The 57,671-nt window shown below is 36.1% G+C and carries 39 protein-coding genes, 1 tRNA gene and 4 pseudogenes (1 of these 44 running past the window's edge); 15 read left to right on the plus strand and 29 right to left on the minus strand.

All coding sequences use genetic code 11. From position 1 onward, the window contains the following. Positions 1-124: 124 nt before the first annotated feature. A pseudogene (locus tag FTU70_RS00005) lies at positions 125-250 on the plus strand (transposase domain-containing protein); the annotation flags it as partial. Positions 251-373: 123 nt separating this feature from the next. Here the strand turns inward: FTU70_RS00005 and FTU70_RS00010 are convergent. Then, complete coding sequence (locus FTU70_RS00010; RefSeq protein ID WP_131261649.1) at positions 374-1,819, minus strand: hypothetical protein; 1,446 nt, start codon at positions 1,817-1,819, stop codon at positions 374-376. A gap of 309 nt (positions 1,820-2,128) precedes the next feature. After that, a pseudogene (locus FTU70_RS00015) lies at positions 2,129-2,266 on the minus strand (IS1595 family transposase); the annotation flags it as partial. Between the two features lie 738 nt (positions 2,267-3,004). Between FTU70_RS00015 and FTU70_RS00020 the strand changes: the two are divergent. The 6 genes from FTU70_RS00020 to FTU70_RS00045 all read left to right on the plus strand — a co-directional run bounded on the left by FTU70_RS00020 (position 3,005) and on the right by FTU70_RS00045 (position 7,657). Then, complete coding sequence (locus tag FTU70_RS00020) at positions 3,005-3,211, plus strand: helix-turn-helix domain-containing protein (protein ID WP_179991537.1); 207 nt, start codon at positions 3,005-3,007, stop codon at positions 3,209-3,211. 92 nt (positions 3,212-3,303) lie between these two features. Continuing rightward, the gene (locus tag FTU70_RS00025; protein WP_179991538.1) at positions 3,304-3,804 is read left to right on the plus strand and encodes a toll/interleukin-1 receptor domain-containing protein; all 501 of its coding nucleotides are present in this window, start codon (positions 3,304-3,306) and stop codon (positions 3,802-3,804) included. A gap of 92 nt (positions 3,805-3,896) precedes the next feature. After that, a complete protein-coding gene (locus FTU70_RS00030; protein ID WP_179991539.1) occupies positions 3,897-5,075 on the plus strand; it encodes a toll/interleukin-1 receptor domain-containing protein in 1,179 nt (392 codons plus the stop codon). 5 nt (positions 5,076-5,080) lie between these two features. Next, the gene (locus FTU70_RS00035) at positions 5,081-5,680 is read left to right on the plus strand and encodes a hypothetical protein (protein WP_179991540.1); all 600 of its coding nucleotides are present in this window, start codon (positions 5,081-5,083) and stop codon (positions 5,678-5,680) included. Between the two features lie 19 nt (positions 5,681-5,699). Beyond that, positions 5,700-6,482 carry a hypothetical protein gene (locus FTU70_RS00040; protein ID WP_180059784.1) on the plus strand — a complete coding sequence of 261 codons (783 nt, stop codon included), beginning with the start codon at positions 5,700-5,702 and terminating at the stop codon, positions 6,480-6,482. A 17-nt stretch (positions 6,483-6,499) separates the two neighbouring features. Further along, on the plus strand, positions 6,500-7,657 hold the full coding sequence (locus FTU70_RS00045) for a toll/interleukin-1 receptor domain-containing protein (protein WP_179991763.1): 1,158 nt from the start codon (positions 6,500-6,502) through the stop codon (positions 7,655-7,657). A gap of 16 nt (positions 7,658-7,673) precedes the next feature. On the opposite strand, the gene FTU70_RS00050 is transcribed toward FTU70_RS00045, so the two are convergent. From FTU70_RS00050 to FTU70_RS00120, 15 genes are all read right to left on the minus strand, one after another. Further along, positions 7,674-8,171, minus strand: coding sequence for a TIR domain-containing protein (locus FTU70_RS00050; RefSeq protein ID WP_179991762.1), 498 nt, complete (start codon positions 8,169-8,171; stop codon positions 7,674-7,676). Between the two features lie 14 nt (positions 8,172-8,185). Next, on the minus strand, positions 8,186-8,434 hold the full coding sequence (locus tag FTU70_RS00055) for a hypothetical protein (RefSeq protein WP_179991761.1): 249 nt from the start codon (positions 8,432-8,434) through the stop codon (positions 8,186-8,188). Between the two features lie 486 nt (positions 8,435-8,920). Next, on the minus strand, positions 8,921-15,244 hold the full coding sequence (locus FTU70_RS00060; RefSeq protein WP_179994200.1) for a DEAD/DEAH box helicase: 6,324 nt from the start codon (positions 15,242-15,244) through the stop codon (positions 8,921-8,923). A 2-nt stretch (positions 15,245-15,246) separates the two neighbouring features. Continuing rightward, the gene (locus tag FTU70_RS00065; protein WP_179991173.1) at positions 15,247-18,540 is read right to left on the minus strand and encodes an STY4851/ECs_5259 family protein; all 3,294 of its coding nucleotides are present in this window, start codon (positions 18,538-18,540) and stop codon (positions 15,247-15,249) included. Between the two features lie 172 nt (positions 18,541-18,712). Next, entirely contained in the window at positions 18,713-20,077 is a 1,365-nt protein-coding gene (locus FTU70_RS00070) for a restriction endonuclease subunit S (RefSeq protein ID WP_179991174.1), read from the minus strand. Then, positions 20,074-21,636, minus strand: a complete 1,563-nt coding sequence (locus FTU70_RS00075) for a type I restriction-modification system subunit M (protein ID WP_179991175.1) — start codon at positions 21,634-21,636, stop codon at positions 20,074-20,076. The genes FTU70_RS00070 and FTU70_RS00075 overlap by 4 nt, the downstream gene beginning before the upstream one ends. A gap of 63 nt (positions 21,637-21,699) precedes the next feature. Then, entirely contained in the window at positions 21,700-25,158 is a 3,459-nt protein-coding gene (gene hsdR / locus FTU70_RS00080) for a type I restriction-modification system endonuclease (protein ID WP_179991176.1), read from the minus strand. 528 nt (positions 25,159-25,686) lie between these two features. Further along, a complete protein-coding gene (locus tag FTU70_RS00085; protein WP_179991177.1) occupies positions 25,687-25,842 on the minus strand; it encodes a hypothetical protein in 156 nt (51 codons plus the stop codon). A gap of 89 nt (positions 25,843-25,931) precedes the next feature. Then, positions 25,932-27,194, minus strand: coding sequence for a class I SAM-dependent DNA methyltransferase (locus FTU70_RS00090; RefSeq protein WP_179991178.1), 1,263 nt, complete (start codon positions 27,192-27,194; stop codon positions 25,932-25,934). Positions 27,195-27,208: 14 nt separating this feature from the next. Then, a complete protein-coding gene (locus FTU70_RS00095) occupies positions 27,209-27,790 on the minus strand; it encodes a restriction endonuclease subunit S (protein WP_127799124.1) in 582 nt (193 codons plus the stop codon). 184 nt (positions 27,791-27,974) lie between these two features. After that, positions 27,975-28,976 (minus strand): HNH endonuclease domain-containing protein, encoded by a 1,002-nt coding sequence (locus tag FTU70_RS00100; RefSeq protein WP_373682991.1) that lies wholly within the window; start codon positions 28,974-28,976, stop codon positions 27,975-27,977. Positions 28,977-29,011: 35 nt separating this feature from the next. Beyond that, positions 29,012-32,995, minus strand: coding sequence for a hypothetical protein (locus FTU70_RS00105; RefSeq protein WP_179991179.1), 3,984 nt, complete (start codon positions 32,993-32,995; stop codon positions 29,012-29,014). Between the two features lie 5 nt (positions 32,996-33,000). Next, positions 33,001-36,576, minus strand: coding sequence for a hypothetical protein (locus FTU70_RS00110; protein WP_023013366.1), 3,576 nt, complete (start codon positions 36,574-36,576; stop codon positions 33,001-33,003). A gap of 532 nt (positions 36,577-37,108) precedes the next feature. Beyond that, a complete protein-coding gene (locus tag FTU70_RS00115) occupies positions 37,109-37,693 on the minus strand; it encodes a class I SAM-dependent methyltransferase (RefSeq protein WP_023013367.1) in 585 nt (194 codons plus the stop codon). A gap of 78 nt (positions 37,694-37,771) precedes the next feature. Continuing rightward, on the minus strand, positions 37,772-39,406 hold the full coding sequence (locus tag FTU70_RS00120) for an HNH endonuclease (RefSeq protein WP_179991180.1): 1,635 nt from the start codon (positions 39,404-39,406) through the stop codon (positions 37,772-37,774). Between the two features lie 581 nt (positions 39,407-39,987). On the opposite strand from FTU70_RS00120, the gene FTU70_RS00125 reads away from it, so the two are divergent. Further along, positions 39,988-40,737, plus strand: a complete 750-nt coding sequence (locus FTU70_RS00125) for a metallophosphoesterase (protein WP_179994206.1) — start codon at positions 39,988-39,990, stop codon at positions 40,735-40,737. A gap of 99 nt (positions 40,738-40,836) precedes the next feature. Next, on the plus strand, positions 40,837-41,019 hold the full coding sequence (locus FTU70_RS00130) for a hypothetical protein (RefSeq protein ID WP_005236300.1): 183 nt from the start codon (positions 40,837-40,839) through the stop codon (positions 41,017-41,019). Positions 41,020-41,061: 42 nt separating this feature from the next. Here the strand turns inward: FTU70_RS00130 and FTU70_RS00135 are convergent, their stop codons facing one another. The 7 genes from FTU70_RS00135 to FTU70_RS00165 form a co-directional block, all read right to left on the minus strand. Continuing rightward, positions 41,062-41,319: a hypothetical protein gene (locus FTU70_RS00135; RefSeq protein WP_228153774.1), complete on the minus strand. Its 258-nt coding sequence runs from the start codon at positions 41,317-41,319 to the stop codon at positions 41,062-41,064. 339 nt (positions 41,320-41,658) lie between these two features. Then, on the minus strand, positions 41,659-41,952 hold the full coding sequence (locus tag FTU70_RS00140; protein WP_010111322.1) for a hypothetical protein: 294 nt from the start codon (positions 41,950-41,952) through the stop codon (positions 41,659-41,661). A gap of 108 nt (positions 41,953-42,060) precedes the next feature. Continuing rightward, positions 42,061-42,351: a hypothetical protein gene (locus tag FTU70_RS00145; RefSeq protein WP_179991182.1), complete on the minus strand. Its 291-nt coding sequence runs from the start codon at positions 42,349-42,351 to the stop codon at positions 42,061-42,063. A 68-nt stretch (positions 42,352-42,419) separates the two neighbouring features. Continuing rightward, positions 42,420-45,818 (minus strand): tyrosine-type recombinase/integrase, encoded by a 3,399-nt coding sequence (locus FTU70_RS00150; RefSeq protein WP_179991183.1) that lies wholly within the window; start codon positions 45,816-45,818, stop codon positions 42,420-42,422. After that, entirely contained in the window at positions 45,815-48,109 is a 2,295-nt protein-coding gene (locus FTU70_RS00155) for a hypothetical protein (protein WP_180059786.1), read from the minus strand. The genes FTU70_RS00150 and FTU70_RS00155 overlap by 4 nt, the downstream gene beginning before the upstream one ends. A gap of 23 nt (positions 48,110-48,132) precedes the next feature. Then, positions 48,133-48,645, minus strand: a complete 513-nt coding sequence (locus tag FTU70_RS00160; protein WP_131262052.1) for a hypothetical protein — start codon at positions 48,643-48,645, stop codon at positions 48,133-48,135. Positions 48,646-48,861: 216 nt separating this feature from the next. After that, complete coding sequence (locus FTU70_RS00165) at positions 48,862-49,068, minus strand: helix-turn-helix domain-containing protein (RefSeq protein ID WP_010111312.1); 207 nt, start codon at positions 49,066-49,068, stop codon at positions 48,862-48,864. A gap of 726 nt (positions 49,069-49,794) precedes the next feature. On the opposite strand from FTU70_RS00165, the pseudogene FTU70_RS00170 reads away from it, so the two are divergent. Continuing rightward, a pseudogene (locus FTU70_RS00170) lies at positions 49,795-50,324 on the plus strand (IS21 family transposase); the annotation flags it as partial. Next, a pseudogene (locus FTU70_RS00175) lies at positions 50,309-50,749 on the plus strand (transposase domain-containing protein); the annotation flags it as partial. The pseudogenes FTU70_RS00170 and FTU70_RS00175, both read left to right, overlap by 16 nt. A gap of 308 nt (positions 50,750-51,057) precedes the next feature. On the opposite strand, the gene FTU70_RS00180 reads toward FTU70_RS00175, so the two are convergent. Continuing rightward, positions 51,058-51,134, minus strand: a tRNA-Ile gene (locus FTU70_RS00180). A 138-nt stretch (positions 51,135-51,272) separates the two neighbouring features. Then, a complete protein-coding gene (locus FTU70_RS00185; RefSeq protein WP_154320842.1) occupies positions 51,273-51,416 on the minus strand; it encodes a hypothetical protein in 144 nt (47 codons plus the stop codon). Positions 51,417-51,722: 306 nt separating this feature from the next. Here FTU70_RS00185 and FTU70_RS00190 point away from each other — a divergent pair, with 306 nt between their 5' ends. Continuing rightward, a complete protein-coding gene (locus FTU70_RS00190; RefSeq protein ID WP_131261328.1) occupies positions 51,723-52,301 on the plus strand; it encodes a 1-acyl-sn-glycerol-3-phosphate acyltransferase in 579 nt (192 codons plus the stop codon). Between the two features lie 99 nt (positions 52,302-52,400). Then, positions 52,401-53,150 carry a YebC/PmpR family DNA-binding transcriptional regulator gene (locus FTU70_RS00195; protein WP_070155957.1) on the plus strand — a complete coding sequence of 250 codons (750 nt, stop codon included), beginning with the start codon at positions 52,401-52,403 and terminating at the stop codon, positions 53,148-53,150. An 85-nt stretch (positions 53,151-53,235) separates the two neighbouring features. On the opposite strand, the gene FTU70_RS00200 is transcribed toward FTU70_RS00195, so the two are convergent. Beyond that, complete coding sequence (locus FTU70_RS00200) at positions 53,236-53,706, minus strand: Lrp/AsnC family transcriptional regulator (RefSeq protein ID WP_004971430.1); 471 nt, start codon at positions 53,704-53,706, stop codon at positions 53,236-53,238. 488 nt (positions 53,707-54,194) lie between these two features. Between FTU70_RS00200 and FTU70_RS00205 the strand changes: the two genes are divergently transcribed. Then, complete coding sequence (locus tag FTU70_RS00205; RefSeq protein ID WP_218946784.1) at positions 54,195-55,199, plus strand: hypothetical protein; 1,005 nt, start codon at positions 54,195-54,197, stop codon at positions 55,197-55,199. 79 nt (positions 55,200-55,278) lie between these two features. Here FTU70_RS00205 and FTU70_RS00210 read toward each other — a convergent pair whose 3' ends face one another. Further along, positions 55,279-56,043 (minus strand): glutathione S-transferase family protein, encoded by a 765-nt coding sequence (locus tag FTU70_RS00210; protein WP_096902290.1) that lies wholly within the window; start codon positions 56,041-56,043, stop codon positions 55,279-55,281. A gap of 268 nt (positions 56,044-56,311) precedes the next feature. On the opposite strand from FTU70_RS00210, the gene ychF reads away from it, so the two are divergent. Further along, positions 56,312-57,403 carry a redox-regulated ATPase YchF gene (gene ychF, locus FTU70_RS00215; RefSeq protein WP_004971435.1) on the plus strand — a complete coding sequence of 364 codons (1,092 nt, stop codon included), beginning with the start codon at positions 56,312-56,314 and terminating at the stop codon, positions 57,401-57,403. Positions 57,404-57,530: 127 nt separating this feature from the next. On the opposite strand, the gene FTU70_RS00220 is transcribed toward ychF, so the two are convergent. Further along, positions 57,531-57,671, minus strand: partial view of a hypothetical protein gene (locus tag FTU70_RS00220; RefSeq protein ID WP_026438320.1) — the final stretch only. 351 nt of this gene lie beyond the right edge of the window; only the last 141 of its 492 coding nucleotides appear in the window; its start codon lies off the right edge, out of view; the stop codon is at positions 57,531-57,533.

Raw genomic sequence — 57,671 nt, forward strand, 5'->3', positions numbered from 1 at the left:
TGTACACAGTGCACTGGGTTATGTATCACCTTTTGAGTTTGAAGCAATGTACTATGATAAGATTAACCCGTTAGGTCAGGTGGCCTAACTTAAATAAAAAAGTCTCCGACAAACCCGGTACGGTTCAGCAAAGCTGAATGGCTTGGATCCGTATGCCTATTTAAGTGATGTGCTGAAAAGGCTGCCGACGCATAAAGCGACCCAAATAGAAGAATTACTGCCACATCGCTGGAAATCCAACTCAAATTAAAAAATAGGCATGGGGTTCAGCGGACGCTTACGATACTTTTGTATGAAAAACAGCTCAAGCTATTACTGATGGCTTTTTTGTGACCCAAAAAAAATCCACCCGAAGGTGGATCTCTAGGAAGTTCTATTTGTTCGAATATATTTTCAATATTGCGCTTTGATAGAAATACATAGTCTTAATCACGTATTGGCTAAATGAGCCTTTAGCTTCATTTCCTACAGTGCTACCAACTTGTGCAGACTTTACCATTGGAAGAATAAGCAACAAACAGATTGTTCCTATCATAAAAATACGGCTCAACTTTGGACTGTTACTGAAGAAAATCAGTGAGATCAAAGACAAGATATTTAGGATCAGGAAGAAAATCGAGAATGATAGCGCCACCATAGGCATCACAATCGCTTTATAGGCTCTTTTGGCATCAATTTCTTGACCCATGAAGATACGTTCAGCCTTTGGCTCAACTTGCCCTAGTTCAGGAATAAAATGGCGATATGCATCATATGTTTTGAACAATTTATTCGGCATACTTTGAATGAACTCAGCTTTCATTTCAGGCTGGTTAGGCTTGAAAACGACATTCTGTTTTGTAGTGTTGAAGATGTGTGATTTAACCGCTGCGTTATTGAAGAACTGGTCTTGAGTCATTAATGGTGGAATATAAACACCTGGTCCAAAGTTTAGGATCTCTGTATTCCATTTTTCTTGAATCTTTTGGCGTTTAGTTTGAATGATGAAACGGTGACCCCCTTTCTTTTCTTCAGCAAGTACATCATTCATCGCACTTTTGTATTGGTTCGAATACGATTCATAAGTACCAAATATCGTGATGAGTTCTTGATTCATTGGATCAGAAACATACTGTTTGTATAGCTTTGGATCTTCGATCAAGCATTCAGTAAATTTCATGACCGCTTGTTTGTATCCATCTTCAGCAAATGGCTTCGATAATTGAATATATGGGAAGAATGCTTTATCAAGCGCCGTGGTCACACCAAAACTATTCGGCGTTTTCACACATTGAGAAGCAACAGAAAAATAATGGTCACGTAGAATACTTTCTTTACGAGCAACATGATCAGCATCCATTTCTGGATTAATTATAACGTGATGCCCTTCTAATTTAGCTTTGGCACGAACCTTAAATTCCCACCACTTTAACCCGGCATATTCCGTTGCTCTATAGTCATCATAGAACGGAACAATCGTACCACTGGCTTGACTGATCAAAAGCGCTTTGCCCTGTTGTTCTTCACTGGAACTATCAACAATCCAATCAATGACTTGATTCTGAACAAAGAACGAAACCCCAATACAAACCAAGCCCAGTGCAATAAATGCCAAAACGAATTGCCATAGTTTGGTGAATAGTGGCAAAGCGAATTTTAATAGGATTAAACAGAGTCCAATGCCAGTGAAGGTCTTGCCCATTTGCTCGATTTGTTGAATTTCGAGCTTTGATGTCATCGTAGACATTTGATCAAAGATGAGGAGGTTAAAAAACACTTCCAAACATAGGTAGCCAATGGATAATGCAAAAAATAGAAAGATGCAGATTTTTTGCTGCATGGTCGCAGTCTTTAACAGATTTATCATGTGAAATAATTAGAAATTAGTTAAAAAGTAACCCAAATATTGTGTTGCAACTTTGCTTAAAATGTAAGCTAGTACTTTATTATACGAGCCTGTAAATAATTTTGTGTAATTGCTTTTCATAAATTAAAGGTGATCACTTAGGCGGTCACCAAATTCAATAATAAAGCGGCTCATAGCTAAACGCCAGTCGCGAATAGGCATATTCCACTTTTGAGCTTGTCATATCGAGTAGCTATTCCTCTAAATTGCTTTGGCTCTAGACTAGCAGATTTACACTTAATTTTACCTAATGAGGCTCCACAACTCTGTTGCTAACTCATTAGGCTCCCTCATCCAACGCCATTCAGTTTCTTTAAGATGATAATCAAAGTACTCTTTTGATATACCGTTGAACTTTGCTAGCCTTCTTTTACAAAAGCTCCCGCTAGCCAATGATTCACTATTCTTATATAGGTTGAGTGAGTCATCTAGCTATATCAATCCCTATATGTCCTTGAAGGAGACAAGACAAGCATATTGGCGGAGAATTGATGACTCAGCAGGATTTAGAAATCCACCAGAACGAAATATTTTTGGAGCGATTTTTGTCCTCACAAAAAAGATGCGCACTTTAAGTACTCCCAGAAATCGATTGACAACATGATTTTGGAAAAGAGAATTCGCTTAAGATGTAAAAAATATAAGTTTGAACATCTTGAAGGTAATTGGAGTGGCTGTCCTAAATGCGGTGAAAATAGTGCGGTTCCTCAATATTTAGTTTTAGCACCCATTTTTTACCAAGTAAATTTCAATAACTAAAGATTACTACTGTAATCTTTAGTTCATATATTGATTGAGAAAACCAACTCAATTCAAGTTGCTTTTTATGCCAGTCTACAATCCCATAAAGAAGAGAACTTAATAGCCTCTTCTGAGTTTGAAGCAATGTACTATGATAAGATTAACCTATTAGGTCAGGTGGCCTAACTTAAATAAAAAGTCTCCGACAATCCCGGTACGGTTCATTTGTTTTCTAGCAATATTTTTACGAAGTACTTCTCAAGTGGTAGATAAAAATCAAACATATGAATTTTCATTAAAAAATAAAAGAGGATTATAGTCCGTGGATAAGTAGTCCTCAAATAGCAATAGTTTTGACATTTGAACAAATGAAATCAAATGTCAGATTTATCTATAGCAGTTGGTCAGTTAATACGCAATGCTAGGCTAAAGAAAGAAATCAGTCAGGAAAAATTAGCTTTAATCTGTGATATAGACCGTAGCTATTTAGGGCGAATTGAACGAGGTGAAGTAAATATCACCATAGAAAAGCTATATGAACTTTCTAGTGCTTTAGAAATGGATGCTAAGGATTTACTGCCCTAATTTAGCGTCCAATTAAGTCACATAATACTTTCATATTATTGATTTTTTAATATTTTCCTTTATTGTAATCAATTTTACTGTAAAGGAACTATATGGCTATTTCTCTAGACACACTAACCAATCACTCTACACGTTTTAGTACGAGCGCAAACAGCTACAATTTTAATCAGAGGTCTAAAAAGGCTTTTTTATGCCATAGCCATAGTGATGCTCAATATGTCAAAGGTTTTATTCAGTTATTAAAAGAAGAAAATATTGATGTGTATGTAGATTGGCAAGATAGTTCTATGCCTGAAAATACCAATCGAGATACAGCTGTTAAAATTCAACAAAAAATTCAAGAAGCAGATTATTTCTTTTTCCTCGCAACACCAAACTCTGTTAAATCAAGATGGTGCCCTTGGGAAATTGGATATGCAGATGGAGTCAAAAAATATGAATCTATTTTCATAATTCCAACACAAGACCGAAATGGTTATTACTATGGGAATGAATATCTTCAGCTATATCAGAAAATTGATAAATCGCAACAAGGTCCTCTAGCATTTTGGAAACCAAACAATGAAAATGGTAGATACATGTCATCACTATAACAATATAGTAATTCTTTAGGGAGCAAAAAATGGCATGTAGAACATTATCTCCATGGATCAAAAAATGCTGCGAATCAAATAGGTAAATAATTGTGTCTGAAAATTACTATCAAATTATATTACTTGGTAAAGTTGATGAACGACTTGTAAGTATCCAAAAGAGTCTTACTAATAGATTTAATGATCTAAAAATTAATCCAAATTTTATCAAATTTATTCATAGTGAGAATTATTCATCTAAAGACCCTAAATATCCCACTATTGCGATTTATTTTGGTGGTGACAAATCTAATACCCTACACTTATCAAATCTAATTGATGAATCAGTAGTCATCATTCCTGTAGTCAAAAGTAATGAACTTGTTCCTACAGAACTACCGGATGAAATCAGTCATATTAATGCATTACCAATTAATGAAACAAATAATAATACAGAACGACTAGTTTCTATTATCTTCGAAAATTTTAGATTTTTAAGAAAGGAGCGAAAAGTTTTCATTAGTTATAGACGTATAGACGCACAGGGTGCTGCAGATAAATTGTATGACCTTTTAGATGCAAATGGTTTTGACGTTTTTCTAGATACTCGATCAGTACCACCTGCACAGAATTTTCAAGATCAATTGTGGCATCGTATGACTGACTCAGATGCTGTAATTTTATTAGATACCCCAAGTTTTAGAACAAGTAGATGGACCAAAGAAGAGTTGATGTTCGCTAACGAAAATAATATTCATATTTTGCACATTCTATGGCCTCAGCAAAAGGAAGAAGGCATTGCTTCTTTTAATGAGTTTATTAAGTTAGCCCCTAAAGACTTCAAAATGAAGGGCCTTAGTAGAAGTGGCATTCCATATACAGGGAAAAATATTACAAAAAAAACTCTTAAAAATATTGTAATAAAAACCGAACAACTCAGAGCAAGAGCAATCTCTCTTAGATATAAATATCTCGTTGATAACTTTTGTGATGCTGCAAGAGATGCAGGATACAATCCAAGTGTACAGATAGATCAATGGATTTCTATAGCTAATTGGAAGGAAAATGGATTAGCTGTAATACCAGCCATAGGTGTCCCTACAGCAGATAGGATCAATGACATTTATAACGCTGTATCAAACTCGAAATTCAAAAAAAGTGAGAAATGGATTATTTATGATAACCGGGGAATTTTGAAGCAATGGTTAGAACACTTAGATTGGTTGGATAACCATCTCCCCATTAAAGCAGTAAATATGACTAAAGCATCTTCATTATTAGAAACTAAGTGATAAAAATGTTAAATATTTTCCTATCAGCAAGTATTCCTCTCTCTGATCGAAAAAAATGCTTCTACGAGACGGCTGATGTCCTTGCTATTAAAGAAGCGATTCGATCACTCGTAGAAGTAGTTATACCTAATGGTCGTATTGTTTGTGGAGGACATCCAGCTATTACTCCATTATTAGCTATGGCTACCAAAAATAGTAAAAAAAACATAAAATTTATTTCTATCTATCAATCTAATATTTTTAAGCCAGATTTTCCTGAAAGTGTCTATGATTTTATTGATTTAACCCTAATAGATGGTAATCCCGAAGAGCGTGAAGAAAGCCTTAAAATAATGAGACAAGCCATGATACAAAGTCAAAAATTTGATGCAATAGTATTAATTGGTGGAATGGAAGGTGTGATAGATGAATTAGAAATGTTTTTAGAATTTCATCCTAATGCTCAAGTAATTCCTTTAGCATCTACAGGTGCAGCTTCTAGAATAGTGTATGAAAATGAACAAAAGAAACTTGAGCCTAGATTTGAGTTAGATCAAAGATTTGAAAATGACTATACATATTCTAGTCTCTTCCGAAGATTATTTCGTAACCATCTTAAAAATTAACATAAAGTAGTAATGAATTATGTATATAAGTGTTCAAGTTGAAGATTTTGATTTTTCAATTTTCCCAGAAGTTAGTCGTCAAGAAGTAAGGAAATACAAAGAGAAAAATGAAAATAAACTAATCAAAATTCAAGATTACTTACTTGATAGAAAAAATACGCTAAGTGTGGATAAAATCTCTGAAAATCTGTTTTTAGATATCAAACCAGATATATTTTTATCACACTCACATGCTGATGAGGATGATGTTATACGATTGGCAATTTTAATAGAAAAAGAACTAAATTTAAGTGTATTTATCGACTCTTGTGTTTGGGGGGATGCATTCAAACTGCTAAGAAAAATTGATGAGAAATATTGTCTTAATGGTGATACATTTGATTATCATATACGAAATCATACAACTTCTAATGTTTTTATGATCCTTAACTCAGCTTTACACAAAATAATTGATAACTGTGAAGCTTTTGTTTTTTTAGGTACAGATAAGTCAATTCCAATAACTGATACGTTCGAAGATAAAAAATATCTTTCATCGCCTTGGATTTACTCAGAACTTCAATTTGCAAAATTAGTTCGTAGAACTAAACCAAGACAAATAGCACTTGAAAGTAGAGATATAAAGCTAGAAGAATCAGCAGCTTTTGATAGTGCTATAGATTTTGCTTATTCAATTCCAACGACAGATGCTACTTTAAGTAATCAGAAATTGAAAAGATGGATTGAAACCTCAAAAAATCTTCATACACCTCATATCCTTTCTTCTTTAGATGCATTATATAAAGCCATTTCATATCACTAATATTAGGAAATGAGGTTATGGCTGGTACTACTAAAAGAAAGTATATATCTGAAAATATAAGGATATATAAACAAATTACAAATCAATTACATTTGATTAAGCAGATATTACCTGAAGTTTACGATAGAAATATTTTGTTTTCTTTTTATTTTAAATTTTTTCCTAGCACTATAAAAGAATTAGACCAAAGATATGATTATTATAAATCTAAAGATATATTTTTAAAATCTGTTGGTAAAAAGATAAGATATGAGCCATTAAGTGCTAGGGATTTTTTCTTTAGCTCACAAAAAGTTAAGCATATGCTCTCAAATGGATATAGGAGTAAACATAAATTAGAATATAATGAAGAATTGAAAATTAAGGCTCTAACTCAGTTAGAAAAGAAATTAAATAATTTTTTAAATAAAGATTTGGTTATCATAAATAATACTGAGTATATTCAAGATATTGAACCAATATATATAGATATTTTTATAAAAATCTATCATAGATCAAATCATATAGAAAAAATACTAATATTTAATGAGCTTAAAAAGTTTAATAATAGTAAAACAATAACATTTTTTTATAAACTTAATGACTCCGAACGCAATAATCAAATTAGGAATATGGCTTTTCAACATCTACAAAGCCTAGGTAAGTATGTCAAATTGAGAAAAAATTTTAAAGGAAAAAAAAAGACATATCATATCGATAGTACTTTACCGAATTATAGCCCAGAAGAACTTGTAAAATTTCTTAATTCAGACTCAATAGAATCTAAGAAAAAGTATGATATTTTTATTTCACATAGTTATTTGGATAAAGATCTAGTTAAAATTATCAAGAATGCCTTAAATATTCAAAATTTATCATGCTATTATGATTGGACATCAGATCAATATTTTCTAAAAAGAAATTTAATAAGTGATTATACAAAAGAAGTTCTAAAAAAAAGAATTCAGCAATCTGAACTATTTCTTTTACTACTAACTGATAATGTAATCGTAAATGGTGAAATAACTTCTGAATGGATTAACATGGAAATTGAACATGCTAAATCCGTAGGAAAAAAAATATGTTGTCTAAATTTTACTAATTTAGGACATCAGTTTATTAATATTGAGTTTCAATATGAAGGGAACTCCATTTCTATTTCTAAAAATGGAGTTCAATTACTAACGAACTTGTAATCTTTTGTTCAAGTTCTTAATTTTCTTTCCTTATTTTAATAGCTTCTTCAATCCAACTATCAATATTATCTTCAATATACTCATAAACAAATTTACTAGTTGAGTATGGTGGGTCATAAGCTTTAGCAATTTCAGATAGTTTTTTTCCAGTAGGTCCATGTTTTATGTACTCTAAAGGATTTCGTCCTTTATCTGATTGTTCACCTTGTGAATTTTTTAGGTTATGAATGTAAATTACTACAACACCCTTTCCTTTATCCCAAGACTCAACAATCTCATGATTAATCCATTTTCTATTAGCTGTATCCTTACCAGCGAGAATAACTGTGCAAGCTCTCCCCACCATTTGATCAGATATCCATTTTTTAATTTGCGTATCACCCCCCCCCACGACTGTTTCCCAATCATTATCTTTGGCTGGTTGATTGCCCTCAATTACGCCAATATTCCGTACTTGAGATACTCTCCAATTATCAGGTTGATAATGAAAACTAAAAAATACTTTTCTAGCCATAAATTTTCTCCAATTTAAATTAACTTAATTACATCATGAATTTTTGATAACAACTTATTTGGTTCGTCTACTTCTTCATTTAGTTTTTCAAAAGCTTCTCGAAATTTTGGTGTGGAATTTGGGTAATATTGATCGAAGTCAGAAGTTATTTGATTAAATAATTCTTTTGCCTTATATCCACTCGCACCAATTGGTATTAGCTTTAACCCTAATTCATGAACCGCTCTTTCTCTGATTTCAGGGGTATATTTTACTTTTTTCATCGGGACATTCTCTCAGAAAGCTTGGTCTCCGACAAACCCGGTACGGTTCAATGAGTTAGAAAAAGTGGGGCTCAGCGGACGCTTACTGTTGAATTGCTCATTAACTGAGTCATTTGCTCCATATGCGCCGTATTGCTATCTAGGACGGCGTTATCAAGTGCTGTATCAAACTCACCTAGCATTTCTTGTACACGAGGATTATTCTGAATCTGTGTCATCATACGAGTGTTCTCAGACACCTTACTCACGTAGCATCTGGAACAATACAGTGTGAGTTCACTTAGATACTAAGGTATTTATCGCCACAGCCAACAATCTAAGAAATAAACTTATAACAACGATGGTAAATTTTTCCTAACTCTTTAAAGATTTCCAAGGCTTCATGAGCTTCCTTTACTAATGCTGAAACTTCCTTTTCAGCATTAGTAAAAAGTACAGGCTTATGAATACTCTTAGCAATCTATAATGACTCTATTTATGTGCACTTTAAGATTTAGTTATATATAAATCAGTCTTGAAATTCTCCTCACTTCTTACACATAGATTCGTCTCTTGTCGTTTTACCCACAACAATTGTTTTTGGAAACTTCCATTAAATGGAAAATCCCTGTCTTCTTTCACTTTTGGCCACTCAATGTATTTTATCTGCCAGAATCCAACTCCTTGATCTAATCGAAGCTCAATTTTCTTCCCAGATTTCAATCTAAAAAGTAAAAATCTCGCATGATCAATTTTTGAGTCGGGTATCTGCAAATTCAGCTTCTGAGATAACTGATCTTCAAAATAATTTATAAAGAAATTATCAAATACTTCACGCTTGCTAAAATCTGAATATAATTTTTCATCTTGTATTTGTTTGTTTCTAAAACAAGTTGTTATCGTTAATCGAGGGCGAATACCTAATAATTTCTTTATTCCTTTTAACAAACTGGTTATCAGAATAATATTTGCTGGAGATTGCAAATATCGATCTGAATATTCTATTTCTATAACCTCATCATTCACCAAATCGTGTAGCTTAGATATTGGTAAAACTTTAGCCCAAAATTTTTCAGCAAAATCATTTACTGATTCACCATCAAAATCTTTACCAACTTTGATTTGTTGAAACTCATTTTCATAAGATTCAATAGCTTTAAAATCAAAACTAAATTTTTGTAATTGCAACTCTGGGGAAGTAATTGATTTATAGCTTGGGCTTTGACCCTCCAACCAGAACTCATTAAAACAACTTACTTCTGTCGACTGATTGTATAAGGTGATTACTTTCTCCTGACTTACAATCTGAGCATACAAATATTCAGGGGTAATATTGCTATTCACCGTAAATGAAATACCGATTTTTTCCAATGCCAACATTTCTTGCTGTATTTGTGGTGTCAAACTCATATCTAATGAGACCACCCCCACTAGCTTTATATTACTATTCAAAAATTTAAATAGTTTTTTTCTGATTGCAGTACACAAAACATCCCAATCTTCACTATTACCGGTGAGATTGAATGTGATTTGTGTCGCACCATGATTTACATATTGCTCAATGATCGAAAATGGAGTACCCGCGATAAAATCTGTATTAGCAATTGGAGAATCTAAGTAAGTTAAAAACTCATCTCCTAACCATGCCAATGCCAAAGTACGATCTAAGTTTTCAATGTCATGTCTTGTTTGAGTATCAAGCAAGCATTTGCCACAGACTGAATCACAACTATCGTCTATACAATTTAGTTTTTCCGCAACTAATGATCTTAAAACTTCAGCAATATAATGAGCAGCAGTAGTCGAAAAACCCGCTCCACCGCTTAGGTCATCAAAAATTTGTAAAACTAAAACTGCTTGATCATCAATTTTCTTCACTTTTACTGCATAACCCAACTCATCAGTAGCAATACCCAATTTAGTTGCTATTGCCTGACGTAAAGCTACAACTAATGTTGTTGCAATAATTCGACCATCTTCATTGTTTAAAATATATTCATTACGGGTCGGATGTTTTAAAACAATTTCCAATACATCGGTTTTAATTTGGCAGCCTAAATGAATATTAGCTTTAACGACGCTTGAACCACCGCAATCTGGTCGTTTAAATTTATCACCATCTTTTAGAGCTTTAAGTGCCTTATGTGGACGATCTGGAGTTAAAGTACTTGGAAACTTCGCTTCACCGTCATAACTTTCTTCCATTGAATCCGCTCGACCACATTGCATACAAATAGCAAATCCTGTGCCGTTCAATCCTGAACTATATTGAAATACATGTCCATCAGGGTCTAGGTTAAAATATCCTAAATTAGCATGTGGCAATGGCCAACTTTGAGCTGTTTCTGAAAGCCCTACCCAAGGTTTCTGGACAGGGATATATTTTTGCGTCGTGACATCATTATTGGGTTTATCATAATAATCAACACTAAATCCGTTTGGACGTAATACTTTTTTAACATCTTTTATAATTTCGCCACATTTAGCATTTGTACATATCAACTGTTCTTCATTCAGCAAAACACCTGATGTCAACCCTGTTTGACCACAGTGATGGCACATCCAAGCATAATCAAATTTCTGGGATTTCTTATCGTGTTCATTATGAGTATTCTGCCATGCAAGTGATATGCCTCTCGATATATAGACACGACCATCAACGATAACTTCTGCACCTGGTGCATATTCACGAATCGCAATCGCAATATTACGGCTTGGTAAGCCTTTTACACGCGATAAATTATCTTCACGATCAAGACAACTTTCCAAATCCTTTGTTTTTCGGTTCTTTGAAAGTTTATCCCAACGATCTTTCTCTAGCTTAGTAATATTATTAAAGGTAATCACATCCGTTGGGAAACCATAACTTGGTAAAAAGTTACGCATTGCTAACTCAGATAATAAATATGTTTGTGTCAAACGGTATTTTTCATGTGTCAGGCGATGTAGATAGCTACTATTAGGATTCGTAGCCAGTTCTTGTTGATACTCTCTTTCAACGATGACATATTCTTCCAACCATTCTATCTTAAGTTCTCGGATTTTTGTCACACAAGCATCTATGATTTCTGCATGATCAATATCTTTTAATGCTGTGCCTTTTTTCAAAAATTTTAATACTTGTTGATAATCTTTTACTGCTTTGCCTACCAACCATTTTTCAAAGGTGTCACAAATTGAATCAGATTGATCATCCTGTTTAAGATAAAACCATTTTAAATCTAGTTTAGGTCGATCAATATCTGTATCCCCAATTTCTTTGATTAAAAAGATGGCTAGTAACTGTGCATTGATATGTCTCTGAATCAACCGTTGTGAATTAAAGCTCACATGAGGTGCCTGAATTGCTGTGTTATAAGCCCATAATGGTTGCTTAAACACTTGCTGATCGTGTGGATTATTTTTACAAATAGTATAAGAAATAGCACGTGATTGACTACCACGTCCTGCTCGCCCTGTACGTTGTAAATAATTGGCAGGATGTGGAGGAACATTGTTCATAACCACTGTTGATATCCCTCCAATATCAACCCCCATTTCCATGGTCGTCGAACAATTTAAGACATTAACCTTACCTGCCTTAAAGTAAGTTTCGTACTGCTTGAGTAAATTTGCCGACTGCTGCGCAGAATGCTCCGCTGTACGATAGAAGAATCCTCCCAATACTGCACTATCCGACAAGTCTGTCCATAAATTTAATGACCTTAGCTTTTGCACTGCTGAATCTTGATGAAGTTCTGTTAAATCTGCAGTATTAATATTCCAAAGCTTTGGAAAAGCCATTTCTTCGGTTTTATATTTATCAGTATTTTGTGGCAAACTTATCGGTAAATACGGAGTAAATCCTTTAAAAGTAGTGTCTATTAAACGATGCGTAATTGGGCATAAAAAGACTTTATCCAGTAAACTAAAGGTTAGTTTTTCCTTTCTAAGATGATATTTTGAATTTCCATCTTTTACTAGAAATTCATCTTTTAATACTTGCCATGCTTTTTTTAACCAATCATCGGCTATATTTCGATGTGCTTGCAAGCTTAGATCTAATTTTGCACCTAACACTAAAAGTTTGACTAGACGGTGATTTTTAGACACTGATGCCATTGGCCATGCCAAAATACTATTATTTTTCGAACCATCATCTCGCTGTTTAAACTTGTCTCGATCTTCATGAGTTACAACATGCTTAGGGCGTACAGGCCCTCCCATCCATTGTTTCCATTCTTCAGCAAGATCTATCACTGTATTTTCACGAATATAGTAATCTAAAACAACTTTAATAAAATCCTGCCAATCTTGAATACTTAATTTTTGCTCTTTCCAATAGTTAGGTAGATCACTTAAGTCTTTTAATCCTTGGTAATTAACTTTTACTAACCCCAAAGTTTCTAAGCTATTAGCATTTTTAGGTCGACGTGAAAACTCACGTGTTAGTAGCATTTGTGCAAGCTTAAGCGGTCCTGCATCGTCAAAAACCTCACCCGCAATATGACGATTGGCGAGCAAAATACCTGTTCTAAAATCAAAGTCTTTGGCGATTAGCTTACACAGTTCGTCCCAAGTCATTTCAGGAATTTCCAATGCATTATTGCTAACAGCGAAACCTTCTAATTGCTCCTTACAAATGTTAATTAATTTTATGTCACCATCTTTTTCCGCTTGAATTAATAATTGACGGAATGTTGCCTCAGCAGGATTTACTGTTTGTTGTGGCGCTTTTTTCGTATGTTCAATTAGTATCTTAACCACCGCACCACGTAAGCGCGAACGTTCTGCTTCTTGTTGCATTTTTACGGATAAACGTGCAGTACCTTGACGACTATCTGTAAAGGTAATTAAGCGCTTACCCTTCGCTGGCATGTCCCATGGTGTGCAGTCTTTGAGCTCTTTGAATTCACCTTCGATAAATTCCGGATCACTAAAATTTTTGCTTGCTTCATCAATGTCATCCTGATCAATATCTGTACAATATTTTAAAAGATGTGGAACAGTCTGTGTAATATAGTAAGGTGCACCTAAAATCGCGCGTCTGAATGGCAAGTCATATTTTGTTCCTTTCGAACCACATTCAGGATTGCTACATTCAACTAAATCACCGCTATTATGAGGCTCAAAATAATGCACATTTAACACATTTTTAGAAATCTGCCCAAGTTTTAAATTATCTAAGTTCAGTTGATCTCGACGATAGTTTTTCTCTTTATTTTCATCCGTAGAAAACACCACTAAACGATTCTTTATCGCATTTTTAAATTCACGCTCTTCTTGCTCTTCCGTTTCATTATCAATAAGTAATGCAAATTCATCTTCGACTTCAACAGTCCATTGTTTAAGAATATCTTCCCTACCCAATAAACCTAATAAATGTGGTTCCTTACAACTCTTACAGAACGTTAACTCCAATACAGGTGCTCCACACGCACAATTTTCTTGATGTGTTGCATAGACCTGGCCAAAGCTCCAATTTTTTAAATCGTCGTCTTTTTGATTACACTTGTCATTTATACAACTCCATAGACCATGAGTCACACGCTGATAATAATTGACACGAATCTTAAGAAAAGCTTGTTCTTCATCAGATGGTTTTGTATAGGTTACTAGATCTAACCATTCCAAAATTTCATGTTGAGAAAGTTGGAAACCCTTTTCTCGGGTAATTTTAAATAAATCCTCTAAGGTTAAAGCACGTTGCGAGCAAATACTTTCTCTTAAAACACATGCAATTGAATGCCCTGCTAATCGTTGATAACGCTCATAAGATATCTCTTGTTGAGCATCAATTGCTACTAACTCATCAAAAGATTGCTGATGATTTTCAACCACAGGTAATACAGGGACTTCGCGCTGACCACCAATAACCAAAATATTCTCTGTGCTTTGACCTGAGATTTCAGATAAAAATTGTTTAAGCTTTTCTTCTGCATCTGCACCTGCAATAGTTGCAGAGGTCGCTACAAAACGAACGTCTTTTGTTTCCACACCAAAAGCATGCAGAACCCGACGTAACTGCATCGCAAGTTCTGCAGCTTGTGAGCCCATATAACTATGTGCTTCATCTAATACAATCCAACGCAATTTTCCTTGAGATTTTTGCAAAATAGGTGCATCAATTTGGCGCACCATCATATATTCCAACATGGTGCCATTAGTCACCAAAATAGGAGACGGATTTAATCTCAGTTCTTCACGTGTGAGTACTTGGTTAGGATGTAGTTTTTGTTTTCCCGTTTCCTGTGATTTATGCTCTGGTGTATTGCCATTATACAAACAATACCGAATGGCATTAGATTGTGAAAAATGGCGAGTCCAAGCATCTAATCGTTCTTGTTGTGAGTTAATCAGTGCATTGAGTGGATATAAAAACAATGCATGCACACCAGTTAAGGATTGCCCTGCTTGAATAAATTCTTCATACAAGTCATTTAGAATGGGTACCATAAAACATTCCGTTTTACCTGAACCCGTTCCTGAAGTCACAACAATCGATTTTTTATCTTCTAACAAAGCATTCCAGCTCTGTAATTGATGTACATAAGGTTGATAGTTACGATTAAACCGATATGCGCCGTTTTCTTTATGATCTAAAGCATCAATCACATTTGCATGAAGTAATTCACCACCCAAATCTTCTAAAGTAGGCTGACCTTTCTTCCATGCAAACATCTGTTCAATTACAGGTGAAGATAAAAATGATTGATCTTCACCCACAGCTTGAGACATCTGCTGTTCTAGAACATTACGTAATTCAGGATGCGAGATACCCAATATACTCAGTGTAGCTTCTTTATTTTTTTGAATACTTTCTTGTGTTAAAGAACTAAAATATTTATACATTGTTACTTCGCTTCTAAAATTAAATATTTAACAATTGAACTAAAAATTTGATTAAACCATTGCTCATCAAATGCAATGATTTGCTTAAGTTGCAATACATCGTAAGCACTCAATTGCAGTTTAGAATGATGCTTAACGTTCATATATGCTAAACAAAATGGTAAATAGACCACATCTTTATTCCACTGACTTGCCAATTGACAACTAAAAGGGAGCTTCTGCATACAATCAAAGTAAGCCCATTTATTCTGCGAAAGTGCCGTTGGCCACGCTTGATCTTCTGTTGCACTATGATTTCGTTGCAACATACGTTGATACTCAGAGTTTTCTAAACCACCTATAAAGTTACCTTCAAATATCCAGTCATTTAAAAAGTGAAAATTAAACTCAGGCCCAAATGAACGTTGATTGCTCAAAAAGAATGTATGAAATGATTCAGCCAATAAAGGAGTAAAATTCTTCAATCTTTTTAAGATATTTTCTGCCTTTGCTCGACCATATGTTCCATCATCCATCAGAATTTTCTGCCAATACTGAATCAATTGGTTGATTGCATTCTGCCATGATGAAACAGGAATTAAATACCACATCACCGACAGTTCGGTTTCGAAACGCCGTAAAATATCGAGAGATAAATCAAGTTTAAATATCGCGATAGCCAATTGATCATAATTTGCAGCTAGCCCCTTTAAGACTTCAAAAGTATTTAAAGGCAAATGCTCATAATTATGTAATAAAGCTTTCACATGTTCCCAAAACACCTCATTATTTTCATAATTTACTGTACGTATAAACTGCTTAATCGATAGTTTATTCTGACCAAAATTACGTGTTGCTTCGGTCAATTCATCTATTTCAGTATCTTCAGGATAGTTAAATTCTGGAATAAGCTTGGCTCTAAACAATGTAGAATCTTTTGCGGGTATTAATAAATACGGTGCAAGACTCATATCCAATTCTTTAACTTGAAAAACCTTACCTATCCATTCATTTTTTTCAAGCAAATCGAGAGGTGCCACTTGTGGTTGCACTAACGACATTGCCTGTGGCTTAAAAGATAAAGAAGCTTTGTCATTATAATAAGCCTGAATGCTTTTACCCCAATTAAGTTGATGTGCATAATGGCGGATGTTCCATTTTTTTTCGCTGTGGTGATAGCTAACGGTGCATTCAACAAAACTATCTAAATCATCATCTAAGGCCAAAACGCCTTTCACATCTTCGACTAGCTCATATAAATTAATAGAAGAAATGCCTTGTTTAACCTTGATTTTCTTACGATAAAAAGGGACATCATACCCCTGATTTTTTTTTGTTTTTAAAACAATATCAAAATTCAACTTAGCCGCGCGGTCATAGGAGTACACTTGCAGTTCGGTATTCAATAAGTCGTGAATTACTAAATCTTTTGATGTTACTTCTTTCTGCTCATTAATCAGTTTAAAGCCTCTTGCGGGGAACGGAACAGTAACAATACACTCTCCACCAAATTTAAAGGTTATTTTTAAGTTTAATGCTAAAGGTACAACTGCACATACCACTTGGCACTTATACGATATTCCAGTCTTTTCATAGACTAAGCTTGAATGAGGATTCAAGACTTCAATTTGAATTTCAGCATCTGATTCAATATCAAGTATAGCTTGATTAAGTACAGCACCTGCTCTTACATTCACTTCAAAATGTTTTGGTAAAACAATTACTTTCTTTTTTAATAGACTTTCACCCTGTCTATTTTTTAAAGTTAGCATCTGTTGTCCAAGTAACCCATGCAAAGGGATACTTTCAATCGGCTCTTTGCCACAAAATAAAGTATGTGTACCAAATGTTTTTAATACTGGTTTTCCTGTGAATGCTAAACTCGGTGAAGTTTGTAATGCGCTGATATTATTTGTTCTAAATAATAACTGTTCAAATTCAACTTGAGAGTGACCGCATTTAATGAAAATTTGATCACCATCTTGTGTCAGAATCCGTTGATGGCCACTAATTTTATACAGATCAAATGCTAAAAATTGTCCTATATACTGTGGTGAGTCTTCTGATTCTGTAGGGATAAACTTTGCGCCAGCCGGCAGACTAAGCAAGACTTCAGATGCCTTGGTTTTTAGCGCACCTTGTGCAATATACTTTGGTTTATCCTGTATTTCAAAAGCTATAGGTAAAGTTTCAAAATCCAGGGAACTGTCTTCTAATTCCTTATAGCTAAGTACTACCCCATCTACCTCTAGACACAAATATAAGGTTTCATTGCAGGATTGTCGGCGAATGTCTTTTGAAAACCCTCGGTTAATTTCTGCAATGACTTGTTGGCTCTCCTGCAAAGAAAGATAAGCAACGCATAAAAAGTGGCTTTTATTATTCAAGCCTTCTTTAATCACCAAATGACCCCGTGTTCGAAGTAACTCAGTGTTCTCTTTCAATGTAAAAGAAAGTTCTTCAGGTAAATAAACCGTACTAAATAGCTCTCTAAAATCCTTAGACAAGCTATGTGTACATTTGAAAGCCTGGCGTAATTGGTGATGTTTAGAAATTTCTTCAGTGGTAGATTTAAATAAATGCCTTAAGAAATCATCTACAATGGTTTGATCTTCATCAATTGGCAATGGAAATTCTTTACGCCAGCTCCTTGATTCTTGATCTAAAATGGTAATTGGATCTTGCTGTACATTTAATCCATACTTTTCCACTTTTTCGATGATTAATTTTACAATATCAATTACTAAAGATAATGTCTCATCATGCTCAAATGCTTGGGGCAGCGTTTTTAATTCTTGCTGAATTTCAGCTCTTAATTCATCAATATCATATTTATTGTTTAAATATAATGAGGTCACTTTTTGAAAAATCGAGATATAGCGATTGCCATCCTCTTTTAACAGGCGTGCCGGGAACCCACCCTCTTTAAAAATCGAACCCAGGTAGTTATTGGCTTTACTATATTTTATAATCGGGCGCTTCCAGAATCTCAGCCCTTTAATTACAACTTCATTTCTGGTATTTACGGGTAAGTTGACGATATTTAATGCAGTTAAAATCGGATCCCATGTCCATTTTGCAGTATATTCACGTCTAAACCACTCGGCAGCATACAGTGTAAATAACCTTGCCCATTCATCGCCTATGCGGTTTATATTTTGAAATGGGAACCTTTTTTTTAGAATGTTTTCAATTTCTTTAAATTCCCCAACTGATAATTGATATTGATAAAGTACACGCCCATCAGCAGATGTTAATCCTCGTGTTGTTAATATCTGCTCTAAATATTTTCTAGGACTAAAACTTAAACTGCTCATTATTAAAACACTCGAATTTTAAATATTAAAATACTCATCACTATCATATTCAATACGTTACTTTTAAAATGATTAATTAAGCTTATTGATTAATCACTCAAATAATTTGAACGTATCATTTCCCCTTTAACACAATTAAAAAAATGCCTCATCCCCTCGAGGCATTTTCTGTTCAAACTTCTTTCTTTTTACGTGTCTTTTTGGCTGGCTTACTCGCTTCCCGCTCTGCCTGAATTGCAGCAAGCAAGCTTTCCGCACTGTTTATACCTGTAATCAGCTCTTGATGCTGTTCACGCCATTCTGTAGTCAGTTCACCGCTAAAGGCTTTGGCTAAAATAGATTGAGTGAGTAAATTCACTCGTTTTTGAGCTACTTCTATTTTTTGCTCAATAGTAGAACCTAATGCAAGTAACTGTTTTACTTTGGCTACTATCTCAACCTGTTCTTCTAATGAAGGTAAAAGAAACTGATAATTTCTAACCCCCTTCAAAGGAACATTTTTGATCGTAGCACCCGTAGCTACTTCATGAGCATATTGAATAAAGAATTCCGAAGAAAGAAGAATATAGCCAAAATCTCTATTCATTTTTTCATTGAAATTTAAGTAACAAGCACTTTTCCCTAAAATAATTTTTTCGTTTTGATAAAAGGCTAAATTTCCAATTGTCCCATTAATAGACAAAAGTAAAGTATTCTCACCCAAATCTCTTTTATGTTTTTCAAACTCCAAAGAATTAACAGATTTTGTACTTTCTTTGATAACAATTTCACCATCTATTAAATTATTACCATTTACGAAATGATACTCTCCATTTTCTACATATTGGGGAGTTCCATGTAAGCCATCCCCAATTCTGTGGGTGCATTCAGCCAACGTAGTAGATTCCCACTCTTTAGCTTTACCACGCCACTCCTCCGTCAACTTCCCACTCACCGCATCCGCCAAAACCGACTGACGGAATTTTTTAAGAATGGCAGGAATCGCATCTAAACGAGCTTTAATTTGCTCCACCTGAGCAAGCATGACATCAAGCTGACGTACGATTTCTTGTTGTTCGGCTAATGGTGCTAAGACAAATGGTAATTTCTTACAAGCACTTCCTGATAGCTCTTTAAAAGTCGTCCCTGTTCCTAAACTTTCAGCTAAATCACGAATACGTTTTAAATAGTAATAGAGATATTCCGAAGATATATTTTCATCAATAACAAAGTTTTTAAAACCTTGGTTCGTAGATATCTCATTTGATGCAATTGCTACATAACCAATCGGCGCTCGACTACTGAAAACCACAGAACCTTTAGGTATTAATTTAGCAGAAGAACTTTTATAGCCTTTTTCGGATAAATCTCGTTTACCATGTCCAATATATTTATGTGAATATCCACTCAAATCAGCAGGCGTTAACCAACCAATCCCATTTGGTGGCTCAACAAAGTTTTCAGGATCATTTGCTTTAGGTGTACCGCCTGCAATAACTTCTGAAATATTTTCAATAGATGTTAACAACCACTCAACAGGCAAATTATCTAAACTCATGCCTGTTCCTCAGCGTTTAAACCTAAAGCATCTGCTAATAGCTGTTTTTGAGTATTCGCTTCATCGGTTTGACCTAAGACTTTCATTAACGCATCCAACTCAACCAATGCTTGCGTTAGTTCAGACATTGCTTCACTTGCCAACACATGCGGTTCTGGTAAGTTTGCAGCATCCACGGCGTCATTGTCTTTTAACCATGAAATATCTAAAGAATCGCCTTTTTGTTCTTTAATCCATTCACGACTAAACTTACGCCAACGGCTGTTCTCAAGTGTTTGCTCTTGGCTCTCTTCTGTTAAAGACCATTCACCCTCTGCACGTACTGATAAACCTTTCGGGTCAGCGCCGTAGACCGTTTCAAAGCCTTTCAAATGCGCTTCAGTAAATGGTGTACGCTTACCAAAACTTGGCATATTGGTGCGGAGGTCATACACCCACGTCTCTACCGTGCAGTGTTCGTCTTGTAGCGGATTGACTTTTGTTCCTTTGGTAAAGAACAACACATTGGTTTTTACGCCTTGCGCGTAGAAAATCCCTGTCGGCAAACGCAAAATCGTATGCACATTACATTTGTTCATCAGGTCCTGACGAATTGCTGTACCCTGTCCAGCTTCAAACAGCACGTTATCTGGTAAGACCACGGCGGCACGACCACCTGGTTTTAAGTTCTTATAAATATGCTGTAAAAATGCCAATTGCTTATTTGAAGTGTTAAATGGCAAATCATCACGGGTAATACTTGCTTCACCACCTTTAGACGTACCAAATGGCGGATTGGCTAAAATCACATCAGCTTTTGGCAAAGCCTGCCCTACAGGACCAAGCGAGTTACCCAGTTTAATTGCCCCCTGCTCACCACCAATATCATGCAACAAACAGTTCATTTGTGCTAAACGGCGCGTATTCGGTACAAGCTCTACACCAACAAAAGCATCTAAAGTATAGAATTGAGTTTCTTGTTCAGTCAGTGAATATAAATCATGGTGCTGTCGTATATACGCATCCGCAGCAATTAAAAAGCCCGCCGTACCGCATGCAGGATCTTGAATCACTTCACTTGGCTTTGGTTGCATACAATTTACTATAGAGTTAATCAATGGACGTGGAGTAAAGTACTGACCTGCCCCTGATTTGGTTTCGGTCGCATTCTTCTCAAGCAAGCCCTCATACAAATCACCTAGTCCATCCGCTTTAATGCTAAACCAGTCCAGCTTGTCAAATTCATTGATCAGTTGCTGTAAATGGCGAGGTTCACGTAAACGGGTTTGAGCATTGGCATAAATTGATGCAATCAGCTCATTCTGATTTTGAGACAAGTCCAAGAGCATTTGCTTATAGAAGTTTAATAGCTCAATGCCGTTATGATCTTTAAAATGTGACCATTTATATTGTTCAGGATAAATCTTGGCGAGTGTAGAAAACTCGTCATCCAGCTCATCAACCATTTTGACAAAGAGCAGCATCACCAGTTCAGACACATAATCGCTATAGTTAATCCCGTCATCCTTCAATACATCGCAAAGATTCCAGAGTTTTTGGACAATATCATTTTGTGTCATGTGCTGCACTTCATCAGAAAATGTGAAAAATATAGAAATTTTATTACAGGTGAATTGTAGCAGTTAAGAGGCCTGCCACAACCCGTCATGGATATCATCGACCAGTTTTTCAACGTCGCTATCAAGTAACTTACTCAAGCGTTTAACCCCACCGTCTTTAGCAAACTGATGGTGAATCATATTCTTGTCAACCACCACCTCTTTGGCAATAAACAGGGTTAAACGTGCCAACCATTGCTTTTGATCCTCAGTCCAAGCACGCTGCTGTAGAATCTTGTTTAGACCTCGCTGATAACGTTCTTCCACCGATGAGATTTCTTCACCCAATGTTGAACGGCGAATCATAGAGATGATCTGTGAAGCATATGTTTGATTTGACTCATTGCCACCTAGTGCCTGGGTCAGCTTGCTTGGGGTAAAGCCCTTGCTAGTCAACAAGTTTTCCAGTTCTCGCAACTGCTCACGAGTCAGATCTGATGGTCGTGTAACAACCGCTTTGATAGCGGCATTGTGATTCACGGCTGTTTTAACGAAGCTATCGAAATATTCCAGATAATCTTCAGGCTGTTGATGTGCCGTATCTACGACACGTTCAATCAGTTCATCTTTCTCATCCGAGATAATCGGTAAATCCAAGGTGCCGAGAGCACTACGAACCTCAGCCAAACGTGCTTCTAAAATCGCACTGTGCTGCTGTAGCCAGATACCAAGATCATCCACACCTTTAGCACGCAGCATTTGTGGTAACTTAAATGAATCAACCTTAAAGTTTTCTTTGATTTTTCCAAGTGCTTCACGCAGTTTGACCTGATCAGGATGATGCTTAAACTTCTCAGCCTTACCTAAAATACGGGTCACTTTCTGAATAAATTCATCGAGAACGATATCCGCTTGCGTACGCTTGACTTCATCAATACAAGGAACATTGATTGCTTTTGCTTTCTGCATCAACTCTGGATTACTTAACTCACGAATCAGTTGATCAATACTGATATTTGGACGCACAACAATCGGCTGCATGGTATTAACCGTTTGCAAGGTCGCAAAAATATCTACGGCGTCGTATATACGGAATTCTGTTTTACCGATATCAGGACATAACCGGGTTGCACGACCGAGCATCTGTTCAAACAGCACACGTGAACGGACTTTACGCATGAACACCAAATTGCAGATCTTCGGTACATCAATACCTGTAGTAAGCAAATCAACAGTAACAGCAATATTCGGGAACTTATTCTTTTTATAGCTCTCTACCAGTTTGCTCGGCTGATCTGCATTGCCTGTGATTTTCACCACAGCATCATTATTCCAGTCTTTCCCATATTTCTCTTTGAAAAGCTCATTTAACAATGCTACCACCTGATCCGCATGACGATCCGTCACACAGAAAATCATGGTCTTCTCATCACCTAGTGGATTAAGGTCTTCAACCAATGCCTGACAAATCACTTTATTGAAACTTTCATTGATCACACGACGGTTAAAGTCTGCCACATCAAACGCCATATCATCTTGTAGTAGCGCCGTAGACTTTTGCCCTGTAGCATTAGTCATCACTTGAACAGATGTCCCTTCAGGAATCTCTATGCCTGCCTGACTAAGCTTGGTGATGTAGCGAATCGGTTTGTCATAGTTGACTAAATAGCCTTCCTCTACAGCACGAGTAAAACTGTATGTGAATACAGGCTTACCAAAAATCTCTGTTGTATGTAGTGCAGGTGTTGCAGTCAAACCTATCAGGGTGGCATCAAAATAGTCGATTACACGCTTATAGGTAGACAAGTACTGCGCTTCATCACGAATCGTTTCCTCACCTTCGGTCATTTCCTTATCCAGGGTATAACCACGGTGTGCTTCATCAATGATGATACAGTCATAAAAATCGATTGGCAGTGGTGCATCACTGTTAAACAGACGATGTACCAAGCTTTGCACTGTAGCAACTTGAACTTCAGGACGTTCAGTAGTATCTACACCTAAATCGGCAACAGTATAGATTTGTGCCAAGGTTTGGCCTTGCTCAATGACTTCAGCACCAAATGCATCAAATGCCTGTGTGCCTAAAGTAGAACGATCAACTAGGAACAATATATGCTTAAAACGCTGGCTTTTGATTAATCGATACATTAGGCCAGTCGCTAAACGCGTTTTACCTGTGCCTGTTGCCATAGCCAGTAAAATACGTTGCTTGTCTTTGGCAATTGCTTGCTCAACCGCTTTAATTCCTTCACGCTGATAGGAACGATCATTGAATGGCAGGATCTCGGTCTGTTCTAAATATTCATCTGCACGTTCAATATCCTGCTCAAGTTTCCACTTCAACCCTTCTGGGGAATGGAAACCTTGTAATACCTTAGAAATATTGGATGGATGTCGTACATCACGGAACCAGATTCCGCCCTCATCAGCTAAACGCTTAGACTGCTTTTGACCATTACATGCATACACAAAAGGAATGTGGTAGACCTTCTCCTCAGATGTCCACGGCGTATTCTTATAGGGCTTGTCTAAATCAGACGCAAATAGAAAGCCTTGTGAGTAACGCTCCGCCTGACGAATATACTGACTGACGGTTTTGTTCTGTTTCTTCGCTTCAACCACTGCAACAGGCATTAAGCCTTCAAAAAGTACATAATCCGCAAAACCCTCTTCACCATCCAGTAACGTCGGATATTCTGCTATTGCAAGGTTTAAACCCTTTTGCGGGCGAACGCCATTGCTATACCTTAAAAGCTGTGTATCTGCCTGCCAACCTGCGAGCTGAAGCTGACGGTCAATGAGCTCTCGTGTTTCAGCCTCGGACAATTCAAATGAAGCATTGGCTATATTCAATTGCTCATCTTCAATAGGTGTCTCTAAAGTAGGCATGGTTGCCTGCTGTTCCAGCTCTTTTACTTTTGCTTCATAGGCAGCGAGTTGAGCCTGTAATGTTTGTGCTTCTACTTGCTGCTGTTGCTTAAGCTGTAAATTCTCTGCTTCTAGGGCTGCCAATTTATGTTGAATATCTGAGTGAACAGCTTGCTTGTCCTGTGCCGTACGCAACTGCTGCTGTAGCTCCATCAATTCAAAACGCATGCGCCGTGCTTCAAGCGTTGGGTCAACAGGTGCTTCAAACTCAGGGAACAATTTGGTTTTCTGAGTAGTCAGAATATACAACCACTGTGCCATTCGATACGATAACCGTAGTGAAGTCAAAGCATCACTATGATCGGTTTCGGCATCATGCGCACCTTTGTTACCATTAACACGCAAGGTATGTAAAACAGAGATAAAGTCAGCTTTCAGCTTGAGTCTATTCTCAAGTAAACGAATACGGGAGAGAAAATCCGCCTGTTCAGGGATTTCAAGTTGATTGGCTTGGGCTACTTTATTAACCAGAATCTCAGCAAATTTTCGGGTTTGTACAAGTGTATGCGCTGGTGCTGTGTAGTATGCTGCTTCCGCACTGACTAATAAAGCATGCATCAAAGGATCTACGTCCTTTAAAAAATCAAACTGAGACTCAGTTAAATTCATCATATTATTTACAACTATCTGTACTTTATTATGCTTTTATACAAAGCTCCCCTTAAAATAAGCATATCAGTTCACGTTATTTTTATTAAGAAAAATATTTTGTACATAAGTCTAATTTAGAATGGCTTTGTTGCATAAATATTTTGCAAGATACTAATTTTCAAGGGGTTTGCGAAAATTTAAAAAAACAAATATAATAAAATCATATAGTTGGATATTTTCTACAACAAAGCCCAATAATTCTTTAACTTCAAGGCTTATGGATTGATCCTAGCCATAAAATAAACAGTTAACGCGCTAATTTCATTTAAAGGTGGTGACAATTGAACTAAGTATAACATCTCTCTTTTAACTGACATTTAAACATTTATTAATGCTTGTTTTTAGCCACTTCTACCAAAACAAATGTGAAATCAATAAACCACTTTATCGTTTTTCATGAAAAAACAGAGCACGTTAACCATGCTCTGCCTATAGCTTATTTAGTGGATAAATTTAGTACCAAGGATGAACAATACAAATCATTTGGCATTAAATATGAATTAAATTTTTCTGCCATAAAAGACTGTAGGGCTCTACTGCTTTTTCTAATAGGCTGTTTGCCTGCTGTGTAGTAATCGGTACTGTTTGATGAAATGCGGTTAATTTTTTAGTGAACATACGTTTAGGTGAGAGCTGATTCATCATGACTCCGCTCTGACACCTGAAATCTGTTTCAAATATTTAAATCTAAATTCAGTGATATGAGTAACATTTATTTAAGTAAGATTACTCATTCAAATGTTGTTTAAGAGCTGATTAAATTCATCCTTCACACTCAAATACTGACGTTGCTTTTCTTGCAGTACTGCGAGCTCATGCTCAAGATCTAACTGCTCAACTTCAATATGCACATCAAAATATTCCGTACAGTGTAAGCTATATTTATTGGCTTTGACCTGTTGGATAGTGACATCTTTTGACCACTCATTCTCCTGATCAACAGTGAGCAGTTCCTTAATTTTCTGTGCATCATTCAGGCTTAAATGAAGCTTTCTACGCTGACGCTCGCCTAAACCTCGTGCATCCACCATGCGAATGGTATCTTTAGCTTTGGCTTTATTTAAAATAAGTAAACTCATTTCAATATTTGAATCAGTCAAAATACCAGCAGGAAGTAAAACAACAGCTTCGACCCAATTTAATTGCACTATTTTTTCACGCAACTCTGCATCATACCCACCTCTGAATAGCCAGCCAGGGATAATCTGAAGGTATGCTTTACCATGCGCATTTAAGTTATATAGTGCTTGTTGAATCCACAGACTCTCAGATGCACTGGTAGGAATACGAGCAGTAATAAATAATTCTTTTAAATAATTTTGTCCTGCTACCAAGGATTCTAAGACCCTCATATTGACTGGTGGCGTACTCACTACAAGATCAACACCATAGCTTGAAGAGCCTTCACTTAATGAATCTGCCTGCTGAATATCTGCCTCTTTTTCACTTAAGGCAAAAAGCAGTTTTGTCACCCCTACTGTTGCTTCATTGATATCACGTAATATAGGCTTTTGAGTATTAAGCTCGTGTGCTAATAATCCTAGACCACATGCCCCATCGTAAAGTGTTTTGTCTTCGACAGACCCTATAATAGATGTGAATATATTTAGAATATTTTGTGAATCAATATTAAACATGTCCCCATTTTTATTTGAATTAAGTGCAAAAGCTTTTAATACTTCAAAAGCTTTTTCACCATAATTTTGATTATTCGAACACTCTTCCCGCAGGCTTAAAAACACCTGAACAATATTCACAAGCTGATTGGCGTTCCAACGAATTACATCCTTTGAAAACCAGTGAAATTCTTTTTCCGCTACAAAATCAGAAATAAAAGTTGAGATGTTATCGTGTGTTGATAAAAGGATATTTTTACTTTCTTCTCCATTCTCTTTTACAAGATAAGCAATCAAAGTAAATAGTTCTAATGCAGCACTACGTGTCATCAAGCCTGTCATAGTCGATAAGGCATCTAAATATTCGATTGTATTTTTCATTTTTAATTTCCTATTTAGGCCATCAACTTTTGAAAAGCGGCATTGGTTGCTTTAATTTGTTGAACTTTCAGTTGCTCTATTGCATGCAAGACTTGATTATTTTTGTGAAATACTTCTGCCAATTTATGCTGTATGCCTAAGTCTGGTACTGAAATTTCAATATCCTTTAGACTGCTCACAGGGATATTCATAATCGTAGTACCCTTATTCAGACTGGTGAGCACTGCTTGACCATATTTACTGTTTAAGAAAACAGTTAAAAATTCTGGTAAAGCAACTTCCGAATCTACCTTGATGACTAGACATGTTGCAGGAGCAAATAAATTTAATTTTTCCTGTTCCGCAGTCACAATTGAAGCTCGTAGATTTGTGCCCTTTGATAAAAAAACAATGTCACCTTCTTTTAATTTCTTTTTTTCAATAAGCTCCTCATCGACAAATACTGTTTTCGTTGTACGAGTATTTACATCCAGAAAACCTTTATCGTTTAGGCTTTGACCTGTCAATAAACTGACTTGGATTAAATTCTCTTCATGAGTATCATTGAATTTATTGATTCCAACTGTAATACTTGAACATATTTCATTTAGTTTCATAATTACTCCAAATATAGTTTTAAAAAAACTATTTTTAAATTTCCTGAAGCAAATAGTAGCTCTCGCAAACCACCTTGTAAATAGTTTTATTAAAACTTTTTTAATTAAAGCAAGAAAACTTCTTAATCGATAGCTTAAATATTGAAATGTCGAGTAAGCAGTAACCCTAACTTAACAACTTCAATTATGAGCTGAAGTAAATATATCCATTATTTTTTGCTTGAACGTACGCCCACTCCGCCACCTTATGCGACCGCTCTTTATCCGTTAAAAAACCAAGAACAGAAACTCGATCTACAATGATCAAATCCTGTTCTTCATTACGCTCCTGCCATTTATGCAAAAATTCATCAGATGCCAGTAGATTACTTTTCTTAGAATTACAGCTTGAATCTGCTAACACGAAGTTATGACCTGTATCTGATGGATACATAGACCATGGAATGAAATGATCAACGGCGTAATTGCCATTGCGCATCGGTTTATTGCAGTAGAAGCATTTACAGTCCTGTAGCTCGACCAACACATTAGCCACAGCATTTAATTGGTTCCGACTCGGCTCAAACATGAATTGTTCAAGATTCGGCAACTGATTCAAAATAGGTGCATTGCTGCTGTTCTTACGGATATAGTCAATCCAACGTTTCTGGCAAAGCTCTTCAATGATCTCACTGAATTGCCTTAAGCAAAACATGACTTGAGGCAAAAGGGTAAGCTGCTTTCCACACCGATCAAGCTGATATAAAAACTCAAAATTTTCACCATTGATGTTTTGCAAGTAGCGGACTGGCATGTCTTTTACAGTGCGAGCGACATCTTTAACTAGCTTCAACCACACCAATGAATCTCGTCTTAATAACCCCAAAGAAGAGTAGCTTTGCCGAAACTGTATAATGCGATTCACAATGGCAGCTTGTTTACCATTGTTCTGATTTAAAATCAGCTGCCCTTCATCATTAAAGGTATAGGGTACTGCTTGCTTCCAATACAGCTCGATAAACTTCTCAGCGATATCCGTATATTCGAGTGATAGACTCTCACCTGAATCTTCACCTTTTTCAATAGCTAATCGGCTTAGGCTAATCAGCAATGCAAATTTATAGGTGCTACTAAAACTACCCGACTGTAAAATCAGCTGAATATTTTTTAGAAATTTAAGTTGTTCTTGTGCAGTAGGTATATGCACATTAATCCTCTACTAAATAGATAATATAATTTGAATCATTCATTAAACATAGTCAAAGTATTCACCAAGTTTAATTCACGACAAAGCATGAAATTTGTCTGCTCGAACAACCTTTCAAACACTGGATGCCCTGATAATTGCTGAGTACCACGAAATGGATGATCCCGATATTCTGGCATTACCGGAAACGCTGCATTCCTCACTCTCAGCTCAAAGCTCAATGCATCAAACCAGTCTTTATCAAAGCTCTTGTCTTGAAGTTTAACCAGCTCGTTTGCCGCTACCGGGTACGTCACCCAGAGCTTACGCATCATTCCCTGTTGCTCAACTTCCTTTGTATAGCTATCCGTTTCTGACTCAAGAACAGAAGAAATCATATTCGTAATTTCCCGAATGTGCTTTTGAATGTTCTTGTAAACATTCAACTGTGGGAATCTTCTCTGCAGGGCGATTAACTCATTTCGGAATTTCCTTAAAGAATCTTGTGAGAGATTATCATTGGCAATATCGAAAGACTCCTTATTACCAAAGTTCGAGCGATCTTCCATGATCATAGGCCCACAGATATAGATATTTTCAGGAATGGTCAAAGCATCTTCCTGATCGCTAATAGTGAGTAATCTGGACTTAAGCGAATGATTGTCCCGGCACCATTTCTCGTAGAACTGAAGTTCTTTTAACTCAGGTGTTAATGTAGGTGTGTAAAAACTTCGGTATTTGTTGGTCTTAGTGCTATAGGTGGAACTGAGCTTATTTGCTGAGTAAACCGTTTGGGCCTTCTCTACCACAGCCTTAAGCCTACCTACCAACTCACCTTCAGTTGCAACAATTTTATAAAGAACACTATTCACGTCCTTCATAAAATCCCTAATCAAAGAAGCTAAACCCGGTTTATCACTGGCTTTATCCTTCACCTCACCAATTGGGATCATGGCAATCTGAGTTTTTTTGAAGCCAGCATCCCCAGTGATACGAGTGTATAAAGTCCCACGAATAAGCATGAAAATTGAGAGCATATCCAATGAGCTCTTAACTTTATATTCAAGCTCTGTCTGAGTTTCATCATTAGATACCAAGTAGAAATCTTCTACCAGAATCGTCAGCAGACGATCACGTTCATCGCCGTTGACCCACTCATTTTTCTCTTTATCCAAATATCCACCACGTCCCCGGTAAACAAGCTGGGCGATTTCCATTAAAGAGGCTTCAATTGCGAAACGAGGCATGGCAGCAATGATTGAATCACAGTTCGGGAACGAAATACCCCTAGCTGCAGTCGAAGTAATCAGTACGACTTGCAATGTCTCTTTGCGATCCAGCAACTCTGAACGGTGGTATCCTATTAATTGGCTATCAAAAATGCCAATCTTAGAGCGTTCAACCACTCCTTCATCGACTAATGCATCTCTGAGTGCAGCCAATGCATTTTTATCCTGAGCAAAGTAGATAACTTGCTTTTTACCATCTTCAAGATTCTTTTGAATAAGCTCGATAGCAGTCTGTTGAGTCCTTTCCCCAGCTTTCTGGCGAAATAGATGAGTCAGGTTCTTATCCAATCCAAAATCATCTGTTTCAGGGACTACGGCGTATTGCTTGAGCATATATTGGATTTTAAGATCACTTGCCGGGTAACAGTTCGCCATGATATGGATACTAGAACGAACAGAGTTACCATCATCCAGATCTGCAGTCTGCATCTTGAATGGGAAATTACCCAAAGATGGAGAGATGAACATTTTTGCTGGTAACTGATCCTGTTTCTTCATGTAGTTCTGGATTGCATTCACATTACTGAGGGATGCATCAGCAAGAATCACAGTCACCGTAAATGGTGAATTACCTTGAAACGGTTCAATGAAGTTTTTGGAAAGGAATTTCAGCATCTCATTGATAAAAGTACGTGTGCCTGAATCCCCTGTAATTTCATCAAACATCACTACAATGTTAGGGAACTTTTTGGCAAACTCTCTCCGTTCGATTTTGGCCTCTGTCGGCTTCTTATCGATTTTGTATTGGAACATTTTTTCCAGCCCATCCAAACTGGAAGCTGCCACAGTTTTATTTTGGTTTTCCCTTGGGTTTCGTGGTCCAGCTGGTGTGGTGTTATATGGCATGAATGCCTGACTTGCTACAGTCATCGTCAGTTTATTGAGCTCTGGATGGAATACAAGTAATTGCTGGGTCGCTTCCCCTAATGAATCAAACACTCTGGCAAACTTCTTATTGGTTGCCGTAATTTTAGATTCTGAGGTATTGGCATAGCGTCTATTGGCATTTGCACTCTGTTCCAGGTCTTTGAGCTTCCGGTATTCATCTTGTTTGAACAATAGAACACTTGAGCCATGATCTATCTTCATATCTTCAACACCACCCACAATAGCGGCACCACGAGCATTCACCTTACAATCCGTATTGTGAATCTTCGAATAGATTTGCTGTGCCTGTGTCACCACATCACTGTTACTGGTAATCGTAGCTGATATTTTAGATAAATCACTGACCACATCATCGTTAATCAACACTCGTGGACTGGCGTAGAAGAAGAAAAACCCTTCCAAATCGACCAACAAGGTCTTAACGCTCGATGTTTTCCCAATCCCCGGCGTACCAGTCAAACAGATGAAATTCACCCGACCTTGTTTACTTTCCTTCAGTGCCAGTACTACGGCGCATTTATGCAAATCACGTAAGGTGAATGAAGTTTTATTCTCAATTTTTCCCTTACGAATTGTTTTAAACTCAGCCTGCACCATCTCTTTAAGTTTTTGGTTATGGTCTTCGTCATCGACTTGCCGATCTATCAAGTCAAAAACCCACTCTAAAGCCAGTGGCTGGTTAGGATTCACAAAATCCTTAAGCCTTTCAGTAATAGTGAAAGTAAGATCCTGACCGTAGGAAATATCGCTAATATTTTTGGACACGATTTCCGAGATGTTTTTGACAGGTTCATTCACCAGATAATTCAGAATCTCAACTTGCAGTTTCGTGCGTTCATCCATATCGTCCAGACTCAGAACGTTATCCTGATACTCCTTGCCCAGCTGATACATAATTTCCAGCTCTGGTGATTTATCTTTATCCGCAAATTCAGCAGAGATGTACTCACTTCCCCGGCTGGTGATCGCCATCACACTCAGACGAATATTTGGCATGTCATCTTGTTCAAACTGCCATTTAAAAGAATCAACAAAAGTGGTTGCATACGAACAGCCTTGCGCCATCTTAAATAGGACTTTTTCCTTACGGACATAGGCTCTCAAGTATTCACGTAGTTTTTTTGAGAACTTAAATGGGATCTCTTGAGCTTCTGCATTTACGTATGAGAAAACACTTTGGGATTCAGAATGTTTGATGTAACGCTTGTACTCTTGCAAATAGGTACAAGAATCCTTGGCGTTGAATTGTTCTGGTTCACCTAAAACGTAAAATAATGAATATTCCTGAACCAGCACATGATAGTTGGATTTGACTTTGATTACCGCCAAGAAATCAGCACGACCAAACATACCCTTACCAAACATTTTAGCGTGGGTAAGACTGAATTGTTGATTCCATGTTTCCAACGCCTTCTCCTTGAAGGCTTTAATAGCAATATGTTCTTCCTCAGTTGTGTAGTCATCTACAATGGTCTGGGTTATATCATTTGGCATTGTCAGCGGACACCAGATGCCAGATAAGCTCCAATTTGGTGTTGCATTCGCCGTTTTAGCCCTTGCATTACCTTTTGGCTTGATCTTTCTTAGAAACTCACGAGTATTGGTATAACCATGCCCGAATCCAGTTTTTATCAATTGCTGAAAATAGCTTTCGATATTTTCATGGATAGCGGCATTAATGACATCGCTATATAGCGCTTCCTTCATTTCCTGAAAGACATCAGCAATCTGTTTACTATTCCATTCTGCTACTACAGGATTGCTGGCTGATAATAGCTTTGCATCAAGCAAAGCCATAATCGAACCACGTTTAACAGCGATCTCATAAACCTCGCCCCAAACTTTGGCTTCATTTTTTACCACGGCGCTTACTCCACATCAGTCGCTAAAATTTCTTCAGCTCCCTCTGGAATCGGCTCGATTGGATCAATCAAGTCTTCATTCTTCAGAATAACGTATTCTTCGAGCTTGCCGATTAAGGCTGGCAGACTCATGACGACTTCGCCTTTATTTAGACGACTCGACACTATGACTTCACCAAGCTCTTGAATGCCAGTGGTGCCACGAATATGGGAAGGCTCAAGTACCGGAGTGAAGTTTTTGCCAGCTGTAGGACGTTCAGACTCAAAGTAATGCAGTCCACGCAATACAGAGCGAATTGATTTCATTTCATTGGAATCATTCACATCAATAATATTACTGTGCAATCTGATTCGTTTATCATTATGAATCGAATGCTCCTGACTGGTTAACATATAGAAATACGAACAAATACCATTCTGAGTACGAACACCCACAGTACGTTTAGTCGCAAAGCTATATACGGACAAGGATTGTTTATATTCTTTTTGATTGATGATCGCCGTATGGTACTGATGGTGCGGTACCTCATAGACACGACTGTTATCACTGGTTTTTAAGCTCAGTGCTGGGATCGTATCAGACTGGAATGGATAGAAATTCATATTCGGGAACAACTGATCAAGTTGATCCAAAGCACTTTCACTTTCATGAATCAAGTTGCTGGTTTCAGTCTTACCGATCTTACGCTGTGCAAAATGGTGTGAAAGCAATACAACATCTTCAAAACCATCTGACTGCAGTTTTTCGATGATACGGTGCATCGCCTTACTTGTTCTCAGATTGTCTTCAGCAACTGGGGCATGACTGACCTTCTGTAGTGATAAGCGACCCTGTTTATCGTTGATACGCTCAAGTGTATAGACGTAGCAGATGTAGCCATAATCTGGTTTAAGCAGTAGCAAATCCTTCTGATGCTGATACTTAAATTCCACATCATTCTCAGGTCGAGAGTTATAGCTAATACAGGCAATTTTGTCCTTAGTGCCCTCAAATGGGATGATGATTTCTGAATATCCTGACAGTGCTTCAATTGCAGCCTGAATACGGTAAGTGACTGTTTTATCCATAGCGAGATTCACCGGGGCACAAACTCGCTCACCATTTTGATTACCATAAGGCATAGGATCTGGTTGATACTTAAGCCCCTGTACCTTCACAATAGCATCATCATTGTTCAGCAACTTCTCAAGGGTATAAGCGGTGGCATACGCTCGTTTACACTCAGGATTAAACCCACCTTTTTGGATCTTTTTTGATTTCCTTTGAAATTGGGCTTTTTCTTCATTCTCATGTTCATCAACTGAGTCAATTCGCATTAGAGGTACATATAAGCGCTCTTCAATACCCAGTTGATTTTTTACTTCTTTAATCAGATGTTTAAGGAATAGATGAATCGCAATCGAAAAACATGACGTACTGATGATCAAAGCATTTTCTTTTTCATCCAAACATAATTGAGCATGGCCGCCTTTTAGGTCACTCAATCGAAATAGCTTAGATGAATAATGAATCATGACCTTGTATTTAGATAACAAGTTGTCATAACTTAAGCTCTCAGGATGATAAAAATGTGGCAGCCCATTGTCGCTGACCTTCTTGTTGGTCGGCACCATCAATACTGGTAAACAAGGAATATTCAGATTACGAGCGACATCAAATTGATCTAGGTCGGTATTAGGATTCTCAATCGGTACCAACGTTCGAATTTTCAGTGTGGAATTAAACTCAATCTCGCTTAGGGCTTTACGAGCATAATCATTCTTTCGAATGATTTCGTCTTGGCTCATTTTCGCCAATTTTTTACGGCTAGCATCCACCATCGAGATGTAGCTGTAAAAGTTCGATTCTTTACCCTTAAATATACTAAAGAACTGTTCCGCATCTTCACCAATTGAACTCTTGAATACATCTAGATTCACAATACTTGGAAGGATGTAGAGTACAGTTTTAAGACTACTATCCTTTTCCATCTCACTAATGATGGAATCCAGATTCGCTTTTAGCGCTGTAGTGATCGTAGACGTGATCGCCTCCATTCGCTCATGCATTTTTTCGGTATTGAGCTTTTCGTCTAAGATACGAGTAAGGTTAAGTCGGATTTTTTGAGGATTCTTGAATGCATCAACCAGTTTATTGAATGCCCCTTCAAAATCTGAAATCTTCATGTCTGCCCCAGATAGAACGAAGTACATCATAATGAGCTGGAACATCTCTACTTGAGCAACGCGATCTGAGCACTCTTTGCTTAATCGTTCTTCAGAAATCGGCTGACCTTTATCATCCACAATATCCTTCAGCAGCAATGCTTTATTGATAGTATGCAGACGAGCTTCATAAGCAGTCAGCATGGTATCTGTACCCGAACGGTTGCCTTTGCTTGTCTTATAATTGATCTGCAACTTAGAGTTAAATGAACTTACTTTTTCCTCTTTAACAAACTCCCCATTCACTCGAAAGGCATAAGTGACTTCACGTTTTAGAGATAGCCCTTCCTTATCCTCATGACGAATATCATTCATTTCAATTTTTGGTTTTACCCAGATTGGCAAAGCATCTGTTGCTCCAACATAGGCCAGCAAACCATTAAAATCAACTTTACCTACAGCGCCATAGATAGCACTAAAGTCAATACCATAGTCCTTAATGGTTTCCGTTGTCTCCTCATTCCATGGAGCAATTCGATTACCAAAAATCTCAAAGAAAGCAATTGCTTTACGGATATAGGAAACAGCGGACTCACGCTTGAAATCGTTACGCTCAGTCTTCTCAATGTGATCCGCAATGATCTCCATAATTTTGAAGCAATTTCGGATACGAGCTCGTGATAGTGCTTTGATTTCTACGAAATGAAGTAGATTTTGGATATCATTATTTTCAGCAGAACATTCATCATCAAGAATTTCCTGCATACGTTCAGCAACCTCTAATGGCATCTTTTCACCAGCTGAGTAGGACTGCTTCACAATGGCTTTGATTGCCTCGCAAACCTCTTTCACCCATTGAGGTTTGCTGATTTCTTCAGTAACAGTGAAAAGTCGTAATTCGCCATCTTTTGCTTTTAAGTCGTTTGTATATTGCAAAGAAGCTACTTTAGATTGTCCTTTGACTTGCATAGGATACTGAGAATTTTTGGCAATCACTGGATCAGAATATTTGAGATCGCCTAAGAATTGGTTGAGAAAATTCAGTGCCATACCTGTCGGAGCATTTTGAAGTACTTGCTGAACAATTTCAGACATCACTTGGTCTAAATCACGATAGGTCTGGGCAGTTTTAGCTTCAGATTCCTTATCAAATAAAGTGCTTATTCTGAGTTTTGAATCTTCAGGTAATAATTGAATATCTTTGATGATGTTATAAATTGGCTTTGAATCGTTTTTAGTCCCGATCTGCTTAAATACTGCAGACACAAAAGCGGTGGCATCAAAATGCAAATTATGAGAAGGCCCATAATAATTGAAGAAATGATCTGATTGATGGTTTTTAAGAGTCCCCACCATAGCTTTTAATAAAGGGGAAAGAATTATTTTAGGTGCGAGTGTACTTAGTTCAGTACTAGAACCATTGTTATTTAATTGCATTAAGTTTTATCCATGACAAAGTTGGCACTAAGAGGTATTTTTATATTTATTAAATATCAAAATCCTCTGTCTGAACTTTGATCATATTTTTTTTAATTAAGAATGTAAATATAAGTTATTTAGAGATTTCTTAAATCGCCACACATATCTTGATATTATGGGAGTAATTAAATCATATTGATAACCATAATTTTCTATATAACTTGGAAACTTGTACAGTAAAATGACTTCATAAACAGATGCGGATTAAAAACCATGGAATCCTCGGTAGCCTATAAATAACCGAAGTTATAAGTAGAGGTTAAGCAGCCATTAAAGGTGATCTTCCTTTGTTAGCTTGGTGTGGTCTTTCATGATTCGAATGCCACACCCAATCAGTTCTGTAATCCTTGTGTCCTGCCATTTTTCAATAGCTAATCGTTTGAGAATAATCAATAGTGAAAATTTATAATGACCACTAAAACTCTCCGACTATAGAACCAGTTTGATATTTTTTAGGAATTTCAATTTTTTTTGAGCTGTAAGAATAAAATCAGGCATGTTTTTTCCAAAGTACATTCAGCCATTTTTCTTGTCGATCAGGTCGCTGATCTACTGTAATCCACTGTTTTAATACCCTAACCCCATTCAACTGGTCTAACAATTCCTGAGCCTGCTCTTCATTTAAGTCAGTAAACGCCCTACCGCCTTTTACTCTATCTGCTGTTCCATATTTAAAAGACATATAGCACACACCGCCACGGCGTAATGCAGCATGAATACGTTTTAAAACATCAGGGAGTCTATTACGAGCACAATGTAGTAAAGAGGCACATGCCCATACCCCATCATAAACATCGTGCATATCAAGCTCATAAAAACTTTGCTGCTGAACAGCGATACCAGTCAGTTGGCTCGCTCGTTCGACCAATACTTCAGAATAGTCGATAGCATCAACTTGATAGCCTTTATTTTTAAAAGCCAAAGTGTCACGCCCTGAGCCACAGCCTAAATCCAGGATCCGTGCTGAATCTGGCACCTCAGCTAAAAATGGTTGGTATAGACTTTCCATATCCACATACAACGTGGCTTGTAAAAATTGATCTGCGTATTGGTTGTAATAGTCTATTGTTTTCATATTGGTTGCTTAGGCTAAACACTGACCCCAGTCTACTAAAAAACAAAAAGATAAGGGAGCATTTGCTCCCTTATCTTTTTAGTCAAATAAATCTGCTCTTACTTCTTCCAAAGCACGATCTGACTTAAAACGATTACATATCGGGTGAATAATTGCTCCATTTTCTAAAACACCGTAACCACCTTCTGCTTTCGATTCTCGATGATCTACTTCAGTCGATTCAAGGTATAAAGCGCTATCACATACTTCGCAATAGCTCCATGTTTTCCTTTCCTCACGTTGATACAGGTTTCTTTTGGCTGCGAGTGAAAAATTTAGAGGTTTTTTCTTCTTTGATGGTCTTACTGATTTCACAAAGCTCACAACATCATCAACAATGCTCTCATCATAATCACCATCAAAACGTTCAAGGTAAAAATCATTAAAATTAATATAATCAAATGATTGACTCATCGAAAGAATGACGGTGTTCAAACAAACTTCATCTTCAAAATCTAAATCCATATTGAGTCCAATACAGATAAAGGCTTGATACACGTTCTTCAATCGCTCATGTGATCTGATCCCGCTACCAAACTTACCGACAGTTTCTTTGATGGCCACAGGAATTTTTTCAATTAAACTTTCAACACCACGGCGTGCTCGAGTAAATCCAATAAAATCTAACTTCTTATTCTGTATTTCAAAACAGTCTTGTTCAATTTCACAGACGATAGAGAACCAGGCCAAAAAGGATGTCACTTGAAAACGATTATCTTTATAAAAATATAGTTTTGGGTGTAAGCCCAAACTTGGAATCCGAATACTAATTGGTGGTGTAGCGATACGACACAGCACAACTCTAAGTTTTAGCATTAAATTTTCTACACGCTGACCTTGGTCTATATTCACAGTATTCTGACTAGTATCACCAAACATGATATTCAGGAGTTCATTGACCAAGCCGATTTTTTTACCGTGTGTTAAATCTGGTTCTAAAAGTATTATCTTAAAAAGATGATCATGAATTTGCTCACCCAAAGTGATCACTTCATTTATCCGCTCGTAATTCAGTTCAGCCAAGTTGGATTTATTATCGTTTATATAACAACACGCATAGATCACATAAAAAGCATCACTCCCCCTATTTTGTAAATGATATTCTTCATCTGGATCTAATCGCTTCGTATCCGAATTGATTGAACAAAAGGCTTTTCGAGCTTCCTCAGGTGTCCCAATGACTTCAATAAAATTAATTTTGGTTGATTTTAATTTTTGCTGATACTCAGAATCGCTACATAACTCTTGAAAATCAGCTAATCCACCTAATCGATTACGAATCTGACGAATATCTCGTTTTTGTGGTGCCGTGAATTTTGGGGCTCCTATTACTTGCTCATCAATAAAGTATCTTTTGATCCAAGCATAGATAATTGAAATCCTGTGCCCACCATCGATGATATAAATATTACCAGCAGCATCTTTCCAATAGCGAACGCATAAATTGACATTACGATCATTCAAACAGTTTAGAATAAACTCCTGAATTTCAGCAGGGCTCCAGCACTCTGTGGAGCGTTGATTGTCTGCTTTATATAGTTTTTCTAGGATCTCATGGTTGGCGAAGTCATAAAGTGATATTTCAAAGTTATGGTGCAGATTTGAGTGCGACATTTCGTCAGGCACCATCATTTTTCTTTGAATAATATTGGTTAAAAGCTTAGTACGGGCCATTTTATTTTCTCTAGGCAATACTTCTCTATATCTCGTAAGATTACGAAATTAGAAGTAATTAAAATTAAAGTTAGTGATTAATGAATTAAATATTCATTAATTCAGAAGTATCTTTTTGCTAGAGAAAAAACAGATAGAAATAGTATAAAGACGCATTTTAAACCTCGTTGATAGATTGTCGTTTGCCAACATCCTTTCCACGAGATGGAGGCAAACCAAATAGGGTGTGGAAATACCGCTCAACGAAACGGCCAGTCAAAGACTGCCCTACCTGGCTTACCATAAAAACGCCATGTAGACACAAAAGAGCCACTAAAAGCGACTCTTTAGTTCGTTGAGTAACAGGTTTCCACGCCTGGTCACAGATTTTGCTGTAACATCTTTATCTTATGTGCATAAATTCAATTGGTCAAATTTTATGGTCAATATTTGATCAATCAATTCAAAAATAATTCCCTATATTTTTAGAGGCTTAAGAATACAGATAAGTATCTTATAATTTCTACAATATTTAGTTGCTGTAAACTGATCGCAATGAAACTCTATATATTTAAGCAGCGTGATTTAATAAAGGAAGTAGATTGAAACTGCAAATTTTATCGGATACTCACAATTCCAAATATTCAATATCAGAGCAAGCTGATGTCATTATTCACGCTGGCGATTTTTCTAATCGCTTAAGTGGTGCAATTGAGTTTGCCGAAAAATGTAAATCTCTGAATAAAAAATTTATCTTTGTTTTAGGTAATCATGATTACTACAGCTCTAACTACAGTTCAGTCGTGAATTTCTTGAAAGAAAACTACCCAAAAAATGCACTACTTGATGACAACCATATCAAAATTCAAGATAAAATATTTGTAGGTGGCACGCTGTTTACGAACTTTCGCTCCAATTCACCACTTACATCTCCTGAGGTACTTTTACAGTCCCAAAAAGATGCTGAACAATCGATTTATGATTTCGATCAAATCATGATTGACAGTGATCATCGAACGATAACTGCTAATGACTACATAGAATTATTTAAAAAATATCATGAAAATATTATGAAATTTAAGGATCAAGATAATGTGATTGTCATTACTCACTTCCCGCCTCATTTAGCTTGTCTTGATCCATATTGGGGTACGCATCCTGTTGCATCAGCACTCAATCCCTATTTTATTAATGACTTAGATATAAAAGGCTTTAAATTATGGATTGCAGGACATACGCATACATCAGTGGATACTGTAGTCGATGGATGTAGATTAGTGATCAATCCTTTGGGTTATCCACCAGAGCAAGGTAAAAATGGGTTTAGAGAAAATTTGATCATCGAAGTTTAAGTAGTCATACTCGTATTGAAGCAATTTAAACCAACTCTAATATCATACATCCTATAGTACTGTTGATTTAGCTTCTACACCATGAACTAGGAGAAACTCATGTCGAATCCTTTAGACCCAGAAAATGATTGGAAAAATAAAATTGCAGATCAAATACTTGACGATTTAATCGAGATTGCCAAGCTTGAAGGTATGACTATTAAAAAAATGAAAGCAGATCAAAATGGTATTTTCTATGTGGAAGAGGAAATATCAATTGACGACGTACTCAAGCAATTTTGAACTCTGCTCATTGAAACGATATAAAGCGCTTGAATTTTATATTTAAAAGCTTAACCAAATTGTATCACCTGTAGATGCGTACATAGCTTCAGCAGTTTCTTTCAACACATCACTCTCATCCGTTTCCATTGATAGTTCATCACATGCAGGATACCTACTATCGCTTGTGGAAGAAAAGCTGGATTGAACAATAGACCCATCTTGCATAAATCTAGTTCTATCTTGCCTTAAAAGCTGTACACCACGGTAGCTAGCACGCATTTGATTTAATGCTTGAAGACGTCTTTCATTTGTAGTCATTATTACCTTTCTCGACATTAATTTTTTCCTTGATTTTTATCTGAAATTAAGATTAATAAATTATGACATAAATTAAAATTGAGTAATGATCCCGCAATACTTCATTAAAATCACAGCGATCAAATAAAAACAAAACAATGTCTTAAAAATCAATCCTCTAAAAACTCCATGACATCTTTACCAGTTCTGACGATTTTCATAGGAGGTTGATTAGTTGCGTTTAGTATAGACCTGAGATCGTCACACTTTATTATTTCATCTTACTAATTTTTTGCTGCGGATTTAGCGAATATTTTCGCATTATCTTTAGAAATAATTTGATCTACCATAATATATACCTCACTCTACCGATTGCTTAGTGTCTTGAGCATTCTTAATCGAAGATGAACTATCAATTAAAGAATGCCCTCGTCTTAAAGCCAGTTCTTTTTGTATTTCTTGATCTGCGGTACTTGTATCGCCATGTTTATGTATATATTCAGCTCTTTTTTCCATAAAGTCCCGCTCACGTTGCTGGACATCAACATTCACTTCATTATTTTGCTTTTGACGAGTAGCTATATAGTTATAGATACCAACGCCGCAAATTACGATTAAAAAGAAACTGAGTTGCTTCTTGATACCTCTGCTCACAAAACGTCCTTAAACTTAACTTTTCAACCAAAATTTAGATGAAATTATTGTGATTAATTCAAAAAAAACCAATAAATACTTACAGCTTATAGGTCAACACAAAAACCGTCACTCATCTCTTAGGTTAAAATCTTTATACTCATGAGCATTATCAGAAAATTTAGCAAAAAAATTATTCCAAAAAAATAGAAAATTTATTTTTTCTGCATTTTGAATAGGTTCAGGTTCTGCATATCCAATAATCCAAAATGGCGCTGTACTACAAATATCCTCAGGTATAAGTTTTTGCTGTGAAGCTGTTTCAGTACTGATAAGATATAAATTATCTTTTAGATGTACAACATGTCCTTTTGAGGCTTCTCGGATACAACGATCAGCATCTATATAGAAACATTTCATTGAGCATTCCTCCATTTTTTTAACTAGGCATCCAATTTCCATAATCGTTAAATTATTTAACGCTGCAATTAAGTCTTAGTTTGATTTATCTTCCATCTCCGATAGACGACTGCTAAAAATAAATCACTCAAAATTTTCTGGCAGGTATTATCTTTATAATTGTTATTACTAATTTTCAGACTTATCTCTTTTTTCTTTTTAGCCAATTTCAACTCAGTTTCAATCTCCTTCCATGAACGTTTAGATATTTTTATTTTTTCATGAAAAACTTGCTTATAAATGACCTTTAACTCGCGACAGAATTTACCAAAATCCTGATGATCTTGTTTGCTTTGAATATACACTTCCATACGTGCATCTATAAGATGTACACGGTACTCAAAATAGTCAAGGATGAAATGATTTCTAATTAATATATTGAAAATTTTATAATTATTTTCAACTAGTAAATTACCTGTTCGATTTTTATCAATATACTTTAAGAGCTTGTCCAAAGTGTTATTTGGACTACAGTTTTCATCATGTTGAAAGTGACGATTTGCATAGAGTTTTACAGCTACTTTACTCCCTATTGTACTGATTAAAGTATCCTCCTCTCTACCTGATAGAGCGTTCAAAATATGATTGAAGCTTGCCATAAGCTGACGTCTTACCATCATGTCTTGATCTTCTTCGATCACCTCTTGCTCTGCGACATAAGTAATAAAACGATCTGGAAATATCATTTCTTGAATTATTCTCGAGCTTGAATTCAATTTTTCTACAATACTTTTTAGAGTAATTTTTTCTGTCACTTGCGATGTATTTAACTGTTTACTAAATAATTTAACCGGCAATAAAGCTCTGACTATTTTTGCAGATACTTTACTCTCTTCTATACATAGCGCATCAGCAACCAATAATGGTCCAAAATGTAAATAATGATTTACCGTCATTTCAATAGAAGAATGCCCCATAAGATGAGCCAGTTTCCTCCATACATCAGTACGAACACCAGTATTATCTAAGCTCGAAAGTAGATAAGTTTTAATTTTGCGAACTTGCTCTGGTGAATAATCAGTCCAAGATTTGATCAGTGAATCTGTTCCTTTCAAAACTAAAGCTAGATTGGTCGCAGCAGTGTGCCTAAAGCTATGAAATGAATAGTCGTGTGCTTGGTTCAACAATAACTGATCAAATATCTTCTTAATCAATTGACTCACAGATCGAGGTGAAATACTCCCACCCTCTTCAGAGAAAATCAAACAATCTTTGGCACCTAATGTATTTTGATTAATAGGCACCTTCATTTTTTTGTTAATCAAATGAATAACTGACATTAACTCAGCTTTAGTCAGTAATTGATCCAGGCACATTCCCCGTTTTGCATTAGTGGTTTTAATCTGACGAGTATAATTATTGTGGATAAAAATTTTGCAAATTTCATGTTTTTCATTGATAAAATAATAATGAGGATCATAACCAATTGTTTTATATTTAAAATTTATCATAGCTAAATCACTTAACTTTAATCCCAAAATTTCATTGAGTCTTAGCCCCGTTCTATACGCAAGGGTACAAATGACTTTAAGGATATTCTTCTGGTCTTTGGTCAACTGAGTTTGGATAGCTATTAAATTTTTAAATTGATTAAACATTACTGGAGTAACATAGGACGTTCTACACACTTGCAAATCAGTTGATTGCAGTTGATCTAAATAATTAACACGAGGAGCACCAAAATTACGTATTAAGCTATTGTGAAATTTTTTTAGATTACTTACCGCATGCCCATAACTATTATGTTTAATCTCCCTCCCATTTTGTGAATGTTTTCTGTTTTTCTTGCTACGATCGCCAATGGATTTGACAGCCAAAATATGACTGTAGATCTCTTCAAATTCTTCTTCATCTATGACTTGAAGGTCTAAATCATTACTCACAACATATAGAAACAGTTCGTCAATAAATGATGATTTATAGGTATCTAAAGAACTCAGCTTAATACCTTTTTTATTTTTACCAGAGTCAATCGATTTTATTTCTTTCAGGCACTCCAAATACCAAGTAATCACCACAATCTGAACACTAACAAGAGCGATATCTTTTGACGAGCTATATTGCTGGGAAGAATAACTGTTTTGAAGCAAGCTAAGATCCTTTGAAAATTCAGCTATAACTTCACTCACACTCACGTTATTAACATCCAAGTTTCTTACTAAACTCTTTTTAATATCTGCGGCACAGTGATAATCAGTATTCAAATTTCGAATCTGCTCCAACTTAGCCTTCTTCAATTCCGTATAGTAAAAATTATCTACAACAGCTTGATTGATGCTCTTTTTTTTAGACGTCTGAGTACTGTGATGTTTATCAATTCCTTCCAGTGCTTTTAAGGATGAATAAGAAAGCGCCGAGTAATTAAAAACTCCCTTAGATAAAGCAATAAGAAAACCATCTAATGTATTTTTCGTTCCAAAATATTGCACGTAATCTAAATGATCAAAAAGCTTATATCTATTCTTTGAAAAAATTTTAATAACAGCATGTTCGTGATCTACATCTTGTAAGCCCGATAAGATTTTTTGATCTAACATTTCCCTATTTAGATTGATTATAGAATCAATCAATTGCACCAATTCTTGATCTACTTGTCTTTTTTCTGGTTGTGTTTCTAACTCAATCTCTTTTACAAGTCGAATCAACATCAAAAAACTCATTGGGGTCAGATAAATTTGTTTAACTTGGTATGATTTTTCATCGTAAATTAAATTTGCATAAGACGAATTTTCTAGAGGATAACTATATAAGCAAGCAAATTTTGAAATATCTTTACCATATACAGATACAAGACCACCAGATAATTCAAATGGGGAAACTCTATCATTCGAATATGTTTCCCTCACTGATTTTAAAATTGAGAGCAAATCAGCTCGTGTCCGACATCCACAGTCAAAAATGAGAGCCAATAAGAACTGACGAAGTAGAAATTGTTTTTGTTCGAATGTCGCATACGGATTGAATTTACTTGTCTTAAGCCAATGCGGTAATTGCTTTTGCCAAAAATCATACAGCTTTAGCTTAAAATCATGTAATTCCCTTCCACTCTGCAGTTTAGTTTGCGTAGATTCAATATCTTTGATATTAGGTGGGAAAGAGCTGGTTTGAATCAGTGGTATATCATAATTACCAGCCAACCATTGTATCTTTGATTCAACCTCATGTTTATTTTGAACACATAAATCTGACCAATATTGCCATCCAGCTTTTAACTCATCAGCATCCAATTTTAGTGATTTGAAGTATTTATTAACTTTGGCTCTCGCCTTATATATCTTCTCTTTAATTTTATCGTCAAGCTTAAGCTTTAAATTATGCTCCACTACCTCTTCAACTAGCATATTTGAAATACTTTCAAATATGCTCTTTGCCATAGATTCCAATTCTTGCTTTAATTTTGAAATTCTCTCTAATTTTTCATTATTCATAAAGAAATCCCCACAGATATGAGTTCAAGATCTTTAAAAAGCTTGCTTAAAGCATCCTGAATTTGAGTTTTGTAAGCATATGGCTGTAAAGATGATGATTTAGAAAATCCAATTTCACCTTGTTGATCATGCGCATACCATGACTTGAAAACTGCATCTGGCAAATCAAGGGTATTTCTTACAAAATGTCGAATCCAATTGGGGTATAACGGCCCTATTTCAGGGAAGTTCTGTGCAAGGTAAGAAGCCACATCTTTCTGAGTTAAAGGACTTATTTTTATATTCATGAATCCTGCATTTTTCTTCCAATAATGAAGATAGTAGTTATCCTCACTTTTAGTTAACATCCCTGAATCCATAAGGTCTATAATGAATTTTTCATAAAGCTTTAATTCGTTAGCAAAAAATTCAGTCAGTGGTGAAAAGCGGCCATGACGTCGTGATTGGCTATTTTTATCATGAATGTAGACTATCCCTGTAATGAAGTCATAGTTCTCCTTGATACTCGATGCAGCAATTGCTGGGCGTGCTCCTGAGGATAAAAGACAACAAACCCAAATCCAGACACTGAAAGCATTAAATCGTTCTTCAATTGATTTCTTATCCCTCAATACCTCAATGACCTGGTTGTTCAGTGAATTTAAGAATTTTTTCGCCTGATTAAATGACCAAGCTCGCTGACTTCCTACACGTTCATCACTTTTAGCTTGAATGAATTGAGGACGATCTAGCACATGACTCTCATGTTTATTCTGAAACCAAAGCCATACGTATTTCTCATACGAATCATTTAACTGTTTATAAGAAAAACCACCGTATGCCAGATCAGGTTGATGTGAAACTTGTTTACCGATGAGAAAATTCTTTTGTAAATCATCTTCACAAATTCGATGTAAATGAAATGAAAGCTGCGAGGCGATATGAGTAACAGATAGATTTCCAATACAATAACCAAAGAAACACTCTTTCAAATACTGATTAAAATCGGTGTTTGTATAGCCACTTAGTTGCGCTTTTTTGATTCGATCAATCCACATTGCAGGAATTTGGAATGTCCAACTGGAATGTTTATTCTGCCTATTTCCTTTTTTTGCAATTTCTCCCTCCAACTTTTTATTAACATCGGCATCGACGGTCCATAAATAATAATCACGACCAGAAGAATGTTTTAATTTCTTAATTTCAAAAAAGTAATCAATATATTGAAAGACAACAGCACTCATTCCTGTACATAATGACATTAAGAAACAGGCAGCCATGGCAGATTTTTCTATGTCTTTATTGTTCTGTAGTTCGTCATGTAAGACCTGATAAATAACTTTCAAAAAAGGTGGGTCAATATAATAAACATTACTCACAGTCGGTTCGTGTACATGATCGAGGTATCGACGCAATACTTGATGATCAACAAAAGAGGATACTCTGCGTGTACTCTCATCTTGACTAAAATCATATTCACGTTTTTTTATATCTTCATTTTCATCATCATCATCCTTTGCACGAGCATCCGAATAATCCGAGAAGCCTTCTGTGATCAAAGGTGGGGCAATGAAACTTAAAATAGAAACCTCTGTTTCCTCAAGTGAGGGTTGAGCTTTTTTTCTATTCACCTGTACTTTTTCATCATAGTAGAGATTTTCAACAGCCACCCTATATTCATCTAAATAGCGATTTAATGATTTTTCAATCTGATTATTTTTCTGTGCATTGAAAACTAGACAATTAGCAATTGTTCGGTCTTTGTGATGTTTAGCATAATTACTAAATTCTTTTTTCGAAAGCTTTAATGGATCAACATCTATAATTTCTCTAAAATAGAAAACAAGATTTGTTAATACATCATCTACACATTTATCAAAGTTTTTACCCACCACTCTAAGTAATAAGTACAATGTATAGTTTATTCTTTGGACTTTTAATTCTGAGTCATCAAGCTTCAAAAGCAATCCAGACAAAAACATTACATAATTTAAAATTTCAAAAGTTTTATTATTTATCTCAATTCGAGTACCATTATTTAATTTTTTAGAATTATTGCATAGCATCGAGACACTCAAAAACCCCAATATATGCTTATATTTAGTTCTTTGCTGATATCTGCAAATATTAAAATACAACATCTCACAGCTATCAATTAGAATTTCAAAACTATCTTTATCTATAAAACTCAAATGAAAATCTTGAACATATTCAAAATTTAAAACCGCTATTCTTTTACTATATCCAGAAATTTTTTTCTCAAAATCATTACAATGATTTTCAAGATCTTCCTGATTTAAAATTTCACTCATTTTAATTAACTCCAAAATAACTCTTAATACTCATTAAAATTCTTAGGCAATTTAAAAAATTTCACAAAATCACTTTTATATAATTTTTCATGATTAGAATATCCACGTTTTTTAAACACCTCCTTATTAATATAAAACCTTATTTCCGTCTTATCTTTTTGGTTTAAATATTCAAAAATCCTGTTAAACAAATAATTTCTTGATTCCTTCTTAATTGAAGCACTTTTTAAATAATGAAAAAGCTCGAACCAAAAAACATAACTTGTTTGAGCCTCAACCCAAACCTTCTGATCTTGCTTGATCGAATCCGGTAAATAAGCACATGCTGTTTTAAAACATTCAAGATCGTCACTGATTCGTTTAGCAATTGAAGTAAGTATTTGGCCTTGGACCTTCTTTTGCAGGGTTACACTAGAGCCAGTTTGATTAAGTACAGTCTTAAGTATGTCCAATTGAGTTTTTTCAACCACAATCTTCGAGTGACTCGTACTACGATGTTTGACTTTTTGCTTTGATTTTGAATATTTTTTGGACATTATTAACTCCAAATCCTACCCTATAAAAATTTCATTAAGACTTTTTTTGAGCATGACAAAGCCTAGAGCCTAAATCTAAATCCAATTTAAACTGATGATATTTCTTAAAAAATAGGTATATAAATTTTATGGATGAGATAGTATTTCTTGTTATTGCGTGCTTTTTACCTCTAAATAGAGTGAACGCCAATAGCATGAAAAACTATCTCAATTTTTCTAGACTTCTTCTTTGACACAAGCAAATTTATAGACTTCTGCTTTACTCCATCGAAGACTGCGACCATGCCTAATAGGACTTATTGGTCCGTTTTCATACAATGCCCATTTACGTAATGTTTGTTCTGCATACCCTAATAAACGAGCAGCCTCACTAGTAGATAGCAATAATCTATCTTGAGTAATTTGTTTAACTTTATGTTTCATGTTGATTAAGATATCTGGTTTAATACATTTACATAAAACTAAATTTTTTAATTAATTTATATATATATATCTGATTTTTTTATGATCCTATACCACTAAATAAAATTTTAAAAATTAACAAAAAAAATTATAATATTGATTTATATAAGATATTTTTAAAAAAAGTATGAAATCACAAAAGTAAAACGAGTACCTTCTTAAGGACAGTCAATCACATCTATCTTCAACACCACTCAATTCAGAAGAATTACCATACATAACCACCTTATAAATCTCACTTCATTATCCACTTTCTTATTAAATTTAAAATATCAATCAATAAAAATATATAAATTTATAATTTTTAAACAACTAATAAAAAATATTCACAATCTTATTGAGTAAATGAAATTTTATAAAAAAACTATTATATTAAACACATAATTTTAATTATTTTTTAGTAATGAGAATTTTTTTTAGCTCTGGTGCTCAAACCAGATTATTTAAAAGTACAATTTCCTAATGAATAAGCTTATACCTAAAATTTACCATACAATTAATTAACCCCATTATGACAACATCTTAATAGGTTAAGTTAATATATCAATTGGGTTTAATTATAATATTTTAGCGGCAGTGTAAAATATCCCTCTAGCGGCATTTAAAAACTGCCACTTAGTTAATATAGTAGTCATTTGGAACTGCTCAAATATGTTAACTTTGGAGCAAGAAGTGACAGTTTAAACACTGTATAAACAAGGTTTATTTAAGGTAATGAGTTGAGAACTTGCGGACTCTAAAAATACCGTGCGTTAATATTTAGAGCAAAAGTCCACACTACAGTATCGGCTTACAACCTAGAATAAGTATTCTTGACTCATATAAACCTTATTTTCTTGAACGCGTAAATACTCCTTATCCTGAATGGATTCCTGCCGTTGTACTTTACCAAGAAATTTTAGAGCTTGGATATCTAGGAAAGGTCAGGATATTAAGGGAATATCTTGCAACATTATAACCAGTCACCATACTGAAACCCTAAACTGCTCTACTGTGCTAAAAAATATGGCTTTCGCCCCAGCATATGTAAGCGCTACTCTGCACAAATCAAAGATAAAGTTGAACGCTTTAATGGATACTTCAAATCAAGCTTTATTGTGTTATTAAAAGCAAGCTTGAAGACTTCGAGTTTACTGTTAGATGTTGATTGTTACCAATGGCCCCCTATTGGCCGGTGGCTACATGAAACCGCCAATAACCGGATTCATGCCACTACTGTCAACAACATAGTCAACCGATCATGCAACAACTGTATTAATGGCTCAACCAACACCATCTAACGCGGCTATCGAGTTCTCTAACTGTTCGAACGATCAACTAAAGCATAAAACTCTGGCAGGCACTCTACCGCTATCTGGTTGATGGTAACTTACCAATCAACCTAAGAAGCATTACTTCGTAAGGGATCGAAAATCAGATGTGTCCGTAGGCCTTGGGACGTAAGAACTGGTTGTTTACTGACTCGCTGCGCAGTTGTAAGTGAGCGGCTAATATGATAAGCCTCATTCAGTCAGCAAAGCTGAATGGATTGGATTCCTATGCCTATTTAAGTGATATGCTAAAAAGGCTGTCAACACATAAAGTGTCCCGACTAGATGAATTACGACCACACTGCTGTAAATCTAACTTAATTAAAAAATAACTATGAGGTTCACCGGACGCTTACGTAGAAACTTGTAATAAACTGATCTAAAAAATGGGACATATACATCATAATTCGCATCTCAAAGTATTAACTTAAATTGTGATTAAGCCATGCCAGAATTAGATCGCCTCCATACCCATGTTGTCACTTAAATTTGAGTAACTACAGGAAATTCTATTTTTCAATTCTTTACACAACAAAACCAGTTAAGAATAATGTTGATTTAAGCTGCTTACCATTTGCTTACTAGAATACAAAAACAAAAAAACCACTTAGGATTAGTACACCTAAGTGGTTGTTTTATATGGTGGGCCCACCCAGACTCGAACTGGGGACCAACGGATTATGAGTCCGCTGCTCTAACCGACTGAGCTATAGGCCCTATAATTGAATTTGTTATATTTCAACAAGTTCAAGCGCAAAGAATACTAGCGAAGATTTTTTAAAAACACAAGCCATTTTCAGAAATTGCTGTATAGATAGTCAGCAGACGAATTTGATTATTATTGAAATATAAAAACTACACCTTCACTTTCCGAAACATTGCCCGATGCAACTTTAAACGCTTCTCTTTACGCACTTCTAAAAACAACTCAAACATTGACCATACCAAGACCAATAACAACACAGTCAATGCCACAAGAAAAGTCGTCAAATAAGCCACTTTAGTATCCTTCCATGATGCGTGGAATAGTGAAATGATGAATAGAATCATAGCTAATTACGACCAAAGTCTAATGATTTACAAATCATTTGAATAGTGCATTTTTGCTCAATTTAAGACTTAATTTCTCTCAATTCATATATTTTTAATATTAAAAACAAAGTATTTAGAGTTAAAACCAATAAAAGATATAACGCTATATCAACTGCATCACTTGAGATTGCTATATTTCAAACAATTTTCTGTTGACTCTTATATAAAACAAGCAGAAATTATGCATTTCCAGATTCATCAGCTGTTAAATCTATGTTGAAAAAATTTATAGGCGAGTCCGCATTCAAACTTGCAGGATGGCAATATCAGGTAGAACCCAACATCCTCGAAAATAAACAAGTGATCGTCGGTTTTGAACACACCTCAATGATGGATGCAATCCTCTCGCTTGCTCTGTTCCAAATTTATGATATTAAAATTCATACTTTAATCAAAAAAGAGCTTTTTAAAGGGCCACTTAAACCTATTTTAGAAAAAGTCGGCGGTATTCCAGTAGACCGTAAATCTAACAAAGATATTGTGTCGCAAATGGTCGAACTTTTTGATCAAAATGAACATTTCAATTTGGTCATCGCACCCGAAGCAACTCGCGCAAAAACAGGTGAAGCCCGCAAGCCAATTCGTACAGGTTTTTGGCATATTGCCAAAGCAGCCAATGTGCCTATCGTTTTAATGTATGCCAACTCACAAACCAAACAAGGTGGGATTTTTGGCAAAATCTATCCGACAGATTTAGATCACGATATGGCACTTATCCAACAATTATATAAAGAACAAGTGGGCTTAGATATTGTCATTCCTGAGCCAAAAACAACTCAAAGCAACACTTAAAAAACCTAAAACTCTGCCCTTTATCTAAAAAAAGGGCTTATGTTAGAATGGGCGCAATTTTGATAGGCATACTGCCAATCTGTAAGGAGCATAGTTCGCATGGCGGGTCATTCCAAGTGGGCCAACATTAAGCATCGTAAAGCCAAACAAGATGCTAGTCGTGGTAAGTTGTTTACCAAATTTATTCGTGAATTAACAACTGCTGCAAAGCTCGGCGGTCCAGATGCGGCAAGTAACCCTCGTTTACGTGCTGTTGTGGAAAAAGCACTTTCAGTTAACATGACACGTGACGTCATTAACCGTGCCATCCAGCGTGGTGCAGGCGGTGAAGATAACGACGATCTTAAAGAAGTAACCTATGAAGGTTATGGTGTAGGTGGTGTTGCGGTTATTGTAGAAACCATGACAGACAACTTAAACCGCACCGTGCCAGATGTACGTCACTGTTTCTCTAAAACTGACGGTAACTTAGGCACCAATGGTTCTGTAGCATTCCTATTCACCAAACGTGGTGAAATTTCATTTGAAGATTCATCTTTAGAAGATCAAGTGATGGAAGTGGCTTTAGAAGCTGGCGCAGAAGATATTGAAGTGTCTGAAGATGGCATTTTGGTTATTACTACGCCAGAAGCTTTTGGTATAGTTCAAGATGCGCTAACAGCAGCAGGTTTGAAATCTGACAATGCTGAAGTGGTTATGAGTCCATCGACCAAAGCAGAAATTACAGACATCGATCAAGCGAAAAAAATTATGAAAATGATTGATATGCTTGAAGATTTAGATGATGTTCAAAACGTATATACCAACGTTGAATTCTCTGATGAAGTTTTAGCACAATTAGACGCATAATCGGTCTAACTGCAATTCCTAAAAACGCACGTTCTCGTGCGTTTTTTTATAGATCCAGTCAAAATAATTCTAAGATTCTAATAAATTAAACTTTATTTAATAAACCATGACAGTTTAAAACATCATATTCTTTAATCACAAAGCTAGAATGCAAACCTGCCACATGCTCAATTTTACCAATCCGTTTTAATAAAATTTCGCTGTAATTTTCCATATCTCGTGCCACAACCTCTACAATAAAATCTGCAGTCTGTCCTGTCACCAAAAATGCACGTATCACTTCAGGAATGCTTTCCAATTCATCCAAAAATTTGGCAAAAATATCGGTATCGTGTTTGCTCAAAGACACCTGCAACAACACATGCAAACTAAAGCCCAGTTTTTGATAATTAATTTCACGCTTTAAACCTGAAATAATTTTATGATCGATCAGACTTTTAATACGGCGATGCACCGAACTTACCGACAGATTAACCCGCTCGGAAAGTTCATTCAAATTGACATCTTCATTGCTTAAAATTTCTAAAATATGCTTATCGTAGCGATCTAATTCCATTTTCAAGCACTCAATCTAATCTGATAAAATTTAAACTCATGCTGCCATTATACTTAAATTATTTTGCAGACTAAGCATCTTTATCGAAAATTATTTTCCATTATTAAAGCAAAATGTTTATGATTCAACAGATCACCGCTTATCGTTTTGAACAACTTAACAGACAAACGGAACAGCTTTCTAATTTATTGATTTTCAAATTTTTAAATTTAAAAAACTCAACAAAACAACGAATCTACTCATACATTTTCACAATCCCGACCGTCTATCTTTTACAAGTGTATAGAAATGTATTAAAACAGATGCGCTCGACAATAAGCACAATGCAGCACAACAAAACCAATAAAAATACAAGGAGTCGTCATGGCTTTTAAATCTCTAAGCTTGCTGAAAATAAAATTAGCTCTGTATTTACCGTTGAAACTCAGACCAGCTCTTTATTCGATGGACTCTTAAGTGGTGGCTCTTTAAGCAATACCTTTTCTGGTTTGCTTGGCAGCCTGACTAGTTCGACCTCGACCACACCTACCCTAGATTCTTTATTAAAAAGTTTACTCTCTGGCAGCAGCTTAGATAGTTCTAGCCTAACCAATCTAATCAGCCAATTTTCAAGCTCGAATACCAACTTAGATATCACCAGTTTAATTAGCAAACTGACACAATCCAATGGCGGTAGCTTCGATATTGCTTCCATCACCAATTTACTCAGCGGCATGATTGACAGCAATGCAGGTGATTTAGATATTACGAAACTCACCCAATTAGTGAGTGGGTTAATCGGTGGTAATACGGGTAATCTTGATATTGCTCAAATTGCTCAACTGGTTAGTGGCTTGATTGGTGGCAACATCGGTGGAGGTTTAGGCGGTCTAGATATCGCAGTGATTGCTGAACTTGTAGGCGGTTTAATCCAAGGCAATGGCGATCTTGATATTGCGCAAATTGCTCAACTGGCAAGCGGCTTGATTGGCAGCAATATCGGTGGCGGTTTAGGCGGTATGGATATCGCGGTCATTGCTGAATTAGTAGGCGGTTTAATGCAAGGCAATGGCGATCTTGATATTGCACAAATTGCGCAACTGGCAAGCGGCTTAATTGGCGGTAACATCGATGGTGATTTAGGTGGTCTAGATATCGCTGCTCTAGAACCAATTCTTGCGTTGCTTAATCCTGAAGGTCAGCTTGCAAGTGACTTTGATCTAGGTGGTTTATTAAATAATCTGACTGGAGATACAACTGGTGGTTTCAGCTTAGATGGCTTGAGTGATGGTTTTGACAACTTAATTTCTGGTTCAGATTTTAACATCAGCGACTTACTGCAAGGTGCGTCATCTACAACCAGTTCAGAGATCAATATTGATAGCTTAGTCCCTGCATTAGGCGATGCATTTGGCAATTTAACTGGTGGCACATCAGACACTCAATTTGATTTAGCTACCCTGCCAAATTTGGTACAGACTTTTGATTTGAATAACTTAAATTCTTTGTTCTAATCCTTGGTTTTAGGTTTTTATACATCAGTATCCAAAAAATACGCGCAGATTGCGCGTATTTTATCTGAGGCGATAACATTTAAATACCGCGCCAATCTACACGTGCATTACGCTCAGTTTGATAAATACGAGAAACATATTGCCCTAAAGGTAAATCCAGCAAATATTTTTTATAATCTTTAAATTCTTCAGAAATCACTTCATCATGTTCTTTTTCCCACGGCGTTCCAGAAATTTCCAAAATAGGTGCAAGCATCGAACACACTGAAATATCGGCTAAACCTAAACGCTCACCCACAAAATAACGCCCGTAATTATCAATCAAATGCTGATTTAAAATGACAATTAATTCATCCATCCGCTGTTTGGATTCTGCAACTTTATCTTGATCGAGCTGATAGCCCTTAGACACCAAGGCTTTAATAATTGGCTTGGAATATTTAGAAAATTGACGCAAATAGCCTTTTTCGCCAATTAAAATTTCCAAAGGTTCTTCACTTTCAGATAATGCATGCGCCAACCCCCATCGACGCACATGCTGCCCCAATTCATCAGCCAAAGTATTTATGGCCAACGCATGTTTATATTGTTCGGCATCACTGCGTAACAAGGCATGTTCGGGGTAAATATCATCTAGATATAAAGCAATTTGAGTCGAATCTGCTATCCAGCGGTCTTGATCACGTAAAATAGGTAATTTATTTTGCCCTGTTTTTAATTGGGCAAAAGCGCGATGCACGCCTGGAATTAAGTTTTGCGCATCATAATCTAACTCTTTATGATCCAATAACCAGCGAGCTTTCTCACAAAAATGAGACAAAGGAAACTGGTATAAGATGCGCATAAAATCTCCATATTTAAAATTTTGATATCCAAAGCAGTATCAATACTGTGCTTGTCATACTTTAGTCATAGCCTCTTATAATTACAATGTACTTTTTATTCAAAATTCAGGCGAAACAGTCAGCAATTCAAAATCAATTCCGAAAAGAAATTCAACGTACAGCATCAAGCACGCTAGATTGGAGAAACATCTGTCCGATGACCTGACTTTATCTGCCCTTTCATGTAAAATCGTGCCTAATTTTTAAATAACACGTTGTGAGTTATTCATGGGTTTTAATTGTGGTATTGTGGGCCTGCCAAACGTTGGTAAATCTACGCTTTTTAATGCTTTAACCAAAGCTGCAATTGCAGCGGAAAACTTCCCGTTCTGTACCATTGAGCCAAATACAGGCATTGTACCTGTGCCAGATTCACGTTTGGACAAATTGGCGGAAATCGTAAATCCGCAACGTGTATTACCAACCACGATGGAATTTGTGGATATTGCAGGTTTGGTTGCAGGTGCATCTAAAGGTGAAGGTTTAGGTAACCAATTCCTTGCCAACATTCGTGAAACCGATGCGATTGCGCATGTAGTTCGTTGCTTTGAAGATGAAAACGTCATTCACGTAAATGGTAAAATTGACCCATTAGATGACATTGCAACCATCAATACCGAACTTGCTTTGGCCGATTTAGAAACGGTAAGTAAAGCCATTACACGCTTAGCAAAATCTGCCAAAGGTGGCGATAAAGAAGCCGTAGCGACCAAAGCCGTTTTAGAAAAAATCCAACCTTTACTGGATGATGGCAAGCCTGCACGTGCAGCCAATTTAGATGACGATGAACGCAAATTGGTTCGTGGTTTTGGTTTATTAACCTTAAAACCAACCATGTATATTGCGAACGTGGCAGAAGATGGCTTTGAAAACAACCCACACTTAGATGCAGTCAAAAAACTTGCTGCAGAAGAAAATGCGATTGTGGTGCCTTTATGCAACCAAATTGAAGCCGAAATTTCATTACTTGAAGATGAAGACCGTGCAGAATTCCTAGAAGCTCTTGGTATGGAAGAACCAGGGCTGAACGTAGTGATTCGTGCAGGTTATGCGCTGTTAGGTCTGCAAACTTACTTTACTGCAGGCGTACAAGAAGTCCGCGCGTGGACAGTGAAAGTAGGTGCAACTGCACCACAAGCAGCAGGCGTAATTCACACTGACTTTGAAAAAGGCTTTATCCGCGCAGAATGTATTGCTTATGAGGATTTCGTACAATACAACGGCGAAGCAGGTGCAAAAGAAGCAGGTAAATGGCGCTTGGAAGGTAAAACTTATATCGTACAAGACGGTGATGTTTTACACTTCCGTTTTAATGTTTAATTGTTTTTATGTTTAGTTTTAGAACAATGCTTACAGCCGAGCATTGATTCAATAAAAAAACCTCGATGCTTACATCGAGGTTTTTTTATGGGCGATTCCGCATCACATTAATGCAGAACAACCTCAATTAAGACTGCACCACATTGCCCTTTTGTTTCGGGTCAGTATTGCCCAATTCAGGATGCGCCAAAGCATCAGCACATTGTTTTTTATCCCGTTCATAATCAGCTTGTTTTTGTGCAAGACTGCTTGAACTGTCAATCGTCGC

Source organism: Acinetobacter sp. YH12135, assembly GCF_013418565.1.
Lineage (GTDB): Bacteria > Pseudomonadota > Gammaproteobacteria > Pseudomonadales > Moraxellaceae > Acinetobacter > Acinetobacter towneri.

What these genes read in the sequence shown, in the direction of transcription:
- FTU70_RS00010 (WP_131261649.1), bottom strand. Translation starts at nt 1,819, where the DNA reads ATGCAGCAAAAAATCTGCATCTTTCTATTTTTTGCATTATCCATTGGC.
- FTU70_RS00020 (WP_179991537.1), top strand. Translation starts at nt 3,005, where the DNA reads ATGTCAGATTTATCTATAGCAGTTGGTCAGTTAATACGCAATGCTAGG.
- FTU70_RS00025 (WP_179991538.1), top strand. Translation starts at nt 3,304, where the DNA reads ATGGCTATTTCTCTAGACACACTAACCAATCACTCTACACGTTTTAGT.
- FTU70_RS00035 (WP_179991540.1), top strand. Translation starts at nt 5,081, where the DNA reads ATGTTAAATATTTTCCTATCAGCAAGTATTCCTCTCTCTGATCGAAAA.
- FTU70_RS00040 (WP_180059784.1), top strand. Translation starts at nt 5,700, where the DNA reads ATGTATATAAGTGTTCAAGTTGAAGATTTTGATTTTTCAATTTTCCCA.
- FTU70_RS00045 (WP_179991763.1), top strand. Translation starts at nt 6,500, where the DNA reads ATGGCTGGTACTACTAAAAGAAAGTATATATCTGAAAATATAAGGATA.
- FTU70_RS00050 (WP_179991762.1), bottom strand. Translation starts at nt 8,171, where the DNA reads ATGGCTAGAAAAGTATTTTTTAGTTTTCATTATCAACCTGATAATTGG.
- FTU70_RS00055 (WP_179991761.1), bottom strand. Translation starts at nt 8,434, where the DNA reads ATGAAAAAAGTAAAATATACCCCTGAAATCAGAGAAAGAGCGGTTCAT.
- FTU70_RS00060 (WP_179994200.1), bottom strand. Translation starts at nt 15,244, where the DNA reads ATGTATAAATATTTTAGTTCTTTAACACAAGAAAGTATTCAAAAAAAT.
- FTU70_RS00065 (WP_179991173.1), bottom strand. Translation starts at nt 18,540, where the DNA reads ATGAGCAGTTTAAGTTTTAGTCCTAGAAAATATTTAGAGCAGATATTA.
- FTU70_RS00070 (WP_179991174.1), bottom strand. Translation starts at nt 20,077, where the DNA reads ATGAGTTTAGATAATTTGCCTGTTGAGTGGTTGTTAACATCTATTGAA.
- FTU70_RS00075 (WP_179991175.1), bottom strand. Translation starts at nt 21,636, where the DNA reads ATGACACAAAATGATATTGTCCAAAAACTCTGGAATCTTTGCGATGTA.
- hsdR (WP_179991176.1), bottom strand. Translation starts at nt 25,158, where the DNA reads ATGATGAATTTAACTGAGTCTCAGTTTGATTTTTTAAAGGACGTAGAT.
- FTU70_RS00085 (WP_179991177.1), bottom strand. Translation starts at nt 25,842, where the DNA reads ATGATGAATCAGCTCTCACCTAAACGTATGTTCACTAAAAAATTAACC.
- FTU70_RS00090 (WP_179991178.1), bottom strand. Translation starts at nt 27,194, where the DNA reads ATGAAAAATACAATCGAATATTTAGATGCCTTATCGACTATGACAGGC.
- FTU70_RS00095 (WP_127799124.1), bottom strand. Translation starts at nt 27,790, where the DNA reads ATGAAACTAAATGAAATATGTTCAAGTATTACAGTTGGAATCAATAAA.
- FTU70_RS00110 (WP_023013366.1), bottom strand. Translation starts at nt 36,576, where the DNA reads ATGCAATTAAATAACAATGGTTCTAGTACTGAACTAAGTACACTCGCA.
- FTU70_RS00115 (WP_023013367.1), bottom strand. Translation starts at nt 37,693, where the DNA reads ATGAAAACAATAGACTATTACAACCAATACGCAGATCAATTTTTACAA.
- FTU70_RS00120 (WP_179991180.1), bottom strand. Translation starts at nt 39,406, where the DNA reads ATGGCCCGTACTAAGCTTTTAACCAATATTATTCAAAGAAAAATGATG.
- FTU70_RS00130 (WP_005236300.1), top strand. Translation starts at nt 40,837, where the DNA reads ATGTCGAATCCTTTAGACCCAGAAAATGATTGGAAAAATAAAATTGCA.
- FTU70_RS00135 (WP_228153774.1), bottom strand. Translation starts at nt 41,319, where the DNA reads ATGACTACAAATGAAAGACGTCTTCAAGCATTAAATCAAATGCGTGCT.
- FTU70_RS00145 (WP_179991182.1), bottom strand. Translation starts at nt 42,351, where the DNA reads ATGAAATGTTTCTATATAGATGCTGATCGTTGTATCCGAGAAGCCTCA.
- FTU70_RS00150 (WP_179991183.1), bottom strand. Translation starts at nt 45,818, where the DNA reads ATGAATAATGAAAAATTAGAGAGAATTTCAAAATTAAAGCAAGAATTG.
- FTU70_RS00155 (WP_180059786.1), bottom strand. Translation starts at nt 48,109, where the DNA reads ATGAGTGAAATTTTAAATCAGGAAGATCTTGAAAATCATTGTAATGAT.
- FTU70_RS00160 (WP_131262052.1), bottom strand. Translation starts at nt 48,645, where the DNA reads ATGTCCAAAAAATATTCAAAATCAAAGCAAAAAGTCAAACATCGTAGT.
- FTU70_RS00165 (WP_010111312.1), bottom strand. Translation starts at nt 49,068, where the DNA reads ATGAAACATAAAGTTAAACAAATTACTCAAGATAGATTATTGCTATCT.
- FTU70_RS00190 (WP_131261328.1), top strand. Translation starts at nt 51,723, where the DNA reads ATGTTGAAAAAATTTATAGGCGAGTCCGCATTCAAACTTGCAGGATGG.
- FTU70_RS00195 (WP_070155957.1), top strand. Translation starts at nt 52,401, where the DNA reads ATGGCGGGTCATTCCAAGTGGGCCAACATTAAGCATCGTAAAGCCAAA.
- FTU70_RS00200 (WP_004971430.1), bottom strand. Translation starts at nt 53,706, where the DNA reads ATGGAATTAGATCGCTACGATAAGCATATTTTAGAAATTTTAAGCAAT.
- FTU70_RS00210 (WP_096902290.1), bottom strand. Translation starts at nt 56,043, where the DNA reads ATGCGCATCTTATACCAGTTTCCTTTGTCTCATTTTTGTGAGAAAGCT.
- ychF (WP_004971435.1), top strand. Translation starts at nt 56,312, where the DNA reads ATGGGTTTTAATTGTGGTATTGTGGGCCTGCCAAACGTTGGTAAATCT.